Origin of the sequence: Nostoc favosum CHAB5714, assembly GCF_020829495.1 — a bacterium.
Lineage (GTDB): Bacteria > Cyanobacteriota > Cyanobacteriia > Cyanobacteriales > Nostocaceae > Nostoc > Nostoc favosum.
The window spans coordinates 1-54,350 of sequence record NZ_JAIVFQ010000051.1; the positions used below are offsets into that span (position 1 = coordinate 1).

Below are 54,350 nucleotides of genomic sequence, written 5' to 3' on the forward strand. Positions count from 1 at the left end.
TTTTAGCGATCGCCTGAATATGTTCTTGAAGTGCTTGCTTTTGTTCGGGAGTCATCGGTAGATAAATACACTCATCATACTTATCCTGACTGATTTTCGCGCTCTTTGCAAAAACTGGGATGCTCCCTAGCAAGAATCGTAGTTTTGCCATCAGGAGCCATCACAGGATCTCTGGTGATTAATCTTTCTCCAGGAATAAACCGATTGATATTTTCACCATATAAATGTGTGCGAATCTGCTGATTGTAAAAGTCAACTTGAGTATTAGTCCAGGACAAAATTCGGAAACAATCTGGGTTTTGAGCAAATTCTCTCTTCATCTTTTTGCAGGCATAGCGCAGCAAAGTTTGACGTTTAACCATCAGCGCCCCATTACTTTTATCAGGCAGATATTTGGCATAAGGCTCAAAAGGAAACTTGCTCTTGGTAACTGCATAGCGAGAAGCAGTGACAAACTCTAACAAAGGGCTACCAGTTCCCTGACGCACAACTTGAGTCAATACGGCTTTATCTGGCACTTGAAAACTAGGAGATTTTCCTTCATTAACTGGATTTAACTGTGCTGGGTCGCCCATGAGAATAATTTTGATTTTTGTCCAGGTGGATGATTGGTTAGCAACATCCTCAATCCAGCGCCAGAGTTGTTTACCAATCATGGAACATTCATCAATAAAGACAACATCAAATAGATTGATGTAAGAAGGTCCAGTTTGGTCAAGTACTTTCTCTTTACCTCTAGTTACCATACCCAGTCCTAACAACTGGTGAATGGTGAAGAATTCTACCCCAGTTACGCCATTTTCTGCCGCCATGCGTTGCAGCACACCTACAGCTTTATTAGTGGGTGCAGTCAGTACAACTCGCTTACCCGCAGCGACAAGAACTTTAACTAGTTGGAAAACAATAGTTGACTTGCCGGTTCCAGCATAGCCAACCAGCAGAAATAAAGCAGCGATCGCAGTTGGCTGTATAAATGTCCACATTGATAATAAAGCTTTTTGCTGCTGCTGGGTGAGTTGAAATGGAAAAGAACCTGTTGCAGCGAAAGTAGGAAGTGTTTGTGTTTGGATCATCATCGCGGGAGCTAATTCCATTAATTGATCCACTCAATGCAGCGATAGCTGTTGGTTTTGCTTCTCCGAAAAACAACACTCCTTCTGGTTTGAGGAATATGTTTCCATATCCATTCGGCATCATCGGCAATCAATATCCCAAACAACCATTTGCTGTTCATGTGTGGACAGCATCATCTGTGCTAGTTCTATGTAAGATTTTTCACCTGTTCGCAGTACGAACATTGCAATCATGACAGGGTAGCCACAATACAATTCGACGATGTGATCGTGCATTCGAGGCCAAACTTGACCCCCAGACTGTTGGTACTGCTGAAGTAGATGAGAGAGTGCGGATTCACCAAAAATGGCGTAGTAAAGAGCGAAGTCTGTTGCTGGGTTGGCAACCGAGGCTTCTGTCCAATCCAGTAGTCCAGTCACTCGGTAGTTCTGATCAACCAAGATGTGTCCTGGGTGTAAGTCACCGTGGATGAGTGCAGAATGTACAGGCCAGTACGTGTCATCGTCTAGCCAGTTATGCCACCTCTGCCAGATCGTCTCCGAGATGTTGAGCAGGTGTTTTGCTAATTCTTGTCATTACAAATTTTCGCGCTCGTCACCATACATTAGACCTAGTAAATCTGACTACGCATTAATACGTGCTTTAATATACCTAATATTTTAATATACTGAAAATAGTTTTTAGCGTAGGCGTGGCCCGCCGTAGACATCGCTCGTTTTTTATCCGGCCTCACTTTGGAGCGTTGCTCCCATCTCTATGTTATTCATCAAACAAAAATACCTGCCTTACAGGATTGCATTTTTCAGTGTGGGAGTAACCTTGCTAGTCAAGTTGGGACTAGAGCATATAACCGGAATTACAAGTTCTTTCAGCTTGTGGCTGATTGCGATCGCTATAAGTACTTGGTACGGTAGTATCATTTCAGGATTGACATCATTGTTTTTGGCTGCTTTAGCTAGTCATTACTTTTTTACAAACCCATCTTCTACTCTCAATAGTTTGGAATTTGTATTATTTGTTATCGAGGGTCTATTAATCAGTGCGCTAACTGCTAACTTTCAGTCAAGCAAACAGCAGTCAGATTCTGATAAAACAGAAGCCCAAATCAATCTAAAAGATTTATTACAGAGTCAGCGTTCACTTCGTCAAGGTGAAGAACTATACCGAACATTAACCCAAAATCTACCCAATGGAGTAGTTTTTCTCTTTGATCGAGATATGCGCTTTATGGGTGCTGAGGGTACAGAACTGCAAATTTTTGGTTTAGCAAAAGAAGAGTTCCAAGGTAAAACGCTGCACGAAACTGTTCTCCCTGAGACTTACGAACTGATAGAACCAGCTTACCGTAGTACCTTACAGGGTACCCCAATGTGTATTGAAATCCCTTATAACAATCAAGTTTATCTAGTACAAACTTTTCCAGTCAAAGATGAAAATAGCAAAATTCTGACGGGCTTGGCAATCTTCCAAAACGTCACGAACCGCAAACAAGCAGAAGCAAAAATTATTAAGCTGAACCAAGCTTTAAATCGACGAGTTAAAGAACTACAAACTTTGTTAGAGGTGATTCCAACTGGCATTGGCATTGCAGAAGATCCAGAATGCCGAACTATTAGAGTTAATCCGGCTCTTGCCAAACTACTTGGCATACCTGTTGACGCAAATGCCTCTCTCAGCGCTCCTAATGATGAACGTCCAACTAACTTTAAAGTTTACCAGTCAGGCAGAGAATTAGCTCCAGAAGAACTGGCTATGCAATATGCTACCACTCATGGTGTGGAAATACTAGATTCTGAGATCGAGGTGGTTCGTGATGATGGTGTGAGAATTAACCTGTCGCAGTATGCTGCCCCTTTATTTGATGAAGATGGAAAAGTGCGGGGGTGTGTAAGTGTATTTCTAGATATTACCCAGCGCAACCAAGCAGAAAGAAAATTGCAAGCTGCCAGAGATCAGTTGCAGACTGTACTTGAGGCTGTGCCTGGAATTGTATCTTGGGTCAGTTCAGATTTATGCTATCTAGGTGTCAACAAGCACTTAGCTGATAGTTTTAATTTGCCTCCCGAAGCTTTTGTTGGTCAGGATATTGGCTTCTTAGCTAGTGGTAATGGGTTTCGTGAGTTCGTGCAAAATTTCTTTGCTGGAGATCAATCTGAAGCACTATATGAGTTGAGATCCATAAGCGCAGATCGTAGTTATTTAATTGTGGCTCAAAAATATGACCAGAACAGAGCCGCATTTTTAATCGGTATTGATATCACCGAACAAAAGCGTGTAGAGGAAGAACTGAGACAAAAGACTGAGGAACTGGCAGAAATAAATCGAGTAAAGGATGAATTCGTTGCTGTCTTGTCTCATGAGTTACGTACTCCCATGCATAATCTTCACGGCTGGGCGCAACTATTGCTAACTGAACATGAGATGGATGAAGCACTGAAAATTGAGGGACTGGAAACCATTGAGCGGAATGCCCGTCTACAAGTTCGCTTAATTGACGATTTGCTCGATTTGGCTAGGATGCAGAAGGGCGAGATGAATTTGGAAATCGAACCTGTTGACCTAGCAAGTGTAATTCGGTCAGCAGCAGATACTATTCGATTGTCAGCCGAAACAAAGGGCATTCAAATTAAGTTACATCTTGATGCTGTGTCCAACGTTTTAGGTGATGCCATTCGTTTACAACAGGTGGTTTGGAATTTGCTTTCAAATGCAATCAAGTTTAGTTCCAAGAATGAAAGTGTAGAGGTGAGGTTGGAACAAGTTGAGTCTCAGGCTCAGATTACTGTTATTGATCGAGGGAGGGGCATAGAAGCAGAATTTATACCATTCGTCTTTGAACGGTTTAGTCAGCGTGATGCTTCCACTACTCGTTCTGCTGGTGGATTAGGGTTAGGACTTGCGATCGCTCTCACAATTGTAGAACTCCACAATGGCAATATCACAGCAGCCAGTGGGGGATTCGGCAAGGGTTCGACATTCACGGTGAGGCTACCTATCGTGAAAATGACAAAGCAGTTGAGTAATGAGGAGCTAGTAGTAGGAGAATTGCTGCATGGCAATCAGAAAACTGCCCAATTGCAGAACTTGTGCATTCTGGTTGTGGATGACGATGCAGATGCTCGGATGTTAATGCAGACTGTTCTTCAGAGCGCCGGGGCAGATGTATTAGTGGCAGCATCAGTAAAAGAAGCATTGGCACTTTTAGAACAGCAATCGCCCGCTCTACTGATTAGTGATATCAGTATGCCAGATGAGGATGGCTTTACCTTGATTCATCAGGTTCGCTCCCGCAATATAGAGCAAGGGGGACAGATTCCAGCGATCGCTCTCACTGCTTTTGCTGAAGCCAAAAATGAGCAACGTATTTTAAAAGCAGGGTTTCAACTTTTTATTACCAAGCCAATTGAGCCAATGGAACTTGTGGATAAGATCATTGAGGTATTAAAAACTTGATCCATACTAATTGATATAATTAAATTCATGCTATTAGCCTGCACTACTCAGCCTCCAGCTTTGACAAGACGTTCTGATAGTACTTGTCTGCCATTTCTTCTGCTTTTTCATACACACCCAACGGGTCTCTTAACATATCACCCGGTTCAGTCTCTAAATCGCTAGTTGAGAGTGATACTCGCCCTTTTTCAACATCAATCCAGACAATCATTGCTCTAATCCAGTCATCAACTTGAAAGACCTCCTCTGGATGATTAATAGCTAGTTGAGAAATTGCGTTGATATGTAATAGCGCATAATATCCCCCAATATCAACGAAGACACCATACGGTTTAATTCCACGGATAGTGCCATCTACAAGTTGACCAAGCTTAAGCGTTTTCAACCTCGCCTTTGCTGAAGAACGGCAATTCTTAGGTGTTCGTCTTTCTATAGAGTACTCACACAGTCCATATTTTTTGTTTAACTCAATTCTTCGCTTCTCATACCAACTTGCATCAAATTCACCTAAAGCAAGATCGATTGGTAGATTTTTGTAGAAGCTGACAAGTGCATAGGCTTCTGTGATTTGACCGTTAGCTGTTAATTCTGTAGCCCATAGCAATACATCATGTAGGATTACCAGCCATTGTTGTTCTAGGGTGAGTTGGTTCCATACGGTTTCACGTCCGGTTTCAGGAACCCTGCCACGTCCTCCCCAGTACATTGCTAAACGTATTCGCCAATTTTCACCAGAAATATTAGATGGCTTGAGTAGAGATCCCCAATTTGTATTGCTCAGATCATCAATATACGACCATTGTGATGGTTGATACTCATCCTTAAGAAATTTGATGACTCCATCATGAAAAGCCTTGAGCAATTCACAACGCTCAGTAGTAATCTTGAGACGTGTTGTAGTATCATTACCACACATCCACGGCTCAATACGGAATTGCACAAATAGATCGCTCAAATACTCAGCTATAAGCTCTACTCCATGACCTTCCTCATCTATTATCATTTTGGCAGGTAGTTGGGAGTCTCGAATTTGCCCCAGCCAGATATACAGTTCTTTATAAGGATTGAATGTAGATGATGTCCAAATTTGGGTGCAAATATCATTGGTTTCTATGCGGAGCAAAATCCATCCTCTGAAAACACCTTCATTGGAGGATTGGGTAAAGGTCACTCTCATTGATTCAAAAAAATATCGCTATCACTCACAGACAAAATCAATTTAGCACTCTCACAAAGATACGTACCAATATTGTGGTTTTTAGCGGCTTGTTAACACTATTGTCAACTATTTGAGAGTTGTTAACTTCCTTTCTATTTTCCCCTGTGCATCACCTCTAGCGCTGCTGTCCTAGTCTGAGTAAACGGTCATTTAAGGCGATTCTTCCTAATTCAGAAATAACCTCAACTGGAACACCAACTGATGTAGCTGCTTCTGGGATTGTTACTCTGTTATTTCGCAATAGAGACAAAACTTGCTGCACTTTAGGAACAACTGGATCGCTTTTGTTGGTGTAACCCCGATTAATAGCAATTCTCAGTCCAGTTTCAATATCATCTACTCTCGCTCTGCGATTTTTATCTATTAATAGTGTCTGCTGACCAGCGATTCCACTACTTTCAGAAGCCACTCCGCGTCTTGGCGCAGTGCCAGAGGTAATCGCATCTGCAATCTGAATACCAACATACCCAGTGTTTCTACGCACTGGAACGATATCGAAGTTGTAGAGTCGTTTTTGTCCCGTTTTGTCTACAGTTTGGACAAGTAAGTTAGTAATAGCAGTAGTGGTAGCCCCTGGAAACTTTAGCGGTTGGATTGGCCTCAGAAAAATCGTTGTAGCGCGTCCGCTTTTTAAATCTGTATCTGTGGTGTAGACGAGTCGTGAAGGGTCTGCTACCAAAATGTAGGCGATCGCCTCATCGGTTTGAGTGAAGCTAATAGGTGTAGCACGTCCTGGAGTAATTTGAACCTGAATTCTGTTGTTTGCAGCCATATCCCGTTCAATCAAGCGATATGCAGGAGTTTGTGCTTGTGCCTGTACAACAGGTATTGTCACCCCAAATAGTATTGTGGTGCTAGCAATAACAAGAGTGGCAAATTGTTTCATACCAATTTTGAATTTTGGACTAGAAGTTTTGACTTATAGGCTGTTCCAGTAATCTTAAAGATTAAGTTGTAGAACGTTCAGTTTGTATCTATTCAAAAACCAGGCGTTGCTGTACATGAATCGATTCCAATTTGTTTGAATTTTAAATTGCTGGCTACTTGTACCAAATTGGTATCATCGTTCAACTTTCAAAAAACTATTGACGACAACCGAGACTTCTGTACCTTCAGGTAAAAACTGGATATTTGGACGTTCTAGTAATTCTTGCACTGCTTGGTCAGAGCGTCTAGACAGACGTTCACTGACTGGACTAAAAAAGCCTTCCAGCGCCGCTGCCCAAATCTGAGGATTAGAGTTACTAGTAATAGTACTTTGGTTAAAAGTGCCACTAGAAACAACAGTGCTAGATTGAGCGCGGGGCTGATTCACTATGCTTCCCACCTTACCCAAACTACTGAGTAATCCAACTAATAAATCTTGTTGGGCAATATCTGTCCCCACATCATTCAGCTTTTTAGCAATTAACGGTTGCTGTCCTCGACCGCGAATTAACAGAGTTTCAGCCGGAATCGTTTCCTGTTTAACTGTGCCTTGGGAGTCAGGGTAAATAAGCGCGATCGCACTAGCAGATACCAAGTTATTCTTTTTACCTACTGCCACTGTTTTCGTTACTAAAACAGTACCAGCCGGGAGTGCCACCGTGCCGTCTGTGGCTGTGAGAGGTTTGGTTAACTCGATAGCAAAGCGATCGCTCTTATTATTCCCTCCCTGATCCCAAATCATCGGCATGATAATTCTACCTGGGGCAGATGTACCCAGCGCTACCTCTTTAGTTTCATTTACATTGAGATTGGTTGTAGCTACAGGGGTGCGATTGAGGATACCTACCATTCCTGGAGTCAAGTTATCAGTTTTACTGTCAGTGCTTTTGGAGCCAATTAAAACTGTTTGAATACCAGGGTCTTCGGGAGTGGAAATGGATGTCCTAGCTGTTGGTTTCAAGCCTGTTGGAGTTTGAGTGTTCACAGCAACTTCTGACTGAGTTTCAGCTGCTTTAGAGTTACCGATTTGCGACTCTCCCAGACTAGCTAGTTGGCTCCACTGCTGGAAAGGATCGACATTCCTTTCAGGCTGTCGTATTGGTGTTGAAGCTTGATAACTAACAGGATTGGGAGAAATATACCGCACTATTGGGGGCGCAGGTTGAGAAATTCTTACAGGAGTTATTGGTGTTATGCGTGATGCAGGAGTTGTGCGCGGTGAAAAAGTGTCTTGAGGTTGAGATGGCCTTGGTTTGGGTTTATTTTGTAGGGTTGGACTTGGGGATTTAGCCGCAACAGGTTCCACTTTAAGTTGTTGCTGTTGGTCTTGAAACGCTAATCTGCTTTTCAGTTCGGCAGATTCATCTAAAACTGGTTCGCCTTTTGGAGATGTAGTAGGAGTCTGAACTACTTGTTTGACAGGAGGTTTCGGTTGGAGAAATCCAAACCAGATCAGTGCTACAGAGCCAATAACCATTCCCACTAAGGCAACTACTGAACCTAGTCGAACACTGGGTTTTTCTGCTAACGATCGCTCTACCGCTCCTTCTGCATCTTGTTTCAAGCGATATTCTTCGGAAATGAGGTGATTTGCAGTAGGGTTATAACCTGCCAACAACTGCTCCTCTTCAAAGCTGATATCATCATCAGCAACCAAAGTGGCTTGGGTAGAGCGATGATTGCCGTTAGTACTGTTGAATTCCGACGAAAAATCAGCAGAGTTTTCGTTTAGGTAGTCAAATTCATGGTTTTGATTTGAATTGTTCATAATTCTACCCTTTTCCTTTAACGTCGTTGCTGAGAATTGAACTCAACCATCTTGGTAATTTGCAGTCCAGACGATCGCACTTCATAAATTTTCTGTTCTACCAGGGGGGCATCTTTACCTAAAGGAGATCGGGGAATCTCTACTGCTTGGACAGTAAAAGTGCGGTTAAAAGGAATACGCTCATCTCTACCAGTAGTGCGGTCAACTAAGATGCGGGTAGCAATCATGTCTATTTCCCATTCCCCAGGTCGTACTGCTCTCGGTTCTGACAGATAGGAAATAATAGTGGTGCTACGCAGCTGACCTGAAAAGAAGCTGGTAGGAACTAATTCGGCAATCTTCGGTTTTGTCAAATCTGTTGGGTGACATATAAACTTTGCGATTTCTCACACAAGCTGACGTTCTCTTGAGTATCTTGTTGAGTAGCTTGCTTAATTTGAGCCATCTGACTTTGGGCTGTTTGGCTCAAAGTAGCCTGATTAGCAATACCTGTGGCAACTATTCTAGTAGCATATTTACCAAGGTCTTCACGGATACCATAAGCTTGTTAATTTTTATTGCAGATTTACTAAAAAAGCATAAGTTCTGATGAATCGATATGTTTATTTATTTAAAATTATTAATTTTTTATCTATCTAAAGAGAGATATTTTACTGTTATTAGTCTTTTTAGGAGATTTTGATAGATATTCATGTAAAAATATTTCTTGTCCATAATTTTCGTATAAAAGTAAGTAGAGCAAGTAGAAGATGAGTGAATTTTCTATATTTGTTATTGAAAAAAAATCAATTGAAGAAGTTAAAAGTAATTTCCGAGGTAGAGAGTTAAAGTTATGGTCTAATGAAGAAAAATCAATTGAAAAAATTAAAACTAATTTTCAGGATAGAGAGTTATGGTCTAATACATTTGTTACTTTAGAAAGCTTGGACATTTCAACAAAAGCAAATGTACCTTTTAAGCAAATTCAGGTGAGTAATCAGACGACACTGCTTGATGTAATTAAACAGTATAAAGAAAATATTACTGATTTCAATCCTTTTGTTATTAAAGAATATATAGACTCTACCATTGAATACGGTTATGTATTGGAAAGAACTCAAAATTCTCAGTCGTCAGTTGATAATGATATACATAGTAAAATAAATTTAGAAAAATATTATCAAACAAAAGTTACGGATTTAGGTTTTTTGGATGGAGAAGTAGTTGTATTAAATAATATTGAGGTTTCAAGAAAATATAAGTACAATTATAATAACGTTAATTATTGTCTGGCTTTGGTTCCTAGGGTAGTGGATTTTCTTTCAATGGTTCGTGAGTCTCCCTCAACCAATGAAGATGGTTTACATATAGTATTGTTGTATACAGATGCTGATAAAGAGTTTTCCTGCTTTGTGAGAGAGTCATATTCAGATATTCATGTACTTTCAGGTTCAAGGTTTAAGGTATATGCTATTGAAAACTTAAATAACTCTAAAAATCTTAAAGAATCTCTCAAATATTGGAAATCCTTATTGTCTCAAAAACTATATATTGTTTGGTCATCACTTGGTTGGTTAAGTTTAAAGCCTTATGATAAAACTGAAATTTATAAAATTGCTAACCATTTAGGAATTACTGAAGAAAACATTCCCTGTATAGCCGTATTTGATATCCTAGAGTATGATCGTGTTTTTGTCTTTCCAATATCAAAGACAGACATTAACATTAAATTCTTTAGAACCTTATTTAGTAATTTAAATAAAATTATTGATAAAGTAAATGAAAGAGTGGAAAATTTAAGAACTAAATCTTTATTATCTTCTCAAAATACAGATAGAAAAAACGACGATAACAAAATACTTGCAATACTTCAAGAGGAATACGTAAAGTTGAGGGAAAGGTTGTCTCAAATTTCACTGATTGAAACCAATCCAAACGCTAATTATTATATATTTAACTGTGAAGGTCAAAAGGTGATTGTTACTATGAATGATTCCAGCCATAAAACCCAAAATATCACAGCTGGTGGAGATATTATTGCTAGCGAACAAGCTTTCAATTTAGGTGAGATTAGTGGTCAGGTTACAGGTACTATCAACGAATTACCTACATCACCTGAACCAGAAAAACCTGGAATTAAGGAATTATTAACGCAATTACAAGCAGCGATTGAAGCTGAAGAAAATTTAACACCTAAGGATAAAGAGAAAGCACTAAAACAAGTAAAAGCCTTAGCAGAAGCATCACAAAACCCTAACAATGAAGAAAAACAGAATTTAGCTGATACAGCTATTACGATGTTAAAAGGTGTGATTCTTGCTTTACCCCAAACAACGGGTTTGTTTGAAGCTTGGAACAATCTGTCACCAATAATTTCCAAATTTCTAGGTATAGGCTAGGTAATATCTACAACCTCGACAATTTTGGCTCAAAGTAGCCTGATTAGCGATCTCTGTGGCAACTGTTCTAGTAGCATATTTACCAAGGTCTTCACGGATACCATAAGAGCTTTGACCATTGGTTTTGTTCTCCAAAGTTTCAGACAGCACGGCACCAGGGTCGTTGTTGGCTGAACCGTTCATGATTCCTGCCAAAACTTTGTTTAAATCTGGAATTTGAATTGCACCCAAGGTAGAATTGAGCAAATTGCCAAGAGGATTAAATAGGTCATTTTGAGCGAAATTTTTGACATCTCCCACAAAATCACTGATTTGAGATGCTGTGTCTGAGGTGAAAATACTACTACCAGTAGTTTTGTTACTAACAGCAGCAGCTACTGGATCTCGACCGTTGTCTTGAGTGCGAGCAAGGGCTGGACTAGGGATAGAACCAAGTTCAAAAATTAGAATCAGTGCTATCAATCTGATAAAGGTAAGTTTAGATTTCATGATTCACCTTCCTTAATGCAGTTTTTAGATATATCAACTTGCAATCAGGCTACTTTCAGCCTGTTGGCCATCGTTACTTTCTTGGCGATCGCCTTCTCCTTGCAGAGATGCTCCGCTTTGGTGGAGACTGTCCGCAGGACTTACGGCTGGGTGTAGCCAATCGCGCAATACTGGGGTTTGATCTATCTCTTTGCCAATATGCTTAAAGCCTCTGTTTTCCTTCAAAGCAGGAATGTAAGCATCGGTAAATGCTCTCAGTCCTAACAAATTGCCTTTAGCGGTATTTGGATACTGAGCCATCACCCGTTCTCGTGCTTCCCGTTCATCTTGGTTATTGGCAACACTGGCCAGCATCATTTCTCCAGGGTAAAAGCGGGTACGCCAGAATCTACCACCTGTTTCTACTAGCCAACAAGAATAAAGGTCGCTGGTACGGGGCAAAAATGCTTCAGTTGCATTCTGACTGATAATATTGACGGGATAGCCCAGATACTGTTGGAAAGAAGCAATACCGCTACTGGTAATACGTCCGGTAATCCGATAGGTCATGTTCTGCATAATTTGAGCGCCTGTCGAACACTCGCAAATGGTATCCGGGTCTTGGGACATCAGCAGAACAGCAATGCCTTCTTTCCTTCCCGTGGCACAGGTTTCGCCTATAATCTGGGCAAAGCCATCTTTACGTAACAATACGGAAAGCTCATCGCCAATAAACAAACTCTTAGGATGGGATAGGGCGTTACGGATACAGGCACTATGGCCGTTAATTGCCATCAAGTAAGCATCCTGTTCGTTATTCAATCCACTGAGAGCAAAGAATTTAATCGCCGGTAATGGGGAAAAAGTGCTGGGACGAGCGATCGCTTTCCCCAACCTAGATGCTAGTAAAGCGCTAACCTGATTTTGGATTTGGTTGAGTGCCTGTCGGTCAATCTCTTCAAAGGATCTCAGATTAAGGCGCTCTCTAGTACAGAACTTGACGAAATCTGGTAGCGTGGGTATCTGCTGCCATTCTGGTGAAAGCCAACCCATCTCGAAGGCTCGGTTGTAACGAGTAATAATTTCTGCGTCTTTTAAAAATACGTCCAAAGCTTTGACTAGCAAGGCATCAACCCGTTGAGCTAAATGGGGGTTTTCGACTTTACCCATTGCGTTGCCTATGGCGGGCGAAGCCATCGCTGTTAATGCTTTGCGAATAAAGTCTTTCCAAGATTCCATGCGCCGTTCCCGTTCTGACTTGTCGAACCGTCGCAAATCTGGCGGTTCCAGTAGGTTACTGCTACCACTGGAAATATCGTAATATGCTCCTTGCTCGCCCAAAAGCTCAATTGCCGTTTTGAAAGTGCTGTTACCACTGGCAGAGATATCCATACCAACTACGGGAATATTGTTCGCTAATGCCTCTAGAGCAAAACGCCATCCCAAAACGCTCTTTCCTGATCCGGAAGTACCTGTAATTAGAGCGCGTCCAATCTGCTGGTGAAATAAGTCAACATAAATAGGCTTGCCACCACGACTGGTAAGGAATTCCACACCCTGTTTATCAATGTCCTTGGGGACAGTTAGGGGCATAATCCCAGCCACAGTATGGGTATCTAAAGTTATTCTGCGTTCGCTGAGATTGCCTCCGTGCAGCAACCATTTGCAGGTAATCGGCAGGGTTTGCAGCCAAATTTCCCAAGCAATATTACGCTCTCGAATTACTTTGGCAGTCTCAAAACTGTTAGCTAACAAGTTGCAAGCGTGGGTTAACTCTTGGGCGCTGTGACGATAAACTAGAAATACAGGCGCACAGTGCAACGCTTTTGTCCCTTCATAAAGTCGTCGTTGGGCTTCAAAGGATTCCTCCTGTTTGATTTCTGCTCCAACGTCCCGTCCCTGTCCTTTGGTTATGGCTAAAGTGCGGGCTGTTTTGGATTGTTTTGCCTGACGCGCTAGGTTGTCTTGGATTAAGAAGTCGTTGCTGCGGCTGATTTCAATCCAAGCTTCTGTATCGTGGACGTAGCTGGAAGCAAGGATTTTCCAGACCCACTTTAGCTGTTCTTGGGCATTAGACCAACCGACGGGGGGATCTGTTACGACCATGACTCCACAAACCTTGCTTTTACCTGTGAGGTAAACTCGGTCATTATCTCCCCGATGTTCGGGACAAGCGGAACGTCCCTGTTGTCCTTCAATCAGTAATGTACAAATGTGTTTATCGGTGGTTAGGGTTTCTGTTAACTCCAGTCCCGTCTCAGTCTCCTTCAGTGTAATGACTTGAGGAATAGGAGGTGCTGCACCCTCATTAAATCGATTCCAAAGCCACTGCCACAAATCTGTAGCATTGCAAGGTGTTACTTCTAAGCCAATTTTGGTATTGAGCAGCAATTTCCACTGGATAAATCCTTGCTGAAACCCTTGCAGTAAAAGCTTTTTGAAAAAGTCCTCTTGGTAAATGCGTTTGTTCCCTGTAATCAATTCAACTGCCCAAGAGCCAAATTTTCTGCATTTTTCAATCAGTCCACCCACAAAATCCTTTTGCTGTGAACCAGCTTCATCATCGCTCGTCCAAGTACAGAAGGCGATTTGGTTCCAGATTTGGCGAGAACCTGCTTCCTTGAGTTGTTCCACCCGCAATTGCTCGTTGCGAAGCAGCACAGAAACTGGTTTCAAGTGGCAATCGTCTGCTAAGGCAGTAAGTGGGGTTTGGCGTTTATGGGGTACTTCCTTGGTAGAGCCTGTCTGTAGGGAATATGACTCAGTATCATCACTATAACAGCCTGTACAAAAAGTAATTTTTTCACCGGGAGGTAGTTCTTTCAAACCCTCTTCGATAGAGTGGGCAAATTCGCTGACTTCATTTTCATGTAGTATGTCATGCAGTCCAGCGATGCGAAACCCAAACACGAGTTGATACTGAGAGTTGCCTTTATCCAATAACAGGGCAGCCACTTCACGATCATCCTTCTTAATTTCTGCAATACAGCAGATGTTTACCTCATTTTGGAAGGGCATGAGCTTACTTTTGCCTCCATATTGATTCGGTACAATCAGCGGCTTGAATCGGATTTGCACTTGCGAGTCTGCGTAACGCCGACGCACCCACCAGGGTCGATATTCGGGAATCGGTGAGATGTAAATGCTGTTACTATTGCACCACTCTGTTCCCGGTGGATTACGCCATCGATCTAAAAACTGATGGGGCTGTTTGCCTGTGAGAATCCACCAACTAATAATTAGCCAGAAGGAGGTGGCAAAGAACCAACCCATACCTAAACTGAGTAAACCATTGGTGAGAACATAGCAAACTACAATGATGGCAATCCAAGGAAGTAGCTGTTCAGCCGGAATTGGCCCAATGCTGGCTTGCTTGCCTAGAATCCGATTGACTTTGATGAATTCTTGATTGTCTTGTGCCATATTTTTGTAATTCTCTAGTGCTGCATTAGTAGTCAGTCAACCAAGAAGTGACAAGTGAAGATAAGGGGGAGAATAGGACTTTTCTTCTTGTCAATAACCTCTCAAAGTTTTCTAGATCAACTATGCTCATCCCCCACTGATGAATTCTGACGAATGTTTTCTGACTTTTGAATTCTTATTTAATGGGTATAAAATTCAAGTTGGGTTTACCTGATGGCTGATGTTGTTCCTGTGCCATTACCGACAAATATGAAAGTGATGACATCAATGGCAATTACGATGGAGAACGCTAAACCAACTTGAGTAACAATCGGTCGCCAGTCGTTACCTTGCTGTGCTTGGTTATAGGCAAATAGAGAAGCAGCAGCAACCAGCAGCAAGAATGCACCTCGGATGAGGTTGAATGTTAAACCAACAACGTTGGCATCCAAAGTGCTAGTGGAACCGCCTCCGGCTTGGGAACTTTGTTGGGCTAAATTGTTGAAGAAGCTTTCTAACCCGCTTAAGAAAATAGCTTGGGCTGGAGTTGTAAAAGTATCGAGTAAAGCGGTAACAGTGATAATGGCGGCAACAATATGCCAGAAGCGAATTTTTCTACCTAAATACTTTTCTAGAATTGGTACTGTCCGAATTACATACCCAATACTCAAGAAAACAATGGTGGCACATCCCAAAATAGTGACGAATATGGGTTTGGTAGCTAACAAATAAATTCCAATCGCAAGACATAGTAAAATGAAAAGTAAGTCCGTGCGGTTGATTTTCAGGTTTCTCAAGTTGGTTGAAAATTTACGAGATGGCAGCAGTTTTAACTGAGAAATGTGAGATTTTGTGTTGTTCATTTTTTTGTTCTCGTTTGTAGAATTAAACTTGCATTTCTGGTTTGCTAGCTTTTCTTTGAGTTTGTTTCTGGCGTTGCCTTGCAGTATCTTTATCAGTCTGGGCTTGGGTAGAGCGAGTTGATTGCTGATTGTCCAGCAGCGTTTCTATCTCACGCAGGGGGATGCTACACTGCAAAATCTCCGGGGGCTGCCCTGGTACTAAAACGGCATCAAGCTGTTCCAAAACACCTTGTCCAACCGCAATTCCCAGAGATGCCAGTTGACCTGTTAAGCCTGCCAAATTCACCCCATTCACTTCTCGTCCATTGGTGGCAGCTGTGGCACTTAAACGCGAAGCTTCGTCTAGAGGTTCTCTGGATTTGGAGTTTTTAGCAGCAGTTTTATTGGTATTAGCTCTGTTCTGAGTTTTAGAGGATGTTTTAGGCTGAGAATTACTTTGGGTTTTAGTTGAAGTTTTGGCTTGAGTTTTAGTTTGGGCTGCGCTAATACGACTAACAGATGGTTCGTCTTCTTCACCTAAGTCATCTAAGTCGTCAAGTTTAGTGTTGAAATCATCATTTAATAGGTCGTCAAGTTCGTCATTTATATCATCTTTTTCTTCATCTAAATCGAGTAGGTCATCTTCTAATTCATCATCGAGATCGTCTAGTTCTGTTTCAGCAAAACCGCAAATTTCAGCAATGTTAGAAGGGGTGAAGTAGTTTTCATCTTTGCTGGTAATTCCTTCGAGGTTTTTAATCAGGTATTTGCCACTGGTTCTATGGTTGGGATCATTGGTGAGGTAGAAACGATAGCCTCTAATCTCGTCATCATCCCCACCTCCTACACAGAGTTCTACTGTGATGGGGGCTTTACCCGATTCCTGGCTGTAGTTTTCTACATAGGCTTTAAAGTCTTCGTGGGACTGGATAGAATCATCCTGAATTGAGGATGCGATCGCTTTATCCAATGTGTTTTCAATATGGCGGAGTTTACGGCGATCTGTCAGGTTTTCCCATGAGCGATTTTGAGAATTTTGTCTTTGCTTAGGTTTGGTCAGTGTTTTGGTAGCCATAGGTACTCAAAGCTGATTGCCTTAAGAGTTAGCCTAACAAGGCTTGATCTGGAAACAGCTAGACCAAATGGCGATTTATAAGTTGTCCAGTTGGCTATTAACGTAAGTCGTTAGTTAAACAAAAGGTGACTCCGCTTCATTACAAGGTGGAGTTTTGTATTTTATTTAATCCACGTTCCTTAGTCATTAGTCCTTTTTCCTTAGTTTTTTGAATTTGTTTTTGACTAATGACTAATTCCGTATTTCTTACAAGCAGTAGGGGCGGGTTAACAGATATGATCCATCATTCATGAATGTCTCGCTTAACCCGCCCCTACCACCTCTGCACTTCATCTTGAAGAAAAGTATCAATTAGTAGTTGACCTTGCTCAATTATCAGACAAAACAAACTATTCGCCAATTAATGCTGAAGCACTGAAATGTGTTTCAGGTATTAGCAATAAGATATTTAATGATTTACAAATTAATCAAACATCAAATGCTGTTATTCATTTAAAAAAAGATAAAATAGAAACTTATATATCAGAATTGAATAAAAGTGACATTCACATCCTATGTTTTTCTAATGAAAACGCACATAAAATCAATTTATGGATTAAAAGAAAGCTATTAAATTTAGGCGAAAATCTTGCTGTTGGTGACATTGTATTATTCTACAATAATATTAATGTAGATAATCATGATCCATTTGCTCCTATAACATCAATTTATAATGGTGATTTTGGAGAAATAAGCACAATCTTTGAAGCAAGCAAACAAGAAATAAAAATAAAAAATACATCAGTTACTTTAAGCTTTCAATAAGTCAATATTAAATTAAATATAACCAAAAAAGTTATCAGAGTATTACTCATAGAAAATTATTTAAATAATCCCCAAGCAGAATTGGGCAAAGAAGAGAAAATTGCCTTAAAAATTATCATTAACAATCAATTAAAGGAGGAAATTAACGCCTGTATTTTTGAACATTCAGATGAGTATAATCATCTCCGAGACTCTGAAGAATATAGAGCATTAGAACTTGATATATCTAAGTTTAAGATCAGATTAGACAATGGAGAACAAGTTAAGACAAGGCTTGGAGAAAAAGAGAAAGAATTAAACCGTTTATTAAAGAACGCAAAAAAACAATACAGAAGTAAAATTAAGCTGCGACTCCAAAATGATCCTGCTAGTAACTACTTCAAGTTTAAAAATACTGCATTTATTCGATATGGTTATGCAATGACTGTACACAAATCCATGTCTTATAAATGGCCAAAAGTTGTATTTAATACAAATCAAGGGGAAAATAGAGGAAGAACTAATCAAAGCTATTTTAAGTGGTTATATACAGGTATTACTAGAGCTACTTCTCAGATTGTTTTATGCGGATATGAACCAATAACTCCTTTATCTTATCCTAATCTTAAAATACAAAATTCCAGTGATAATAATAATTATAAAGATTTGGTGAAAAGTTATTTTATATCAAAACAAGATGCTGATTTAAGTAAGTTATTATTTGAATCTTTAAGCGAGGATTTAAAACAATATTTTGATGAGCAATTTAAAAATACCGTTTTAATAGGTTTAAGTTTATTTATTTCTCAAAAGATCAAATCTAGTAACTTCAAAATACAAGCAGTCAAACATAACCAATATCAAGAAATTTACGAAATTGCTGAAACTAAAAATCAAAACAAAACAGCAAGAATTATGTTTTCCTATAACAAGGATGGCGAGTTTAGTCCTCCGATTGTACAAAACGCAGAACCTCCACAGTTTAAGGATGAACTATTATTTCTATTGACAAGAAAGATAACTGTTTTTAATATCAGCTTAGAAAAAAAAGATGGGTGGAGAGAGAAACTATACAATAATTTAATCGAGAGATTAAGAAATAGACAAATTTATTTTGAATATATTTCAGAAAATAATCGTCATGATTTGATAAAGTTATTCGGAACAAATGGAGATGGTAAATTATGTATTAAGTTTGATTACAACCAAGAAGGCTTTATTAGCACAATTACTGCCATTTATTGCGATGATCCTAATTTATGGAAGATATTTCAAGAAGTTATTCACGAGTACAATTAACCACAATGTCATCTTCAAAAAAAGACTTTACAAACCTAGCTAAACAAAAACTTGATTCAGGTGATTTTCAAGAAGCCCTTGATATTTACTATCAAGTTTATATTGATTTTTCCAATGAGTGGAATTCATGGGATACTGTTTTTTTGCTTAAATGCTTAAGAAATAATGCTGGCTAGATGCTATTATAAGATTCAAGAAATTGAAAAATCAAAATTGTTAGCAGAATTAATTGGGCTAATAGTTCAAAAATATGATTTGAGACTAACTGATGAAGTCAGCAAAATTCTTAATTATTACCAAATCCCTTATCCAAAGAGTGAAATAGAAGATTATTTAAGAGAAAAACAAACACAACTGATTAAGATATGTAAGCAAGACCAGTTAAGACATGAAAAAGTTTTTCAAGGTAAAATTCATAGAATACATAGCAATCAAAAATCAGGACATTTAAATAGTTATAATAATGAGCGTTATTTTTTCGGAATACGAGATATACAATGTAACAAATCTCATCTTGCAGAAGGAACTGCCGTAGAATTCTTTCTAAAACAATCTCAAAATCAACAAGGAACACTTGAAGATCATGCTGTTATCACTAAAATTATTTGAACTTTCCCAACGAATCTACCGCAACTGATGCAATAGTTTCCCAAGCAGTTCGCATAACACTTGTCAGTTGAAAATAAACTATTCACCAAAAAACTCAGGTATACTGTGGTGTTATCGGATTAGACAGGGCGCGGATTGCAGGAGCAATATAAGGGATGCTTACTGGCGAGATAATGTTAAAGGCTGACAGCCTTTGGACGATTTGTAGTGCGTTGGCGACATACAATTTACACCAGGATAGAAACCTTACCCAGAAGGTGTTTTTTGTCCCGAATGCAGAGATTTGGATGTGTTGGAGGAGTTGCTAGGATGATTGACCATGACAGGCTTTTCAAAGAATTAATATCTACATTCTTTGTTGAGTTTCTCGATTTATTCCTGCCTCAAGTAGCCAGCCAAATAGACCGCGATTCCATCCAGTTTTTATCCCAAGATGTGTTTACTGATGTCACATCTGGTGAAAAGAAAGAAATTGATTTGCTGGCCCAGGTGCGTTATCAGCAGCAAGAGACTTGCTTTCTAATTCATGTTGAAAATCAGTCTTACACTGAATCAGAATTTGCCAAGCGGATGTTTAAGTATTTTGCACGCTTGCATGAAAAATATGATTTACCAATTTATCCAGTTGTGATTTTCTCCTTCGACGAACCAAAACGTGCTGAACCTCAAAATTATCGTGTCACGTTTCCCGATTTAAAGGTGCTGGAATTTCAGTTTGCAGCGATTCAATTAAATCGCCTAAGTTGGCGGGATTTTCTAACGCAGCACAATCCAGTGGCGGCGGCGTTGATGGCGAAGATGAATATTGCGGTGTCAGAACGTCCGCAGGTGAAGGCAGAATGTTTGCGGTTGCTAACAACTTTAAGGTTAGACCCAGCGCGGATGCAATTAATTTCGGGGTTTGTTGATACTTATTTACGGCTGGATGATACTGAGAAGCAGGTTTTTCAAGCGGCTATTAGTACAATGGGATTAGATGAACGGGAGGAAGTTATGGAAATTGTTACCAGTTGGCAACAGGAAGGTGCAGAAGCCGAACGAAAAAAAGTCATTTCAGGGCTTTTGAAGTTACGATTTGGTAATTTAGATACTGATTTAGAAGGCATTATTCCATCTTTGTTACAGTTGTCACCAGATGAATATTTGGGCTTAATATTACAGGCTGACCGTGAGGAGTTATTATTGCATTTTCTAGGACAATCGTAAATGGAAATGGTAACGAGTTGGGAACGAGAAGGTATCCAGAAATAACGAAGGGCAACTATTACTAAAATTTTAAAGCTGCGCTTTGAGGATATTGATGCTTCTTTAGAAGCCATTATTCCCGCTTTGTTACAATTTTCCCCCGATGAATATATGGATTCACTTTTACAAGCTGACCGTGAAGAATTATTATCGCGGTTTCAAAGGTAATCGTAATTTGATAAAAGCGCCTATACTATTTTACGCATTTAAATAATCTCCTTTACCACTTTAGTTCAACTCTATATTCTGACTGCTAACATGGTGTCCATTGTGTGATAACTCCTGTTTTCTGTGAAGTAATCGCTCTCTCTCTAAAATCATCGCTTCTAGCTCACTGGCACGTTCTTCTGAAAGTGGAAATATCTCCTCACCGGTCTGGAGATTGCCTCGACAAATCGTCCGTTTACCTTCATTTCGGACAATAAAATTACCACTGGGTTGCACATAAGCAGTCCAATGGCTACCTATCTTAAACTGCTCAATTTCATTACTTGCAGATTGATTGACTTGTCGCTGTTCGTAGGTAGTAGCGATCGCCCCTACCAAATTATCAAACATTTCTTTACGCCAGAGTTCACGGTGAATGGCTCGGAATTGCCCAGCAGTATCTAACTTTGGTTCTGATTCCGGTAATGGAACTTCTGGCAGATTGATTGACTCAGGATTAACTTTGAGAATAACACTAGAGCCATCTGGTTGCAAAGTAGCTGCAAATGTGGCACCAATCGGCAGTTTCGGACTATCAGGAGCAAAAGTGCCTAAATTCTTACCATCAATCTGTAATATCGGTGTACCGTTGTAACGATAATGCTCTGGATGTGATTCGGGTAACTCAAAAACTCCCACTTCCAAAGTAACGCTGCGCTTTTTCCATTGCTTACTAGAAAAGTTTTCATTGGCGAAGTGATTGTATTTGATACCCAACACTTTAATTTCATCAAATTGAAAATCCTGAAGCTGTTGACATACTTCCTCTGTAAACAGGTTATATGCCAAAGCACCAACACCTGAATCCTGACGTGATGTTGCCCAACTATGATCTGCGGGAGGAATAATTCTCAAATCCTTCGGAATATTAAGGTCATCTAAATCGTTAATGTTTTCGCCAAATTTAGCTGCTAATTTATCAACTACTTTGGGAGATAAGTCTTTTAAAGCAAATTCAATCAGAGGTAATTGAGGATGAATGGTAGCATCAAATTTAATTCCCTTTTGTTCTAAAGATTCTTTCCATTTAATAGCACCTGCACCGAAAGGAACACTCAAAACATAAATATCCTGTGGTAATGCAACGCTTGGCAGTTCATAATCATGCTGAAACGAAAACGTAATTTCCATCTGTTCTGCCAGCTTTAAACAGTCTTTGCGATGCCGATCTAATTCTGGACGGGTGTGTTGTGTGTGCCACAGTGCCGCCGCCCCTTCTCTACGAGACGCTACGCATTGGCGGAGCCTGTCCGCAGGATTTACAAACCGCTCCTCTGAAGTGGTGAATAATTCATCAATTTCTGCCCGATAGCTTTCGTAGAGCTTTCCTAGTTCCTCATTAAAGGCTTCCCTGTCATCTCCCACCCGTTCCTTAATTTCGTCTCTAGCTTGCTGAAACCTAGTTTTCAGTTCTTCTGCCCATTCCAAGGCATCTACAGATAGCGTCTCTTTGGGAAACAGGTAGCGAAACTCATGCCTATCTCTGCTGCGAATGCGTGTTGGTTCCCACAAAGGATTGACTACAACTCTTGCAATAACGTTAATTGAGCCAGGAGCATCCGCAGGCATGGCAAAGGAGCGATAAAGCCGTTCATCTTTCTTAAAGTCAAAGAAGTAACTGGGGTGAGACTCTGACCATTTTTTGGCATCGGCGAGTAAATTTTCCCCACCTATTTCCTTGATATCTTCCAATCTTTCTGCACTTTTGGGCGAATCTACCTCAACCTGAAGTGCCTGAAATAGACGGTTTAGTAGCTTCCTTTGTCGTCTGCCAAATCGCTCTACATTCTCCCCGTCTTGGGGCATCGATGACTGTACACGTCCAATATTTGTTGCTACCAGCCCTACTTTATTTTGACTGCTGGCAGCAGCAATCTCTGCTAAATTTTTGTATTTTAAGTTGCCTTCTTCATCTGTAATTTCCGTATACGCCAGCTTAGGGCGTTGTTTAACTGGCTCAAATCGTCCCGGTTCACCTGCGCGGAGAGTTTCTTGAGCAATATTAGGCAGTTTACTGGCAGAACTAACCATTAATTGGTCGCCATCAAAATCGGCTTGGTGGTATTCCTCAGCATCCTTGGGGTGAATCCAAACTACATTGCGAGTTTTCTTTAATTCTGGATCGTGGATATTTTGGTAGAGGCGGATGTTGTCTGAGTTGACGATGGGGTAACGGGTGAGAATGACATCTCCTTCTGGTAGATGAGGTACACAGATTGTGCCACGAGTTAGGCGATCGCAAGGCATTGCCATACCCGAATTATGGTTGTATCCTCCCTTAATCGCTAAGTCACGCCATTGATTGGCTATGTAATCGGTAGCAAACTTGCGGAATTTGGGGGTTTCAATCAATTGACCATATTTATCGCTGCGTAATAGGGAAATCCAGCGAGATTCCTGTGCTTGATTGTTAGCATTACCCTCAATTTCGTTAAAAGCTTCTTCTGACTGCTCTTGCTGCGATCGCTGTTGTTTATCATATTGTTGGATAATGTATTTTGCCAACACCAAGGGATTACGCTGCAACTCGGCAAGTTCTCTAGCTTTTTCTTGGGTGGGTTTGCTCAAATCTTGTTTGACTGCTTCTTCTGAGTACCAAATGGTAAACTGCCAACTATTATCGTAGCTGGTAGCTTTGGCGTTACCTCGATTACCGATTACCGCTTGGGGAAACTCATAGTCACCGCAGGGTATTAAGTTTTTGAGTTCCGACTTTTTAATGCCTTTAATTGAGGAACGATCCATAATAATGTCGTAGCCTTGGGCATCAGTCAAAGTCGCATCGGGTAGGAAAGTACCTTTGGACAAGAAACTGGTTTTTGGGCACTGGGAATTATCTGGTTCAGCCCAATTACTCCTCCAGGCAAACCGAAATTGGAATGGACAATTGCCTTCTCCTCCCAATTGTTTGGCAAGTTGAGGCGAAATCTTGCCGTGACAGTCTCCTGTTTTATAATGAGCATACTGTGGGTCTTCAAAGTCCACAATTTTAACTCGCAGCCCTGTAAAAGTTTCTGAGCCTTTGTAGCAATTACTAACTAGTAAAGAACCATAGCGACAGGCAGTATCGGGTTCTGTAGCGAATAAGCGTGTAATTTTTTTATGCAGTGAACCATCAGCAAAGTAATAACTATTGCCAGAACTGAAAGCTAACTTGCGTCGGATTCCATCCTGAAAGGTTCTTTGTCTTAAATGGTTGGCATCTGGATTTTTACTGTCAATTTTAACCAGTAGTAGAGATTGTAAATCTTCTGCTTCAAACATCTGTTCGAGCAGAGAATTTTTAATGATTTCTGGTTCAGATAAATATCTCCCTTTACCATTGTTATACGACCCATCAAAGATAGGTATGCTCAAACCAGAACCTTCTAAGACTCTAGTGGTTAAATCCATTACCAATAATCTATTAGATAGCTTATCTAGCAAGCATGAGACTCCAATATTCACCTTGGCACGAAATTACACTCAATAAAATCGTCCAAGTGGATAATTTACTGATTTCATGGCAGACGGTATTTTATACGGTATTAGCTCTGCTAGCAGACTTCCAAGAAAGTTAAATAGCTAAACAGCGCTTTTAATCGTATTATCATTTTTTCACTGTGTTACTTAAGCTACACAATTTTGAAGCTACCACTAGATTTTATGAATAAGAGAATTCAACGGCTAGAAGATGGTTTATTAGTAATGCTTTATGACGATGATCCAGGTTCACCAGGAGATGAGTTGATCACTCCTTCTGATGATATATCCCAAGATGAGCATTACCCTGAATATGCACATCTCAAACCTGGTGAAAGCATAATAATTAAGGAAAATCCTATCAAACCTACATCAGGTTCTTATTATCCAAGTGGATATGAAGATTTAGATGAATTCCTCAATAGCGATCCTGGGGCAATTGATAGACTAGGTGATGAAAGTTCAACTACTCGTGGTTGGCGTCCACCTGAACCAGATGAATCTTGGTAAAACTTCCCTTAAGAAGCACGCATTAATAAGTTACCTTTTTGAATAACTGAAAGCCTTGATTATCAATTCTTTTTGATAAAGTAGGTAAATTATTTCGGTGCAAATACTTAAGCTCGATTTCCAAAATTTTTTATGCTGATAACATTTCTGAATAAGCTGTTTGCACAGGTAAATTAACTGTGAAGATACTGCCTTTCCCAACAGTCGATGAAACAGAGATATTCCCTTGATGGGCTTCAACAATTTGACGGGACAAATATAATCCTAAACCGTTCCCCCGACGTTGATGCTTGCCTTGTCGAAAGCGATCAAATAAGAGTAATTGTTCTTCTGGATTCATGCCAATACCTGTATCCTCTACTTCAATCGTTACCCCTTGAACAGTGGAATTGAGGCGAATTTCTACTGACCCAGCATCGCTGAAGCGAATGGCGTTACCAACTAAGTTAGTGAGGAGTCGGCGTAGTTCCAGGCGATCGCCTTTAACTCTAACTAAAGAAGCTTCAGTACCCTTTGTCAAGACAGCTTTGAGAGTTAAATGTTTAACATCAGCCAAAGGCATTAGTTCTTGCACTACTTGCTGACATAATTCCCACAGGTCAACCACAAAGAAATCCAAAGTTTTGCCTCCAGCTTCATACTGGTAAACTTCTAACAAGGTATCGACCATTGACAACAAAGTTTGGTTACTCTGAGCCATTTGTTCTAAAGATTCACGCATTGCTGATAAGGTATTGCCAAAAACACCTCTTTGCAGCAACTTTAGGAATTGGTCAGCAGCTATCAACGGAGTTCGCAGGTCGTGAGTGAGACGGGTTACAAAATCTTCCCGTCGCTGACTAAGGAATAGTTGTTCGTCCATACTGTGTTTCAGTCTCAACAAAGCCCGCACCCTGGCCAGTAATTCCTTCTTATCTACTGGCTTGCAAATAAATTCATCTGCACCTGCATCTAAACCTTTGACGACACTTGATTTTTCAGAACCTGTCACCAGCAAAATTGGGATAAAAGGTAAGTTTGAGTTGTGCTTAATTTGCCGGGTAACTTCGTAGCCATCCATATCCGGCATCACTACATCAAGCAGTACCAAATCGGGAGGAGATTCGGCAATTTTTACCAATGCTTCAGCACCACTGTCGGCTATGATCACGTTGTATCCCTTCAACTTTAAAGTGACTTGCAGCAAGCGGAGGCTGTCAGCTGAGTCATCCACCAGCAGAATTTTTTGGTTTCTTTGTTCTGAAGTTATATTCCAAGATAAAGTGTTCTTCATAAAACGCAATTGTTAATCTGCCTATGTGTAAGAGCCAGGGTTCTCGCTTAGAAATAAGCTACATTCTCCTGTAAGTGTGATGTGGACAAAAGTCAGAATAAACTGTATTGGTTTCAGTTTAACTTCAGTGCTTTTATATTTTTTTATACTTTGGGAAGATTTTTTCAGAGAATTTTCAGATTAAACGATGTCCATTTTGAACACTGGAGCTTTTTCAACAGCCAGTTGAGATATGTAGCCCTTGATATATGAACTTTTCAACCAATACTGTAAAAACTACTGGTTTCAACCTGGATGAGGTTTAATAACATTGAAATGCCGCTTTCCATCTCAATAGCCACATTTTGGCTAAATAGCTAAAACTTTTCGTCCAATGGAGTAATCCTTTCCTTGAAACCATATTCGACAGTTAAAAAAGTATAGTTACCAAGCTGCTGAGGTAAATGATGGTAGATATTCGAGTAGCAATTATTGAAGACCACAGCTTAACGCGGATTGGGATGCGTAGTTCTCTCAATGAGCAAGAAGGTATTCAAGTCGTGGGTGATGAAGCTACAGCCTCCAATGGGTTGAAACTGCTCCAAAGTACAAAACCAGACATAGCGATCGTCGATATTGGCTTGCCGGATAGAGACGGAATATGGCTGGTGCAGCAGTTTCGGGAATCTTTAGTGTCGGAAACAGCAGCACAGACTAAAGTAATGATGCTCACTTCCTTTGCTAAAGAGCAAATGGTACTAGCAGCGTTTGCAGCCGGGGCAGACTCTTACTGTGTGAAGACAATTAAGTTCGAGTTGTTGTTGGAAGCGCTGCATATCACCCATGAAGGTCAGTCTTGGATTGATCCAGCGATCGCTCGTATCGTTCTCAAGCATACTCGTCAAGGAGCGGCGGCTATGGTGAAACCGAGTGCTACTCAGACGGTAACGATCTCTGCAATTGATCCAGAGCAAGCAAGCATTCTGCAAGCAGACCCACTGACAAATCGGGAACTGGAAGTCTTGGAGTTAATTGTCCAAGGCTACAGCAATAACGAGATTGCCCAGAAACTCTATCTCAGCTTGGGAAGTGTAAAAGTATATGTGCGTGGGGTTTTGAACAAGCTTTGTGCAAGCGATCGCACCCAAGCAGCTGTATTAGCGTTGCGGGCTGGTTTGCTTAATTGAAGTCACTGTACAGTTGCTTCTGTACAGTGCTTGGTTGTTAACTTGAGAGGGGAGCGATGTCTACGACGGTCACTGAGGATTTGTGTAAAAATAACCTGAACAATTTTTGTCTGAAAGCTAGATTTAGCAAGCTATTCCAAATAAATTTTGTACAACTTATTTTTACATGATGCCTGAGCTTTGTCGTACCCTACGGGAAGCAAGCTACGCGCAGCGTCTCGTAGAGAAGTGCTGGCTACGCCTACGCGCAGGATTGACCGAGGAGAATCGCCTGTATAATACTGGCTTGCGTTGTATACAGGGATTTTCCGCTACCACTCTCTAAGTCGAAATAAGTAGCAAATCGTCGTAGTTTCCCCGTCGTCAATTGCAACAAATAATCAAAGGCTTCCGCAGCAACTCGCTGGTTAATACTCAAGGACTGGCTATTAAGCAACGCCATTTGTTCACAGGACAAGTTGTTGTCTGCCAACTCTTCTAGTTCTGAAACCAGTAGATCGGGTTGCTGTACAGTTGGCGCAGGTAAGCGAAAGCAGCCTAAAGCCTCAAAATCATAGTCATTGGGGTTAGTAGACAGATGGGAACCTAATAGTACTTGACCACTACGCTTGGAGTTACCGCAATCCAAATGCCAAATGTGAGGCGCAGGGCGATGAGTGTTGTGCTGAAGTACTTGGGTAATTGACTCTCTGGCTTTGGCATTATCTACGCAAGCAGTAACAACAATCAGAGTATTATAACTGGGGACAATCCATTCGGGTTGGAAAGGTTGAGCGATCGCTGTAACTTCCATCTTCCAAGCCAGGGAATAGCGCAGCGCCAGGGTTTTGGCTTTGTTGAGTCCGATTTCTGCATCACAGAAGCACTGGCGTAAAACGTTAGTTGACTCAACATGATCCGGGTCAACAAAGTAGAGTTTCACCTGTTTACCTTGCTGAGAAAGAACTCTGCCTAACCGAACCAAAGAAGGAGCCAGCCAAGAACCAGTACCGCCGCACCCAACTAGCCACAGTTCTATCTTCGAGTAGTTGACAGTTACGACAGGAGAAGCATTTGCCAAATCAAGATTTAGCTCCATAGTACAGTTGGTTAAATTGATACAGTTATCGGTGAGGGAACAGACATTTGCTAAATTGAAATTCACCTCCATAGCTTCTCCATCACATTTACAGGCGGTACATCGGTACTGTAAAATTTGCAGCCAGATAAAAGTGAGACATCAACCATAAAAAAGTCTCGGTCGATGTCAAACACTGCTCTAGCAGGTACATCCCAACAGTGGCGAAACAGTCCAACCCGTAATTTAATCTCTGTTTTCAGGGTATTAACTCTACCTAGTACCCCATAGATGCGAAAGCCAGATTCGTCAGCATTATCGGTGGTAGAGAAAAAGGCAGGTAAAAAACCGTGGGAATGGATGTCTACAGCCGCTTTCTGGTGGGAAGAGTCACTACCAGAATGAGTTGGCTGGCAGCTAGTTGGAGTTTGAATTTGCTCTGGGACTTGTAAATCCCAGCCTGCATCAGTACAGTGGAGGTGAAAGAGAATTTCATGAAATTGATTGCCAGCTTGATAACTCGACCGCCACATTTCCAGTAGTAGCGGTTTGGGAATTAAGGGAGTGACTTTGAGATAAGGTGTTAGGTGAGGTAGCCCTTTGATAGTTTGGGAACACAAGCAAATAGGCATTAATACCTCTATGCCAGGACGAATGGCTCTAGCAAAGATGCCATTTCCGGCATAAAGGTACTCTAGTCCACTGCTGGTGTGTGTTGGCAGAGATGAAGTTGTGACAATTTTGTAACCAATAATACCTTCAAGCAATGGGTTCATCGAGGATTTTCTGCACAAGCATAGCGACACTTTTTTGATTGCCGATAGGCACAAGGTCAGATACAGGATAGGTTGCACGTCTACATCTTTTGTGCAGTTTTAGAAGTTGCTGGCGAACATCCTTGCGGTATTTTTGTGATTTACTTATTGTTAAGTGGTTAGTGAAAATACTGGAAATAAATAAATTCCAAGTATGGTTAATTGATAGACCATTAGCAGCAGGTGGTTCGTTCACTCCCCAACAGACCTGTCCAGAACTGTAGACATTGGGTAGTGGCACATGAAAAGCTGCTGCTTGAGGAGTAAACTCCTGTTCTTGAATTGCCCAAACCCAATATTTTAATCCCTTCCCCACAAAAACTATTGCAGGTAGCGGAACAGTTAAAGATCCAAGTTCATCGCAATTGATTGTATGAGTGGCTGGTGCTATGAATTTTACCAAATATGTGTCTGTACTGCCCGTACCCCAACGCACAATTCCTGGTTCCATCCAACCAGTATCAATGGGTTCGTTGCTGAAAGCAATTCTCAGGGCTGCGGGTGAGATACATTTGTAAATATGAGCATCGGCAATTTCTTTGTCTCGGTGGTGCAAGATGTAAATGCCATCCAAAAACAGCAATTCTGCTTGAATTACTGGAGATTTTCGGGGAGGGTCTGCCAAAATTGCTCGTAGAATTTCGCTGGATAGAATTGGTGTCGATGTAACGTCGATTAACGTGGTTTCAATGCTTGTTTCCATAATTTTAGTAGGATTTGAGCATGAGGTTTTAAGTCTGCTTCTAGCCAATCAATTAAGTTGGCTGCACAGTTTAGCATTCGGTCGGCTTGCTGCCATTTTCTGGTGAGTAAATCAATAGATGCTTTTGACCAAGGTAGAGAGGTGCGGTCAGGTTGATAGTAATAATCGTCTGCGTACTCGTCCAACCAAAGGTTTTTAGTTTCATGATCTAGCAGCTTTAAAGTTAAAGGCAGAAACTTTAAAGGATTATCTAAGTGATGACACTGGCGTTTCAGTTTTTTGTGGTCAATTTTGTCTGGGTGGTCGATGTCACTGTACGTAATTTCGTAAATTGCAAATTCACTATCAAACCAATCGCTACCTTCTGGGTGTATGTCATCGAGCCAACGGCGACTGTCATGGCTAAAAGGTAAAAGTAGTTGCCAACCATCTTTGAGATGTTCAATTTCTCCATCCATTGTCCAGTCAATACCCATTGGGGTAATAGGAATGCTATGCAATCTTTGTTCGTAGGCTGTTTCTACAGTCCAGTGAGATAACGGAAACAGATGAGTGTAAATCAGTACAATGAATTCCAGTTCTCTGGGACTATGGCAATCTACATCTGTAGGTGGGTAAATAGTGGCTTGGCTGGCTTTCCATTCAGTAGGAAAGTAGTGCTGATACAGTGCTAGTAAGGAGTAAATGTTGAGTTGGGTTTCCAGATAATCAAGTGATTCTGTGGCATCTAAGGTAAATTGGCACTGATAAAGACTATAAATTGCCTCTGCCATACTGAGGGGTACAAGGTGAGACATCTTTTAGTACAACTAGTTATTTATGGGGTCGGAATTGAATAACAAAAAGACAGAGGTAGGGTTTGGGGTCTACTTCAATCAAAATGCTAACTGCTGTAATGTGGACAATCATTTACCCCTCAAGTCAATTTCCAACTCCTTTTATCAGCACTCAAAAACCTTCAAGGATAACGCTAGATGTAGGAGTGCAGGCTGTTAGGGATTTTAGAGTTTGGTTGAGTGACTCAGAAAATTCTGTTCCAGCTGCGATCGCCTCTTCAATTTGGACTGATAGCTGTCCTGCATTTTCCCAGTTAATTCCGGTGATGATTTGACGTTGACGCATTTGGTAGCACATTTGGACTGCGGGGTTGATTTCTTCAGGAGCCATTATCAGGCAATCTAGAGGAGAAGTACCTTTTTTACCGGGCTTCTTGATGATATGAATGGGTTCTCCTGGTTTCCGCTCAATGTCTGCGTTTGCCAGTTCAGCACAAAGAGGAGTAAAGGCATCCCGTAGTAATTGGTCATTAATGGCGATCGCTTCTGGAATCCAGTGTTGTTGACCTTCGTAGATAACAAGTAATTTGTTACTATTTGTAGTATTCATGGCATTTAAAACAGTGAGATTTGCGTAGTATTACTGGCTAATTTAGTAGTATCTGAGCTAGCAGTTTCAGTGCGAACTGGAGTCTGGGTAGTGGGCGGTTTATTGGTTTTGACAGCTTTAGTCTGGGCTATATTCCGGCGAATTTGGCGATTAGGAAAATCAGCTTTCAGTTCATCCAGTAATTGAACAATTGCAGGTGGGAAATCACCGAGTTCTTCTTGATTGAGCATGGTAACTACAGGGAAATCACCGTGACTGCTGGCAGCAATCATTACAGGTCTATCTCCTGTTTGTTGTGTAGGTAGTAAAGTGATGACAATTTGAACTTTACATTGCTCGAAAATAAATGGTTCTACTTGATTTACCTTGTTGGTAGCAGATGTTTCTATATCATGGTCGTCTAACTGATGAGAGTCGATTTCATCTTCGGCATAGCTATTTTCATCACTTACTGGTTCTAAAAGTTGCAAAAAGTTAGCTTTACCTGCACGCAAGCGTTCCCTGTCAAATAGCAATCCTAAAGCTTGGAATTGTTCTTCAGCAGTGGTTTTTCCCTGTTGTTCTGAAATGTAAGATTTTAAAGTTTCAGATGTAACAGTGAGGTTGGCTTTGACAATGGCCTGTTCTGGTGTTAGCCATTTTGTAGTCATAGCTTTTTTGGCCTTGTTAACTGGTGTGCAAGCAGTTGTGGCGGTAGCCAGAAGTAAAAACAGTTTTTGAGAGTAGGGTACTGCTAGACTAAAACATATCCCCTTTGCTTTTCTCGACTGAGCCATGTCTACGGTAATTACCCAATCCCTGACTCTGGAGGAGTTTCTCAAGCTACCAGAAACAAAGCCTGCAAGCGTTTACATTAATGGTGAGATTATTCAGAAGCCAATGCCAAAAGGGAAGCATAGCCGATTACAGTTAAGGCTATGCAACAGTATCAACGATGTTGCCGAAAGCCTTCATGTTGCTTATGCCTTTCCAGAACTGCGGTGTAGTTTTGGTATCCGCTCAGTAGTACCTGATGTAGCGGTTTTCAGCTGGTCGCGTATTCCCTTTGCTGCTGATGGGGAAGCGCCCAACGATTTTCTGCTTCCTCCAGACTGGACAATTGAAATTCTTTCCCCCGAACAAAGTTCAAATCGAGTTACAGGCAATATTCTCTATTGCTTAGATCATGGTTGCCAATTAGGTTGGTTGATAGACCCAGAAGATCGTTCTATTTTGGTCTTCCGTCCAAATCAACAACCAGAACTTTTGCAGGGTGATGAGCGTTTGCCAGTGTTAGCCGGGATAGACTTGGAGTTAACTGTTACTCAGGTGTTTGGTTGGCTAAAAATGAGCAGTTAGAGAAACAGATGAAACACTATTTATTTTAGAAACCAGGCTTAATTCAGTTACTGAAATGATATTGAGCCGAGATACCAATAACAATTGCAAACCTCGCCTCACCTTTGCCAGTGTTCACAAAAGTCAATCTGGCGGGTACTCCCTAATACGAGAGAAGAGAATCCTCATTTTTCTCCCTGGCAACAGCCCCCACCAAACTAGAGCCGGGAGATGCCCCTCTGGGGCATCTGTATTAAAGATAAGATCATTCCAATCTTTAACAATTAAATCCTTCCTCTTCGTCCACCCAACACGTTCGGCAAATCTTGTGAAGGCTCTTTCATCGTATTTGCCGTCAACTTTACCACCAACTTCTAAATAAATTTTCTTCTGAACGCTAAAGCCAAAGCGATTATCACTAAGTTCTCTCCAATAGTTGTCTATTCTGTCCAGAACAACTTGGGGAAATTTTGACAGACCATTAGAACTAATCTTGTCATCTTCGTTAAGTCCCAAAACTTCAAGCATCATCGAATAGGTTATAGAGTCTGCCGCTTTCCATTCTTTATGACCTAGCGCTGCCATTAGATAATGGTATTCTAAATAATCAGTTCGAGGTGACTTAATTTCGCCTCTAATTTCTCCTATCGGATAAATGTTACAGTCTACAAGTCTTCGCGCGAAATGAGGAACAAAAGTTGCGTCAGCCCAAACAATATTATTCCTTGTCTCCTCTGGGAGCCCCTCTTGCATTTCTTTCGAAAATAGCACAGCCCTGGTAAAATAAATACGAAGAGGGAAATGTCCCAGAGAAGCTTCTTGTATATTAAATTTACCTTCTCCATATTCAATCCAATTAATATCCCATTCCTCACCCTTCACCCACCCGACACAATCAGCAAATTTGATCAAGACTTTTGTTGTTTCTAACGTAAATTCATAGTTGTTAAGATTGCCACCAACGTTTAGATAGATTTCTTTTTGAACGCTGAAGCCAAAGCGCCCATTGCTGTGCTTTACCCACAATTGGTCTATTGTACGCAGGTCGGTGCAAGGAAAAACCTTGACTTTTGTATCCCATAACCCTTGACCTTCTTTGATCTCCATAATCTGGAGCATCCGCAAATAGGTTTCACGGTCGGCTTCTTTCCAATTTCCATCTGCTAGTAATTTGCTTAGTCGGTTGTAGTTTACACCACAAGCACTACTAAGGTCATCCAGTTCAAGTATTTCAATAATTTTACTTACAACTTTATCTATCCCAAGGGAACTATACACACCTAACATTTCAACTAATTTCTTCGCAAAGTCCGGATTTTTCGTAAAGTATTGCTCAACATTTTTTTCATTCACTCCTCCATGCCAAATAGGTAGTATGACCTTTGTACCATCTTGTTCCCTGCACATCAGCGAGTTTAATTCATAGTATGTCCATTCTATTTCCTTATCTATTTCCTTATCTATTTTCTTACCGAAGAAATTAGGGCTGAGTACAACAATCCCATACCTTGATTTTGAAAGAGCTTCATCGATTTCTTTAGGCAGTTTGTCTCCCAGTTTCAAAGAAAACTCATCATACCAGACATTGTAATTTTTTTTTCGTAACTCTTCAGCTAGAGGTCCCACAAAGCCCTCCTTATCTTTACTAGAATGACTGATAAATACATGATATTCATATGTCATATGGCATCCTTTTGATTATTTTTTGTATATCAACTACCCGTGAGCAAAATGTATTTAGTCTATGTTATTTGAATGCTTTATCGATTGTTGTGACAATATGCTTATCTCAAGTATTGAGACAAAGAAAAATATCATATTTGAAATTATTGGATTCTAATGTAGCCATATTTTTTATCTACTAATGTTCCACACCAACAATCTCAGCCAACGCATTCGCATATTTTTCTAAGTCTTTTCTTAGCGATTCCAGTTGCTCTCGTAATTTCGGTTCTTCCGACCAATTACGTTCATGTTCTTTTGGACTCAGGTGAGGTGGACGTTGGGCTTCCCATGTCTGCAATAACGGATGCCACTTAGCAAGGAAAGGACGCAAACCATTATTTAATACTGCTATCGCAATGCCTCCGACTGAGTTATGAGATGCACCAACATCTGGTCCAGCTTCTTTGAGGACTTGCCGTGTAACAGGAAACAAGTTGTATAGAGATGTCAAAGCCTCTCGTAAAAGTCCTTGGTCTACTTCCAAAGGCTGAACTGCAATGCGGGTGACAAGTTCAACGTAAAGCGACCAAGCCGCTCTCCGCTCCGTAGGGTCAGCTTCCCATTCTGCCGAACCAATACCAAAGGGAAGACTAACAGATACTTTTTTTAATTTAGCAGGGTCAAATCTAGGCATAAATTTGTACTAATTAATATCGCTATGGCTTACAAACTCTAATTTTTGGCAATATATATAAAGCTACAAATGTATAGAACAAGATTCCAGATTGATATTAGCATGTATTGAGCGGAGATGCGCGGCTCAGTACCAAACAGTGCTGAGTGTCGAGTAAAAATCCTCAATAAAATACATTTTCATTCGTTTTGCTGTACGCAGTTCATAACTGCTACTTAAACGTCAAAAAAGAGTTATAAGTAGTAGCCAACAAAACAGTGAAATTCTTGCTGTTGGCTGATAAATTAGTTAAAGCTATTGTTAAGTTAAAAGAGAGTCTTTGAAGTCATGAATTGCTGTTGCTGTCAAAGCATAGATAACTCGGCGCTTACGTATGTATGATGTGAGTGCCATCTACAGGAATACCTTTCTTCCAAGCAGCAATAATAGCTTTCTTGTCTGCTGAGTAAACAGTCTTTTCTCTGCGGTATTTTGGAGACAATTGTTCTGCATCTATCAGCACCTCACAACTTGGCGGATTTTCTTGAATTGTGATGCGAAGTGAATTACCAATCATTTGCTCAGGTAAAATTCCTGCGGCGGTTTGTTCTAAAATAGTTTCATCTAATTTTTGTCGCCAGCGTTCTAGTCTTAATAGTGCTGATTGATGTACAGCTTTTAGATGTTCTAGTCGTTGCTTAATAGCCACTATTTCAGCATCCAGTTGCAATGCTAATTCTGCTTGGATATCAACAACTTCTTCCTGAACTTCCTGAGTTTCCCAAATAGCGGTGATGATCTCAGCTTCTTCTTCAGGAGTCTGGCAATTAGTTAGCTGTTCCCAGAGATGAGCAGCAGTTTGGGAAAGTCCTGCTAAGGATTGTTGAGCGAGTGCTAAATTCATGACTACCACTCCTCACAAACTTGATAGTATTCATATTCAGCTTCAATCTGTTCTAAGATAGCTATAGTGCCTGAATCTAAATTAGTATTGAAAGATAAATTGGAAGTGACCTTTTGTGTAGGGTGAAGATTTTGATTAGCAGCAATAGTTGAGTCAGCCGAAGTTAAAGTTATTGTCAGTGTTTGCATAAATGTTGCTTGCTTAACGCCAGAAACCGTGGCGCGATAGCGCATCTGGAGAGCAACCGCAGCAAGTTTATCTGTCAATGACTACGATTCCAAACCCTCACATAAATCCTCTAAAAAGTTTAATTTATTAGTGTTTATTAAGATGGATATTCTTTTATTATTATTGACGTAGATCATCAATAGGTAGATGCCAACCTGCTGTTAACCAAAGTTGACGAGAATTTAGAATAAACCCATCATCATGGTCTTGATCATTAAAATCAAAACGACTGCAAGTTGCACGACCTATAGGAGTTGTCCCAATGATGTTTAACCCATTTTTTGTCCAGATAAAATGCTCTGACCAATTTTGATTTCTCGGATTAAATAATGGAACTTCTGTTTGTGTTTCTCGATCAATTCCAGTTGTAAAATTATACCGCCTTTGATTACAACGATGACAAGCTAAAGCCAAATTATTGAGATCGTCTGATCCTCCTAAAGATTGAGGAATAATGTGATCAATAGTAAAGGGTGTTGCATTTGAGCGTTCTGGAGAGTGACAATATTCACACAAGTATTTTGCCCTTTTACGGACGTTTAAGCGAACAAAATTGTTGATGACCACAATTAAGAAGCAAGTTTAGCGTTGATAAAACTGAAGATTTTTTCTAATTCTAATAACCCAGCTAATTCTGCTTGTTCATCTGGATTGAGTAAGTTTTCTTTATTTTTTTCTAATAGTTCCTCTAAACGTATTTGTAATTCTTCAGTAAAAGAAAAAGGACGAAACTGATCGGAAAGATTAAGTTTTATTCCATTTGGTAGCCAAGATGAAGGCTGTTCCATTAATTCTTTCACGGGTATCTCCATTAATGGTGAATAATAATATTATTATGCACTTGGTCAGTAGCTGAGATGAGTTTTCTTGATTACAATTAAGGTTGATACTTGCGAATAAAAACTGTTAAACACGAGCAGCCTGATAACTACTAATGTCTACTGGCTATTACCCGGTTTTTCTTTATCCACCCCTAGCAAGGCGGTTTGCTAACGGTGATCGAGGAAAGGGGTATCTAAAAGCGTTGTTTAAAGGATGCGTTGCATTCCCAGATGGGAATGGTACAGCCAAGCAAGGTGTGAGCGAAAAGGAGTTTTTTCGCCATTTACTGTGTGCGTTTCCAGGAAATCTTATCTGTCAAGCGGTTGAGTTTGAGATTCCAGGTTATCCTCAACGCTACTCGGCTGATTTTATCCTTTACCATCAGTTCTCTGGGGTAGCTCTCGATATTGAGATTGATGAACCTTATGCTGGAGATACAGGTAAACCTCACCACTGCATTGATGTTGATGACGATAAAATCCGTAACCGTTTTTTCTTAGAGCGCAATTGGGGTGTGGTGAGATTTGCAGAAGTTCAGGTGGTGCGTCATCCTTGGAGTTGTTGTAAGGCGATCGCTCAAATCATCGCTCGGTTGACTGGAGATGATAGTGTATTCATATTATTGCAAAGATTGGCTGATGTTCCTTTACAAAAACAGTGGACAAAGCGTGAGGCTAGGCTGATGGCTAAGAACAACTATCGTCAGTCTTATTTACCAAAAATGGGAAAGTAAAACTAGAGATAGTACTTTCAATACTCATCTTTAATAGTCATATAGTCTCCCTGGAATAGGGCTACCGTGTACACACAAGTATTTTGGAGTTGTCCCACACCGTTTTAATCCTGTACAAAGATATGTGTACACGGTAAATTATGGGTAGAAATTGGAAGGGTGTTACATCGATTTTGTCAATCTTGCGTTAACTAATCTTTTTGGTTTTCTTACGCACTGCTTTTTTGATTTACGGTGTGACTTCCACTTATGAATGCTCATGACAATTGAGCCAAAGTCCCGACTGGCAAAGGCTATTGTTTTATTCGCACTGTGCCAAATTGTATTCGCCTCAGTTGATTCAAGTGGAGGTGTACAGCGATCGCAATATCGGTCAAATAGTTGGCGTGGTCCAGGATGATAAGCGATTCCGTGTCTAGTGAGTAAATTAGATGTACCTAGTAAATTACGAGCTAATTTGTAGCCAGAATTGTTTCTGTTTCCCTCAAATTCGCCATAAGTTAGTAAAGTGCGATCGCTCTTCGTTAAACAAATAGACAAAGGAACAGACACTCCGCTAGCGCGTAGCTGTTTAAAAGATGAGCAATTATCTCTGGTTGTAGCCTGTGTTACTGTCCCTCGTCGGCAATGTAAGGTTGAGCGAGGGACGGTCACAGAAGGTTGCACTAGCGCTGCTTGTGGGTCGATAACTTCTCCATTTTTCGCTCTTGTGACAAGCTGCACCCACTTGCGCCAACGTTGCTCAGAAAGTTCATAGGGAAATAAGGCTGTAGAATCAAATGCGGTTTCTAGTTCTTCCACATTGTACTGACAGTTTGACCAATGCTCTAGGGTAATGGGGATGGTTGCACTCAATATTCCATCCACCACCCGTCTGCGAAGCATACCTGGCAATCTCATGGAACGAGCTAAGTTGCAAATGGCTGGATCTGCGTTTTGGATAATCGTCAGTTGGCGATTGAGGTACAGCCATTCAGCAGGATTCAAGGAATGGCTGCATTTAAAGTAAACGTGCAGCGATTTCCCACCTGTGTAAACCACGGCGGCGGGTTCCAAGTTGATTTCATCCTTTAGCCGAACTACAGCTTGTCGCTGCTCACTCAATGCCAAATCATCAATTTCGTAGAATAAACATTGGCATTGACTAACGTGCTGATTGCTGATGCCCTTGTCTGGTTGGTTGGGGTAAAAGCTGACTGTAGCACCAAGGTATGACATTTTAAATGCCAATGCCCAACCATCAGCATAGCGTTTAGGTGTCAGTCGCCAGCAGGTATTGCCTTGTTTGTCTCGACCTCCGTAAGTACAGCAGTAGAGTTGAAATCCTTGCTGGGTGATTTTACCGCAGAGAATGTAGTGGGAGTAGACAAATTGACCATTGCGACAGTAGTTATTCCAGTTTTTAGGTATCATTTCTGTAGGCAAGTCCCAAGAAATCCTGAGCCAAATTTTGGTTTCGGTGGTAAAGCCTATTTGTCTAAGAAATTTAATCGTTGTTTCTCTGGGATTTAAGGTCATGGCAGTTATGCCTAGAGAGTTTATCCCTCTCTAAGTGGCGTTAGCTGCGCTAGAACCAGCTTCTTCACATATAAATATTTGCCTGAAACCTTTAATTAGCTTGGCTCACTCAGGAAAAAATGATAACTGATATCAAAGTTCCCAATTTTGAAGCTCTGGGATTCGCCTTTGATTGGGTTGCAAGTGATTGTTAGTTAGCATCCCATTCCAACCAGCTTCACTGGGAGAAACTTGTTTGGCTTGAGGTAGTTCAGCCAGTATCTCAGCTATCAAGTTCTCAACTTTCTCATTATCTTTAAAAGCGATGACTACTGTATCGATCGCTCGCAAAAATTCTAAAGGTATTTGCTCGCTATCGCCTACACTCCAATACAATGTCGGTTTGCGCTTTTCTTTGTCAACAGTTGATTCTAAGGCAATGACAGAGAGAACTTCAATCGGGTCACTTAGTAGCACTGCTCTTTCTACTGTGGCATCTGTAGCAATCCAAAAACTACCATTTTTCGTCGTTTCAGAGTTGAGAGTAATAGCGGTGAAGTTACCTGTTGGTTCTAGCTGCTTGGCAAGAGTTGGAAGATCATCGAGCGTGCGTTCCACAAATATTGCTTGACCTGTTTGACTTGCATAGAGCCAACCCTTTTCATACAGTTCTGTGAGCAGAGAATTGGGTAAATTGTACTGCTGGCTTAACTTTAGGCGTATTTGCTCCCAGTTTGTTGGTTCTGGTATAGGCAAGGAGTTTGTTTGAGTAACTGCTGGTATAGGATTTTCAACAGTTTGCTCCATGAGTTTCTGGATACGTTTGTCATCCTGTTTTGGAGGTACTGCTGGTATAGGATTTTCAACAGCTTGTTCCATGAGTTTCTGGATGCGTTTGTCATCCCGCTTGGGATTGTAGTTTACACCTCGATGCTTTTGTAAACCAGGAAAGGTATATGCTTTACCCAGATGCGTACCACTAAAAGCCACACCATCAAGTTGATAACTAATGCCTTTGACAATGCCTGTGCGAGTATAACCAACACGGACATTAATACCTTGTTGTTGCGTTCGCTCTATTAACTCTGGCATAGTGGGATGGTCGTGTGTTGCTTGGTCGAGCGATCGCTGGAGTCTCACTCTAACGCTTTCCTCTCCAGTTCTGGCAATGTGCCTACGTTCGCCAGTAGTTGGACTGTGCTTATCTTTTTCCCAACTTGGTTGCACTGATTGTAAATTGTATTCCTGCTCCAACTTGCGAATTACCGCTTCACTTCTGCGATCGTCCCAGCTATCAGAAACTGTAGTGCCATCTAATTGAATGCGACTGGCAGCAATATGTATGTGTTCATGAGTCCGGTCAGTATGCCGCACTACGACATATTGGTTCATATCAAAACCCATTGCTTGCAGATACTTCTGGGCGATTTCATCCCAAGTATCATCATCTAAACTCTCTTTATGGGCCAAACTGAGAGAAGCGTGATAAACAGCCCTGCTCACCTTCGGGTTTAATCTTCGAGATATACCAAATTCAGCTGCTAATTCGCGTGGGTTTGTTCCTTCCATATTCCCACCGATTTGTCTTGCCCCATCTTTGCCAAAGAGGTAGTTTAGCAGTCCCCGGAAACTTTTACCTTTGATGTGCTTGCCAATCATGCTTCATCTTGCAAATCAGTGATTAAATCAATTTCAGCAATCTCTCGCCGCACCTGTTTCACCAAATCTCTTACCTGTGACAACAATGCTCTATCTACGACCACAGGTTCTCCCATGAGTACTGAAGTATTGATTGCTTTAGCTATTTGATTGAGGTTGTTGCCTATTTTCCCCAACTCCCAGTAAGTTTGGCCTGCTACTTTGGTGACACGCCTGGGCAATCTATTTTTCAGAGTCTTGGCACGAAACAACTCACTCATAGTGAGATTATTTTCATCTGCCATTAACTGTGCTTTCTCGTATTCTGCCAAAGTCAGTCTAATGTCTATCCTGTGTGAGCGTTTTTGTCGCATTATTGATGCATTAGTCATTAGCTGTTTTAAGTTTGACGACTGCACTATCATTTGTCATTGACCAAGCGGTTACTTACGATTCTGGTTCGATACCAAGATGCGATGCGAGATAATGAAATGCGCTGCAATAGGTTTGGTTGAGTACTAAGGAAGTCAAGATAGCGATCGCCTATGGCGGGGCGTAGCTCATCGCGCAATTGAAAAGCTAATCCGCCCAAACCTTGCAGAAATTTTCCAGGCTGAACTCCTAACGAGGTTTTTCGTATTATCTTCCCCTCTGTCACGGTGGTTGACCTACTTAGGTAGGGGAACCGTGAAAAGAGGGCAAGTTTGTTGCCGCACCTGGGGGTGCGTTTTTTCTCCCCAGAAAAAATGTCCGGACAGCAACATAGCTTGCTACTCACCAAAGGTTTTTTTGGGCTACTCGAATCAACTGTTAGATGAATATGTGATGGATCTCTAATGGATTTGTATTGGATCTTTCATCGCATAATTTTTGTCAATAGCCAAGTATTGTTGCAAATAAAAATTATACATAGAATACGTATCTCAGACTAATGGATCTCTATTGGATCAACATTGTCACTGTAATGGATCTGCAATGGCTCGTTCGTGGATCTGGCATGGATCTGTAATGACGCACTTTTCTAAATTGAATTTTTTAGCAGAAAAGTAACGACTTAATTAATAGCAGCGAAAAAAAAATAACCAATTGGCTAAAATTTGGCTCCAACAAAATGGTCAGTAGAGTGATGTTCACAGCCAATATTTGCATTTAAGTTAAAAGCAGCTTTTATGGATAATCAGAGCCACAGTCAATGTCAAACCTGATAGTCAGTTTTGACCCTGGTGCTTCCTTGACTAAGATTGTTTACGAACTAGCAACTGAAGGCAAACCATGTTTGATGACAATGGAACCAGAAATGCTGAAATTGCCTCAAAGTTCGATTGACGCTTATATGTCAAGTTGCAAGGGTCTTGAATCTCCTAAACCAGCAGATGAAGCCTGGGTGTCAAATCCTGCGGATGGTGATACACAATGTACAGTAGTTGGATTCCTGGCACGGCAGTTTTCAGCATCTGCCAGACTCGATAAGCTCAAGTACGAAACCTCAATTCACAAAGCCTTAGCGGTTATTGGTGCGATCGCTCAACACAACAAATTGCCTAACAGGTTTTCACTATCACTGACCTCACTACTGCCCTATGGTGAATATCAAAATCGCCAAGCATTTGAGCAACAGTTACAGTCTGCACTCAAGGATTTTAGGTTTCGGGGTCAAAGATTGCGAGTGAAATTGGAGCGATTCGAGTGCTTACCCGAAGGTGCGGGATTAGCAATGATTCGCCAACGCCAGAATGGTAAAGAATGGTTTAACGCTCAAACCATCGCAGTGCTAATGTTCGGGCATCGCAACACCAGCCTTCTATTATTTGAACGGGGCAAGATGACGGCGGGTTACACCAATGGACTGGGCTTTCACCAAATGGTAAAGCGAGTAATTGAGCGCACATCTGGACAGGATGCCACTGCTTTGACCTCTGCCATCTATGCAGCCGGTTCAGATATCACGACTGATAACCAAGCAATTCGCACTCTGGTCAAAAGCAGAGAACCTAAAAACATTAATTATGAATTACAGATGATTGTTAATGCCATTGCTACTGCTAAAGCTGAGTATTGGTCTAGGCTTTACGATTGGCTGGAATCAACTTTACCTGCGGTGAACGAGGTGATTTTGAGTGGTGGCGCAGCATTGTACTTAGAGCAAGAGTTACAAGAGTGCTTTCAAGAAATTTCAACTTATTGGGGTGCTGACTTACAGCAACAGGTACAAGAAGTATTCAAGGATAAAAGTAATGATTATTACCGTACTTTCCGAGAGCAGGAAGCTTTGTCGTTTAGGTTGATTGATGCGTTTGGTTTGTTTATGCGGTTTAGAGCGCAAATTGAGAAGGTGGCATAACTATGACTAATAATAAATTACGTAAAAATCATGACACTAATAGACAGCGCAAAATTTTTAGATTTTCTTACCATCCTTACTCAAATACAGTAGACGGCCAGTTAATCACATATTTGCAACAGGGAGATGAAGCACGTTCTAGCAAAGAGATGGTATTGCAGGCATTACGAATGTGCTGGTTGCCTTTAGCATACAAAACACAAGCAGATGCAGGTGTAGATATTAGCGATCAAGAACTGCGTCGGGTAGGGTTGATTTGTTGTCATGCCCTGGAACAACATTTGGCTTATTTACGAATGGAACTAGGATTACCACATAAACCAAGTGATGTTTTGCCTATGCCTATAAGCACTATGACCAATCCTCAAACGCTTGCTACTATGTTCGGTCTAGATGCAGCTAATTTCAGTCACATTAATCCTGATGATAATAGTGGCGAAAACAAAGGTATTAGTAATAGTAATAACAATAGTAACAGCACGCAAAAACACAAAATAGATTCTGATTCCTTCATTCCTGGTGAGGGGTCTTTCTATGATGATACAGACAATATGTTTGAGGATATTTAAGTATTTATTAATGCACATATAGTCAAATCACAAAGGAGATTGAAAATGGCAGCAATTCACTTCATGGATGGTGAAAAAGGTGGAGTTGGCAAGTCTTTGTTTGCACGGGTTATGGTGCAATACTGCATTGACAATAAACTCTCTTATGAGTTGGTAGAAGCAGACCAAAGTAATCCAGATGTGGGCGCATTTTACCCAGATAATCATAAAACAGCAGTTTTTAGCGAATCAGAGCGTAAAGCTTACGATGCTGATGAAATTTTTAATTTAGCACTAACAACTTCAGTCATTGTCAATTTACCTGCTCAAGTATACCCAGCAGTAACTGATTGGATTGAGCGTAATCAAATCCTAGAACTTACTGGGAAAAATAAGGTCAAAATATACAAATGGTTTGTTTGTAGTGGTGGATATGACAGCGTTCAATTATTTATGCAATCTCTCGAACGCTTTGAAAACAAAATTAAGCACATATTTGTACGCAATTATGGTTTATGCGATGACTGGAAACATGTAGATGGACGTAAGAATTTACAGGAATTAATCAAAGCTTATAAAGTAGCTGTCATCAATTTTCCCAAGTTCAGCTATCGAGAACGAGATATTCTTGATGCCAATCAGATAAATTTTTCTGCGGCTAGAGATTATGGAGAGTTAGGTGTATTGGGTAAGCAGCGATTACACAATTTTCTCAAAAAAGCTTCTGACGAAATTGATCAAGCTAAAATTTGGAACCTTCCGGCAGCTTCAATTACTTCCCCAACAGAAAAAGTTGATGATGCTAATGTCAACGGCAAGGTTGCTACCAAGAAGTAATTTAATTCAGGAGTGCTGTTATCCGTAGCGGGGCGTTTAGCCCGTGCAATTAATTTTACTTATTTACTCAGGACTCGTTACTCAGCACTCAGCACTGTTTCGGTGACATCTCCCACCATCAAATCGGATTCCTATACCAAATGAGCGTGGGGGATGAGGACGCGAATTAGCTAAAAGTAAATACAAATATGAGTAATTCTCACACTGAAGAACTCGATTTAGACGATGAGTTTTTGGATTCAGTAGTTGCTAGAGGCAAAGGACTGAGCCAAATTCCTTACCCAACTTTATTAGATTTAGCCATTCGAGGTAAAGATGATTCATTTAAAGCTAGGGTTTGGGAAATAGTAGTCCAAACTGGACTAGACCCTGATGACCCAGCATTTCTGATGATGATTGCTACTGGCAGGCTACAAGTGCTGTTGGAAGACAATCCCAAAGAAATGGAAGCAATGTTTGACCTGTGGCAAACGCAGCTTTATGACCATCTCCAGACATATGAAAAGGCAGCAGTAAAAGGTCAGCAAAAAGCGATCGCTCAGGCTGTAACAGGATTAATTAGGCGTACTGAATTTGAGCGTGCTATTCATTCAGTTCCCTCTTTAATTGCTGCGGGAATACTGCTATTAATTGCAGCTGGAGTGGGTGGACTGGTAAGTATAGGTGGAATGTCTTGGTATCAATCCAGTCATCTAGATCCTGCTGGGCCACGCCAACTCACACAAGCCCAAGCCAACGCTTTGGAATGGGCAACCAGTAATGAAGGTAAGTTTGCTCACAATCTAATGCAATGGAATCAAGATTTGCTGAGTCGTGATCAAAACGGTCAACTTACTTGTGCTAGGGATGTCAAGCGTTTGGGGGTAACACTGGAAATTGGAGCAAGTAGCAGAAAAGCCTCATCCGGGTTCTGCACGTTATGGACATCACCTGCTAATCAGCGCAAGTTTGTATCTAAACCGCGTCTACCTTGAAAACCGTAGTTTTTTGGAATTAGGGTAAAGCTCAGAACTCAAGGCACGACCGAATAATATACTCTCCTTAAAAACTCCAGGTTTCAAAATAGACGGAGTTTAAGTTAAAAAATTAGTTGTCAATTTCTCAATCGTAAAAGAGGATTCAGCAGATGTTTACCTGCAAAGTTAACTGGCTTTGGCTGCTGGTAATAGGAGGTATAGTTACAGCTTGTACCCCTAATACTGTAAATGTCAGTGGCAAGGATAAGAGGAATACGACTCAAGCTCAAGCTCAAACTGTGCCTGATTATCCGCCGATGTATGACGTGGATATTAAAGTTTGTGGCAACATCATTGCCCCTCTCAAGGATGGAAAACGTTGTGTCAATCAACAATTACGTTTGTGGGGCCCAGTAGGAGAGGCAAAATTAGTTCGTGCTGGTATTTCTCTGCCATCAGTTTCTAGCGTAGAGCATAAATTAGCGATCGCCTCGAAAGGCTGTTATCCTGTTTATTCACAACCTGACCAACAGCAGTTTTATTGGGCTAATTCCATTATTCAAGTCAACAGGGGAGAAACTGCACCTACAGTCGAAGTTAAGCCAACTCAACTTTCAAACCAGCAGATTGATGAGTTAATGACTAGTAAACTTTCCAGTCGGACAATTACAACATTTGGTGGGGCGGGGTGCGAAGCTGCATCTTCGGTAAAATAAAGCTTTTACGGTTGAGGGTGGGTGGGCAAAAAAGTTACCCCACATTTTAGTGGGGCTACTGTCAGAGTCAGCAGGTAATTATGAAGCTTCAGCCCATCTAGCTGTACGTTGTTGTTTATGAGCTTTACGCCGCTCCCGTACTGCATCCAAATCTTTCAGTCCATACAGACGTTTGGCGTATGCTAGTAGTTCATTGATAGGAGTTTCGCTATAGTCCTGGCGAAACTGAATGTTATGTTCGTTCCAATCAAACTCTTGCTGATTAAAACGTGCTTGAGCAGCAAGTTCTCTACCTGATTCCTCACGTAAAACTTCCAGTACCATTAATCGCACTTTATCCTGATAACCTATTACTTGATCCAACGCTTTTGTTTGTTGCTGATTACGAGTCATTTGAGTCATTTGATTATCCTTTGATTAACGAATTGCTACATCTTACCTAGACAGCATCGACAGATGCCTTCTGAGTTAGAGTTCACTTTTGAATCTCTTCAATTCAGCAGCAATCGCTGCCTTCAATTCTGTTTTTTTGATGCGGGTGGGCGGGAAATACAATGCCCTGAATTAGATAATTCAGGGCATTGTAATTAATCGTCAATTTCTATATCTTCGTCATCTTCATCTTGTTCAAAATCGTCATTTATCAAGTCATCAGAGTTGCTACTTAAACCATTGAGTCCGTCCATGCGTTTAGACCGAGCAGCTTTATGAGAAGCACGTCTATCTCGAATTTCATCAAGATTATTCAAGCCGTAAAGTTTGCGGGCATAATTCACCAGTTCTTTTAATGGTGTATTTACATAGTCTTTACGGAATTGAGAATTGTGTTTGTCCCAATCAAACTCTTGTCCGTTAAATCTGGCTGCTGCTGCTAATTCTCTTCCTGATTCTTCCCGCAATACTTCAATTACCATCAGGTGTACTTTTTCCTGATAAGTCATTACTCGTTCTAAAGCAGGAATATGCCTTTCAATTTTACGTGATGCTTTGGCAGTTTTGCGAACGTTAGCGTTAACCATGAGAATTACTCCTTGGTATTTAGTATTTTTCTCATAGAAACAGCATCGAAAGATGCAATTCCCTCCAATTTCAATTATTTATTCAGCAAAAAAATAACCTGTATTGTTTGAGGCAATACATGGTTATTTTGGGTTATTATTCTGTCAATTACTGAGAATAAGTCGGAATTATTTACTCATCTTCATCCAGTTCTTCGTCTAATTCGTCATCTTCATCTAAATCTTCATCGAGTTCATCTTCGATATCCTCCTCATCTTCATCCAGTTCTTCGTCCAGTTCGTCATCTAAATCGTCAAGTTCTTCCTCTTCTTGTTCTTGGAAAGAATTACGACGTTCCAGAGATGCCCGGTTGAATTCCACTAAATCTGCTATTGCTTGCTCTGGGTCAGTGCTGATAGTGTCGTACAGCATACTCATGAAAATTGCCACTACTTCTGGTGCATATTTGAGTGCATCGGGTTGTCCAAACAATTTAGTAAATAATTTGGTATTCCATTTTTGCCAATCAAACTTTTTGTTACCACCTTTCTTTTTGACTTGGGCTGCAATATCAAGTCCGAGTTTTTCACGCGCTGCATGACCTATTTTAGTTGAAACACGCGAATCCCGTAGCTGCAACTTAACACCATATTCTTTGAAGATTAGATTCCGCAATTCCTTCAACAATGCTAATGCCTCTTCTTCTGGTGAAGCATTCGCTACCTTTGATTTAGTTGTAGCGGATGTGCCATTGGTTTTGGCAGATGTTTTAGCATTAGCTGCGTTGCGATTGTTGTTATTGGTTCTAGCTTTAGCGATTCCTTCGGAGCGCTTTGCATACGCCATTTTACAGCTTCCTTTAATGAAGTAAATTTTTCACCTCCTTGCCGCAATCGCGGCTTTCACATCCATTTCCAGACAATTTCCAATTTCAAACTTATTTTTTTAGATGAACCGGAATTTTGTTTGATTTCTTCTGTTTACTATGGATGGCAGGAAATAAGAGAATACTTAACTATTCCTAGTCGTTAGAGTCGGCGTTTAAATGTATTGATAATAATGAATCGAAGTAATTTATAAAAAAGCGATGCCTTCTGGTGCGTCCATTACGCATTGGCGGAGCTTGTCCGCAGGACTTACGGTGGGCGTGGCTATCGCATGTAGACGCGTAGTAGTTACTGAAATTAACGCGGTGCTGGAGGCGATCGCTCTTTTTCACGTCATAAATATAGCCAACCCATTAGTGATAATTATCCGTGTGGCTAAAGCATCATTAATAAATTTGCTCTACAAGGAGAAAGTAAGTTGTTGAAGTCAGATTTATGAAGTTGACAGACTGGCCTGCTCTAGCTAACAAAAATACTCCAATTGTGGCTATGGAGTATCATACGCCTGACAGAATGCAGATATTACAGCAGTTTTACCATTGGGGTGAGGAGCGGTCTTTGTCAGTCTTTGTCTGGAATCCAGGTTACTGTGGACTACAGCAATTAATTCAGCATCAAGGTCAGTACATCTTACAGTCAATTGACAGAGGTAAAGACGGGGACATTATTCAGTATCTTCTGGAGGAATATCAACCAGGCATTTATTTACTGGAGGGAGTGCTAAATCAGGGTGATGGTAGCAAAATAAGTCAAAAATGTAGCTATCAATTACTCAATGCCTGTCATCAAGCTCTCTGGAGTCAGCAACATCATTACTGGGTGTTATTGGAAACTTACGTTCAACTATCTCTAGAATTACAGCCTTTTATTCCTGTACTGTCAAATCCACTTCCAGACCAACAGCAGGTGCAGATAGTTGTGGAGCAGTTTTGTGATGCCTGGGTTGGCCGTAGCCATCATCGCCTTCAGCACTTTGCGGAGTGCGATCGCCGCGCTGTAACTGATCGCAATTCTTGGTTAAAAACAACAGAAAAAACATCAGCACTGCAATTGCTCTTTCGTGCCTGTCAGGGTTTACCCATAGGCGAGATAAATATGCTATTACAGCAATGTCTGGGTTTTGCAGAGCAGCTTGAGGAAATCGCCCAATTAGTGCTAGAGCATAAAGTTAGCAAACTGCGGGGTCGAGGTTTAGAGTACATTGCTCAACCGGATGTACCTTCAGCCGGGGGATTAGATTTACTGGAGAAAAGGTTGGAAACTATTACCTGTCTACTTCAACCTAAAGCAAAGCAATATGGATTGAAGTTTCCCACTGGGATGCTCTTATGGGGGCCACCGGGTACTGGTAAAAGTCTTTCTGCCAAGTTAGCAGCTAAGAAAATGGGATTGCCACTGTTAGCAGCTAATTGGGGTGTACTACTGGGTGATCCTCATCCCGACAGAGCATTAAAGGAGTTTATTACTTTGGTGACTTCCCTTTCTCCCTGTGTACTCTACTGGGATGACTTTGATAAAGGCTTTGCTGGCTGGGACTCCAATGCAGATGGAGGTGTAGCACGGCGGCTATCTGCGGCTTTACTAACTTGGATGCAAGAGCATCAAGAGCCAGTTTATACCATTGCTACTGTCAATCGCTTGTCAATGCTACCTGCGGAATTAGTTCGCCGTTTTGATGATATCTTTTTTGTGGATTTACCCCATGAAGGGGCAAGATATGAAGTTTTCAATCTACATCTAGCTAAGTATTTTCCAGCTTTTCGAGACAATAACTCACCTTGGAGCGATGATCAATGGCGTAGACTGTTGGCTGAATATCGCATTTGCAGTCCAGCAGAAATTGGTAATGCAGTCCGTCGTTGTGCTGAAGAGGCTTTTTATCAAGGTAGACCAGGGGAAATTGAGTTTGAGGATTTGCTGAAACAGCGACAAGAATTTACACCGGCTATGGAGCGAGAGTCAGAACAGATACAAGCAATTCGCAATCAGGCTATTTATGCTAAACCTGTAGCTAGTCAGGATGTCTCTCGATTTGCTTATCAGCACCGAGAGTTATTTGGGTGAGTCGAATGTAATTTTTTAAATTCAGCTTGTGTCGGATTTTAAAATGCCGATGGTAGAAGTATGGTTGGGATTATTGCTGGTTGGGTTTACATTAGAACAACGTGGTAATTTTTATCACAACCATAATGTCTGGGTGAACAGCTCTCTAACTTCGACTGGTGACATCCTTGGGCGCTGACTCTGAGACTACAGCATCGGCTGACCAACCTCACGGGAGCCCTATATTTCCCTTACAAATCAAAATCAAGGCTGAAGGTTTGGTCATCAGAATCCTCTGGTTTAGAGTCTGTAGATAGCTCTTTAGTCGGCTGAATAAGTTGGTTTGACTCAGTATTAATCGGGGTGAAAGCTACTTGTTGAGTGGGGAATGTACCCTTTCTGAAAGCAAAATAACAATCAATGATAAAGTAAAGCGTCTCCAGGTAACTTTTACCTAATTGCTGTGATTCTGCAAATATCCGCTCCCGGTAGCTATCTTTGATCCGAACTTTTTCCGGTGTCAAGTCTTGTTTGTCTGTCATTGTTATAGCTTCCCAGATGTGGTTGTTGGATTCTTGCTGATAATGGTTTTTGCCATTTCTAGAAGCCCAAAGACATTAGCTTCCACTGGATTATCCAGAATTTTGAAACCGTTCTTTTCTAAGAGCTTCTTAAATCCAGGTAAGAGGCAACCTCCACCTATAGCCCAGATTTCATCCCCTTGGTGCTTGGCATCAAGTGTCAAATTCACCACTTTCTTCAAGTATTTTTCATACCAATCTTTCAAACAAGCACTGTATATATCTTTGATATCGATGTCACGGCTGTACTTGGTATGTCCCATCTCCAGACAAAATCGGATTTTGGATGCATCCCCGATTTTTCCGCCATTTAGATGTTTCATTTTTTGGGAAATATCATCAATGAGAACTTCTACACCAATGGGGTAGGCGGTGTGAACTTCTCGTTTCCCCTGGTTGTAACGAGAATACAGAGTCGTACCATTACCAAAGTCTAAAATGGTTAATTTTTTCGGTAGTTGATGCCCAAATAATGCACCCATCCCTTCTAGTACTACTTTCAGCACTTCTACTTTCACATCTGATTGTTTGCCGGCAAGTATCGGCTGATATTCCCCACTTAGTACTTTTTGCAATTCGTCAGCCAGACCTACATCATGTAAGCTGACGACTAATTTTAAATGCCAAGCCTTACGGTATGGAAGATGTGCCAATGCACCAAATAAAGTCAACAACGCATTATTGACTTTGTTTTCATTATTGTCCGTGTTGCGGTCAAAATGATAACCTGTACGGAAAGCTGATTCTCCGACTGTGTAAGCAGTGCCGGTATTTACGAAATCGGAGAAAACCTATGGTTAATTCCTGCTGATGATGGATTAGATAATGCTCAGGAATTTTTGTCCGGGAGCGGTATGGGAGCTATTGTTCTGAGCAAACGCTTAAAAGAGATATCAGATTTATTCCAATACTGCATTGTCGATGCGCCACCTCAGCGATCGCAAATCTGCCTTACATCGTTGGGGGCAGCTGACCATATCATCATTCCTGTAGAAGCATCATCCAAAGGTGTAAATTCTCTCATCCGAACTCTAAGTTTAGTTGAAGAACTTCAAGAAATTGATGCTTTTTCAGGGATAGTGCTTGGCATCTTGCCATTCAGAGATAAATGGGTAGGTAATAACCAAGTCGCACAAAGTAAGGCGAGTATCAGTGCAATGCGAACAATTGCCGAAGAAATAGTCGTTTTACCTTCAATTTTAGAATCTGAACAATTTAAAAAGGCCATAGATAAAGGTGTAAGTTTGTCCTCTCTAGGCTTTGAACAACTCGAAACTCCCTTCCAACAAATTATCGAGAGGTTACAAAAGAATGTCTGATGTTTTTGAGCGCCTTAAGAAAAAGACACGTCCAAGTGTTCCAGCACGGGATACAACACTTGTAAAAGTACAACATGATAACTTACTAAATGACCAAATTACAGAATTTAGTCATTTACCTGAAAAACTAAAACCAGATTTAGATAGTGAGGAAGTTATAAACGATAAGGTAAGCACTTCTAATCAAGAACAGCACTTAGAGTTACCGCAGATTATCAGGCGAACAATCAGGTTAGAACAGGACATTGATACTAACCTAGATAGCTTTTGCAATGTAAATAAAATTACTAGAGATACTTTCTTAGAAGCTGCATTTCTCGTCTGCTCAGAAAATGAGGAATTATTGCAAGAGGTACTAAAGCAAGCTAGAAAACGTTATCAACAGCGTAAACAAGCTGGTGAACAACGCAAATTTCAGACATTGGCTAAGAAAATCAACGTTAACGATTAAGTTAACCCTAATCTATCCGTGAGAGGTTAAGGTAATTGCACAAATGTCCGTGAGGGTGCAGGAAACTACACTTACAAGTTTTAGTCAAATTCTATTGCCAATGGTGAGTTATAAAGCTTTAAGGAACTGCGCTGGTTCTGTAGCCTCACGGCTATTATTCACAAAAATATCAGCAATTAGTCGTAAAACTTCAGCTTGTTCTTCTGGAGGTGCTTCAGCAATTAGCGATCGCAGGCTAATTCCTGGCCTCTGACCAAATAACTCAGATAAATACCACACCCTAGCTTCTACCGGAATAGCCAAAAGTAGCGCTATTAGTTTTGATGCTCCTAGATCCGCCTTCCCGCGACGAAAGCGGGATAACATTACTTCTGACACTTTAGCCTGTTCAGCAGTCTTCTTCGCTTCCAAATTGAAGCGATTCATCATCTCATCGAATAACTGCTGATAACTTTGTGTTTTTTCTGATACAAAACTTTGCATTGCTTTGCTAATTATACTTAAGTTTAACGGTTATACTATTTGATGTTTGATTAAACGACAACGATGATGTATACCCTAATCTTACCAAACTCTTGCTAGGAGTGCTTTTTCCCAGACATATCTTTAATCTTCAGATTACTAGCATAGCCATCAAATAAATACCTTGTCGCGATTGAATATAAAAATTCGTTGACTAAGTGTTAATGATGGACACCTAAAAAATTAGTCTCTATCCCAACGGATCGAGGTGAAATTTTGTCTTTTCATTTGTATTAGCAAAATTGTGACACAACCAAATTCAAAAATTCAGGGACGTTTCTATCCACTTAAGCATGAAGAATGGCTGAAAGCCTGCCGTGAACTCACACCAGCACAGAGGGATGTCCTGTACTACATCCGAACCATTGACCCTTATAACCAAGGGATTGATATCAATGCCGCTGAGGTAGCTCGTCAGCTGTCAGCACCAGAGCGGATAGTCCACAGGCAAACTGTAAGCCGCGCTCTTAAGGAATTAGACGCAAAGGGATTCATTGATCTAGAGCTATTGCAAGTCAGAACCAAGGTGAAACCAAAGGGATTATGGTGCAATGACACACCCGAATTTATTGAAGACACCGATGGTGTGATGATGCACCCAAGGTGTGATGAAGCACCAATGGTGTGTGAAGACACCGATGGTGTGATGACGCACCCAAGGTGTGATGACGCACCGAGTGCGATCGCCACACACCACGCTGGATCACCACGCACCACGATGGATCATGACGCACCATGCGCGATCGCCACGCACCATGCGGAGGCTAAAAGCCTTGTGGAGAGAGAATTTCAAAACCCTAAGATCAATAAGAATTATTTAGACCTTATAAAGACTCTCTCAGAAGAGGAGCGAGCGAATTTTCTAGAATTTTGTGAGGAAAAAACCAAAAATCTTAGCCAGCCAGTGAATGACATTGAGGCATGGTTAGCTCACAAGAACAAAGCCGGAAGAAATCGCTGGGAGGTTTATTACGAAAAATATCTGGCTTCAAAACAGGTACAAGCCAAAAAAACTGAAACAAAAAATGCTCGAGACGAATTCCGTCGAGAAATTGAGGAACGGGAACGACAGGCTCAAAGAGCTTGGGAAGAGTCGCAAAGCCAAAATCTCGTTGAGAACACTGGAGGTGCGACGTGATTGATAAATTGCCACCCCAAAACATCGAAGCGGAAGAGGCGATTTTAGGCGGAATTATGCTTGATCCAGAAGCAATCGATAGGGTGAGCGATGCCTACGGCGGTAAACAACGCTTAATTCCCGAAGCCTTTTACATTAGCGCCCATAAAGATATCTATCAAGCAGCTTCCCGGCTCCACAGTCAAGGTAAACCCACAGACTTGCTTGCAGTCACCAGTTGGTTGGCTGACCACGATTTACTTGTTCGTATCGGCGGGAGAAATAAATTAGCAACTCTGGTAGACCGCACAGTGTCAGCTGTCAACATCGACACCTTAGCCGAGTTGGTAATGGACAAATTCGTGCGTAGACAGTTAATCAAGGCTGGAAATGAAATTGTACATTTGGGTTACGAGACAGAAACTGAGTTACCAC

General features: G+C 40.9%; 55 protein-coding genes and 1 pseudogene. 22 read left to right on the plus strand and 34 right to left on the minus strand.

Going from position 1 to position 54,350, the window contains the following annotated elements; genetic code table 11:
- Positions 1-80: 80 nt before the first annotated feature.
- Both LC586_RS25365 and LC586_RS25370 read right to left on the minus strand, forming a co-directional pair.
- The gene (locus LC586_RS25365; RefSeq protein WP_229488013.1) at positions 81-1,094 is read right to left on the minus strand and encodes an ATP-dependent DNA helicase; all 1,014 of its coding nucleotides are present in this window, start codon (positions 1,092-1,094) and stop codon (positions 81-83) included.
- A 99-nt stretch (positions 1,095-1,193) separates the two neighbouring features.
- Positions 1,194-1,628 carry a phosphotransferase gene (locus tag LC586_RS25370; RefSeq protein WP_306423290.1) on the minus strand — a complete coding sequence of 145 codons (435 nt, stop codon included), beginning with the start codon at positions 1,626-1,628 and terminating at the stop codon, positions 1,194-1,196.
- Between the two features lie 202 nt (positions 1,629-1,830).
- On the opposite strand from LC586_RS25370, the gene LC586_RS25375 reads away from it, so the two are divergent.
- Entirely contained in the window at positions 1,831-4,527 is a 2,697-nt protein-coding gene (locus tag LC586_RS25375; RefSeq protein ID WP_229488014.1) for an ATP-binding protein, read from the plus strand.
- A gap of 43 nt (positions 4,528-4,570) precedes the next feature.
- Here the strand turns inward: LC586_RS25375 and LC586_RS25380 are convergent, their stop codons facing one another.
- The 4 genes from LC586_RS25380 to LC586_RS25395 all read right to left on the minus strand — a co-directional run bounded on the left by LC586_RS25380 (position 4,571) and on the right by LC586_RS25395 (position 8,794).
- A complete protein-coding gene (locus LC586_RS25380; RefSeq protein WP_229488015.1) occupies positions 4,571-5,704 on the minus strand; it encodes a S1 RNA-binding domain-containing protein in 1,134 nt (377 codons plus the stop codon).
- A 157-nt stretch (positions 5,705-5,861) separates the two neighbouring features.
- Entirely contained in the window at positions 5,862-6,632 is a 771-nt protein-coding gene (locus tag LC586_RS25385; RefSeq protein WP_229488016.1) for a hypothetical protein, read from the minus strand.
- A gap of 174 nt (positions 6,633-6,806) precedes the next feature.
- On the minus strand, positions 6,807-8,441 hold the full coding sequence (locus LC586_RS25390; RefSeq protein WP_229488017.1) for a TrbI/VirB10 family protein: 1,635 nt from the start codon (positions 8,439-8,441) through the stop codon (positions 6,807-6,809).
- A 17-nt stretch (positions 8,442-8,458) separates the two neighbouring features.
- Entirely contained in the window at positions 8,459-8,794 is a 336-nt protein-coding gene (locus tag LC586_RS25395; RefSeq protein WP_229488018.1) for a hypothetical protein, read from the minus strand.
- A gap of 396 nt (positions 8,795-9,190) precedes the next feature.
- Here LC586_RS25395 and LC586_RS25400 point away from each other — a divergent pair, with 396 nt between their 5' ends.
- On the plus strand, positions 9,191-10,819 hold the full coding sequence (locus tag LC586_RS25400; RefSeq protein ID WP_229488019.1) for a hypothetical protein: 1,629 nt from the start codon (positions 9,191-9,193) through the stop codon (positions 10,817-10,819).
- On the opposite strand, the gene LC586_RS25405 is transcribed toward LC586_RS25400, so the two are convergent.
- From LC586_RS25405 to LC586_RS25420, 4 genes are all read right to left on the minus strand, one after another.
- The gene (locus LC586_RS25405; RefSeq protein ID WP_229488020.1) at positions 10,805-11,308 is read right to left on the minus strand and encodes a hypothetical protein; all 504 of its coding nucleotides are present in this window, start codon (positions 11,306-11,308) and stop codon (positions 10,805-10,807) included. The genes LC586_RS25400 and LC586_RS25405 overlap by 15 nt on opposite strands.
- 33 nt (positions 11,309-11,341) lie before the next feature.
- Positions 11,342-14,710, minus strand: coding sequence for a putative type IV secretion/conjugal transfer ATPase (locus LC586_RS25410; protein ID WP_229488021.1), 3,369 nt, complete (start codon positions 14,708-14,710; stop codon positions 11,342-11,344).
- Positions 14,711-14,916: 206 nt separating this feature from the next.
- Positions 14,917-15,552, minus strand: coding sequence for a hypothetical protein (locus LC586_RS25415; RefSeq protein ID WP_229488022.1), 636 nt, complete (start codon positions 15,550-15,552; stop codon positions 14,917-14,919).
- Positions 15,553-15,574: 22 nt separating this feature from the next.
- Positions 15,575-16,606, minus strand: coding sequence for a hypothetical protein (locus LC586_RS25420; protein ID WP_229488023.1), 1,032 nt, complete (start codon positions 16,604-16,606; stop codon positions 15,575-15,577).
- Between the two features lie 528 nt (positions 16,607-17,134).
- On the opposite strand from LC586_RS25420, the gene LC586_RS25425 reads away from it, so the two are divergent.
- From LC586_RS25425 to LC586_RS25445, 5 genes are all read left to right on the plus strand, one after another.
- Positions 17,135-17,410 carry a hypothetical protein gene (locus LC586_RS25425; protein ID WP_229488024.1) on the plus strand — a complete coding sequence of 92 codons (276 nt, stop codon included), beginning with the start codon at positions 17,135-17,137 and terminating at the stop codon, positions 17,408-17,410.
- An 81-nt stretch (positions 17,411-17,491) separates the two neighbouring features.
- Positions 17,492-18,688, plus strand: a complete 1,197-nt coding sequence (locus tag LC586_RS25430) for an ATP-binding domain-containing protein (protein WP_229488025.1) — start codon at positions 17,492-17,494, stop codon at positions 18,686-18,688.
- A 5-nt stretch (positions 18,689-18,693) separates the two neighbouring features.
- A complete protein-coding gene (locus LC586_RS25435) occupies positions 18,694-18,864 on the plus strand; it encodes a hypothetical protein (RefSeq protein WP_229488026.1) in 171 nt (56 codons plus the stop codon).
- Entirely contained in the window at positions 18,854-19,297 is a 444-nt protein-coding gene (locus LC586_RS25440) for a hypothetical protein (RefSeq protein ID WP_229488027.1), read from the plus strand. Before LC586_RS25435 ends, LC586_RS25440 begins: the two co-directional genes overlap by 11 nt.
- Before the next feature lie 309 nt (positions 19,298-19,606).
- Positions 19,607-20,503 (plus strand): Rpn family recombination-promoting nuclease/putative transposase, encoded by an 897-nt coding sequence (locus LC586_RS25445; protein ID WP_229488028.1) that lies wholly within the window; start codon positions 19,607-19,609, stop codon positions 20,501-20,503.
- A gap of 267 nt (positions 20,504-20,770) precedes the next feature.
- Here LC586_RS25445 and LC586_RS25450 read toward each other — a convergent pair whose 3' ends face one another.
- Positions 20,771-24,142, minus strand: coding sequence for a hypothetical protein (locus LC586_RS25450; RefSeq protein WP_229488029.1), 3,372 nt, complete (start codon positions 24,140-24,142; stop codon positions 20,771-20,773).
- A 252-nt stretch (positions 24,143-24,394) separates the two neighbouring features.
- Here LC586_RS25450 and LC586_RS25455 point away from each other — a divergent pair, with 252 nt between their 5' ends.
- Entirely contained in the window at positions 24,395-24,721 is a 327-nt protein-coding gene (locus LC586_RS25455) for a hypothetical protein (RefSeq protein ID WP_229488030.1), read from the plus strand.
- A 130-nt stretch (positions 24,722-24,851) separates the two neighbouring features.
- Here the strand turns inward: LC586_RS25455 and LC586_RS25460 are convergent, their stop codons facing one another.
- Positions 24,852-25,994, minus strand: a complete 1,143-nt coding sequence (locus LC586_RS25460; RefSeq protein ID WP_229488031.1) for a hybrid sensor histidine kinase/response regulator — start codon at positions 25,992-25,994, stop codon at positions 24,852-24,854.
- A 446-nt stretch (positions 25,995-26,440) separates the two neighbouring features.
- On the opposite strand from LC586_RS25460, the gene LC586_RS25465 reads away from it, so the two are divergent.
- On the plus strand, positions 26,441-27,160 hold the full coding sequence (locus tag LC586_RS25465) for a response regulator (RefSeq protein ID WP_229488060.1): 720 nt from the start codon (positions 26,441-26,443) through the stop codon (positions 27,158-27,160).
- Positions 27,161-27,401: 241 nt separating this feature from the next.
- Here LC586_RS25465 and LC586_RS25470 read toward each other — a convergent pair whose 3' ends face one another.
- The 6 genes from LC586_RS25470 to LC586_RS25495 form a co-directional block, all read right to left on the minus strand.
- Complete coding sequence (locus tag LC586_RS25470) at positions 27,402-28,238, minus strand: ThiF family adenylyltransferase (RefSeq protein WP_229488032.1); 837 nt, start codon at positions 28,236-28,238, stop codon at positions 27,402-27,404.
- Positions 28,239-28,300: 62 nt separating this feature from the next.
- Complete coding sequence (locus LC586_RS25475) at positions 28,301-28,993, minus strand: hypothetical protein (protein WP_229488033.1); 693 nt, start codon at positions 28,991-28,993, stop codon at positions 28,301-28,303.
- Positions 28,977-29,735: a prokaryotic E2 ligase family D protein gene (locus tag LC586_RS25480; protein ID WP_229488034.1), complete on the minus strand. Its 759-nt coding sequence runs from the start codon at positions 29,733-29,735 to the stop codon at positions 28,977-28,979. Before LC586_RS25480 ends, LC586_RS25475 begins: the two co-directional genes overlap by 17 nt.
- The gene (locus tag LC586_RS25485) at positions 29,708-30,532 is read right to left on the minus strand and encodes a hypothetical protein (RefSeq protein ID WP_229488035.1); all 825 of its coding nucleotides are present in this window, start codon (positions 30,530-30,532) and stop codon (positions 29,708-29,710) included. The genes LC586_RS25480 and LC586_RS25485 overlap by 28 nt, the downstream gene beginning before the upstream one ends.
- A gap of 151 nt (positions 30,533-30,683) precedes the next feature.
- A complete protein-coding gene (locus LC586_RS25490; RefSeq protein WP_229488036.1) occupies positions 30,684-31,121 on the minus strand; it encodes a hypothetical protein in 438 nt (145 codons plus the stop codon).
- Positions 31,122-31,126: 5 nt separating this feature from the next.
- Entirely contained in the window at positions 31,127-31,771 is a 645-nt protein-coding gene (locus LC586_RS25495; protein ID WP_229488037.1) for a hypothetical protein, read from the minus strand.
- Positions 31,772-31,895: 124 nt separating this feature from the next.
- On the opposite strand from LC586_RS25495, the gene LC586_RS25500 reads away from it, so the two are divergent.
- Complete coding sequence (locus LC586_RS25500) at positions 31,896-32,459, plus strand: Uma2 family endonuclease (protein WP_229488038.1); 564 nt, start codon at positions 31,896-31,898, stop codon at positions 32,457-32,459.
- A gap of 123 nt (positions 32,460-32,582) precedes the next feature.
- On the opposite strand, the gene LC586_RS25505 is transcribed toward LC586_RS25500, so the two are convergent.
- The 6 genes from LC586_RS25505 to LC586_RS25530 all read right to left on the minus strand — a co-directional run bounded on the left by LC586_RS25505 (position 32,583) and on the right by LC586_RS25530 (position 36,720).
- Complete coding sequence (locus LC586_RS25505) at positions 32,583-34,121, minus strand: GUN4 domain-containing protein (protein ID WP_229488039.1); 1,539 nt, start codon at positions 34,119-34,121, stop codon at positions 32,583-32,585.
- A 178-nt stretch (positions 34,122-34,299) separates the two neighbouring features.
- Positions 34,300-34,797, minus strand: coding sequence for a hypothetical protein (locus LC586_RS25510; RefSeq protein ID WP_229488040.1), 498 nt, complete (start codon positions 34,795-34,797; stop codon positions 34,300-34,302).
- Between the two features lie 367 nt (positions 34,798-35,164).
- Positions 35,165-35,680: a siphovirus Gp157 family protein gene (locus LC586_RS25515; RefSeq protein WP_229488041.1), complete on the minus strand. Its 516-nt coding sequence runs from the start codon at positions 35,678-35,680 to the stop codon at positions 35,165-35,167.
- A 2-nt stretch (positions 35,681-35,682) separates the two neighbouring features.
- The gene (locus tag LC586_RS25520; RefSeq protein ID WP_229488042.1) at positions 35,683-35,946 is read right to left on the minus strand and encodes a hypothetical protein; all 264 of its coding nucleotides are present in this window, start codon (positions 35,944-35,946) and stop codon (positions 35,683-35,685) included.
- Between the two features lie 82 nt (positions 35,947-36,028).
- A complete protein-coding gene (locus tag LC586_RS25525; RefSeq protein ID WP_229488043.1) occupies positions 36,029-36,475 on the minus strand; it encodes an HNH endonuclease in 447 nt (148 codons plus the stop codon).
- Between the two features lie 2 nt (positions 36,476-36,477).
- Entirely contained in the window at positions 36,478-36,720 is a 243-nt protein-coding gene (locus LC586_RS25530) for a hypothetical protein (RefSeq protein ID WP_229488044.1), read from the minus strand.
- A gap of 122 nt (positions 36,721-36,842) precedes the next feature.
- Between LC586_RS25530 and LC586_RS25535 the strand changes: the two genes are divergently transcribed.
- Positions 36,843-37,463 carry a hypothetical protein gene (locus LC586_RS25535; protein ID WP_229488045.1) on the plus strand — a complete coding sequence of 207 codons (621 nt, stop codon included), beginning with the start codon at positions 36,843-36,845 and terminating at the stop codon, positions 37,461-37,463.
- Positions 37,464-37,625: 162 nt separating this feature from the next.
- On the opposite strand, the gene LC586_RS25540 is transcribed toward LC586_RS25535, so the two are convergent.
- The 4 genes from LC586_RS25540 to LC586_RS25555 all read right to left on the minus strand — a co-directional run bounded on the left by LC586_RS25540 (position 37,626) and on the right by LC586_RS25555 (position 41,256).
- Entirely contained in the window at positions 37,626-38,981 is a 1,356-nt protein-coding gene (locus tag LC586_RS25540; protein ID WP_229488046.1) for a hypothetical protein, read from the minus strand.
- Positions 38,982-39,113: 132 nt separating this feature from the next.
- A complete protein-coding gene (locus tag LC586_RS25545; protein WP_229488047.1) occupies positions 39,114-40,619 on the minus strand; it encodes a relaxase/mobilization nuclease domain-containing protein in 1,506 nt (501 codons plus the stop codon).
- The gene (locus LC586_RS25550; RefSeq protein WP_228043408.1) at positions 40,616-40,990 is read right to left on the minus strand and encodes a plasmid mobilization protein; all 375 of its coding nucleotides are present in this window, start codon (positions 40,988-40,990) and stop codon (positions 40,616-40,618) included. The genes LC586_RS25545 and LC586_RS25550 overlap by 4 nt, the downstream gene beginning before the upstream one ends.
- Before the next feature lie 29 nt (positions 40,991-41,019).
- The gene (locus LC586_RS25555; protein ID WP_229488048.1) at positions 41,020-41,256 is read right to left on the minus strand and encodes a hypothetical protein; all 237 of its coding nucleotides are present in this window, start codon (positions 41,254-41,256) and stop codon (positions 41,020-41,022) included.
- A gap of 534 nt (positions 41,257-41,790) precedes the next feature.
- Between LC586_RS25555 and LC586_RS25560 the strand changes: the two genes are divergently transcribed.
- From LC586_RS25560 to LC586_RS25580, 5 genes are all read left to right on the plus strand, one after another.
- Complete coding sequence (locus LC586_RS25560; protein ID WP_229488049.1) at positions 41,791-42,939, plus strand: ParM/StbA family protein; 1,149 nt, start codon at positions 41,791-41,793, stop codon at positions 42,937-42,939.
- Positions 42,940-42,941: 2 nt separating this feature from the next.
- Positions 42,942-43,508 carry a hypothetical protein gene (locus tag LC586_RS25565; protein WP_229488050.1) on the plus strand — a complete coding sequence of 189 codons (567 nt, stop codon included), beginning with the start codon at positions 42,942-42,944 and terminating at the stop codon, positions 43,506-43,508.
- Positions 43,509-43,553: 45 nt separating this feature from the next.
- Positions 43,554-44,324, plus strand: coding sequence for a mobilization protein (locus tag LC586_RS25570; RefSeq protein ID WP_229488051.1), 771 nt, complete (start codon positions 43,554-43,556; stop codon positions 44,322-44,324).
- A 188-nt stretch (positions 44,325-44,512) separates the two neighbouring features.
- Positions 44,513-45,298 carry a DUF6753 family protein gene (locus LC586_RS25575; protein ID WP_229488052.1) on the plus strand — a complete coding sequence of 262 codons (786 nt, stop codon included), beginning with the start codon at positions 44,513-44,515 and terminating at the stop codon, positions 45,296-45,298.
- 152 nt (positions 45,299-45,450) lie between these two features.
- Positions 45,451-45,996, plus strand: coding sequence for a hypothetical protein (locus tag LC586_RS25580; protein WP_229488053.1), 546 nt, complete (start codon positions 45,451-45,453; stop codon positions 45,994-45,996).
- 78 nt (positions 45,997-46,074) lie between these two features.
- Here the strand turns inward: LC586_RS25580 and LC586_RS25585 are convergent, their stop codons facing one another.
- The 3 genes from LC586_RS25585 to LC586_RS25595 all read right to left on the minus strand — a co-directional run bounded on the left by LC586_RS25585 (position 46,075) and on the right by LC586_RS25595 (position 47,841).
- On the minus strand, positions 46,075-46,398 hold the full coding sequence (locus tag LC586_RS25585) for a hypothetical protein (RefSeq protein WP_094332201.1): 324 nt from the start codon (positions 46,396-46,398) through the stop codon (positions 46,075-46,077).
- A gap of 185 nt (positions 46,399-46,583) precedes the next feature.
- Positions 46,584-47,015, minus strand: a complete 432-nt coding sequence (locus LC586_RS25590; RefSeq protein ID WP_069069520.1) for a hypothetical protein — start codon at positions 47,013-47,015, stop codon at positions 46,584-46,586.
- A 172-nt stretch (positions 47,016-47,187) separates the two neighbouring features.
- Positions 47,188-47,841 (minus strand): primosomal protein, encoded by a 654-nt coding sequence (locus LC586_RS25595; RefSeq protein WP_229488054.1) that lies wholly within the window; start codon positions 47,839-47,841, stop codon positions 47,188-47,190.
- A 476-nt stretch (positions 47,842-48,317) separates the two neighbouring features.
- Between LC586_RS25595 and LC586_RS25600 the strand changes: the two genes are divergently transcribed.
- Both LC586_RS25600 and LC586_RS25605 read left to right on the plus strand, forming a co-directional pair.
- Positions 48,318-49,946 carry an ATP-binding protein gene (locus tag LC586_RS25600; RefSeq protein WP_229488055.1) on the plus strand — a complete coding sequence of 543 codons (1,629 nt, stop codon included), beginning with the start codon at positions 48,318-48,320 and terminating at the stop codon, positions 49,944-49,946.
- 28 nt (positions 49,947-49,974) lie between these two features.
- Entirely contained in the window at positions 49,975-50,124 is a 150-nt protein-coding gene (locus tag LC586_RS25605; RefSeq protein ID WP_229488056.1) for a hypothetical protein, read from the plus strand.
- Positions 50,125-50,176: 52 nt separating this feature from the next.
- On the opposite strand, the gene LC586_RS25610 is transcribed toward LC586_RS25605, so the two are convergent.
- Complete coding sequence (locus LC586_RS25610; protein WP_104902259.1) at positions 50,177-50,467, minus strand: hypothetical protein; 291 nt, start codon at positions 50,465-50,467, stop codon at positions 50,177-50,179.
- Between the two features lie 2 nt (positions 50,468-50,469).
- Positions 50,470-51,273: pseudogene (locus tag LC586_RS25615) on the minus strand (ParM/StbA family protein); the annotation flags it as partial.
- 12 nt (positions 51,274-51,285) lie between these two features.
- Between LC586_RS25615 and LC586_RS25620 the strand changes: the two are divergent.
- Both LC586_RS25620 and LC586_RS25625 read left to right on the plus strand, forming a co-directional pair.
- Positions 51,286-51,825, plus strand: a complete 540-nt coding sequence (locus tag LC586_RS25620) for a ParA family protein (protein WP_309143403.1) — start codon at positions 51,286-51,288, stop codon at positions 51,823-51,825.
- Complete coding sequence (locus LC586_RS25625; protein ID WP_190882436.1) at positions 51,818-52,276, plus strand: carboxysome distribution maintenance protein McdB; 459 nt, start codon at positions 51,818-51,820, stop codon at positions 52,274-52,276. The genes LC586_RS25620 and LC586_RS25625 overlap by 8 nt, the downstream gene beginning before the upstream one ends.
- A 108-nt stretch (positions 52,277-52,384) precedes the next feature.
- On the opposite strand, the gene LC586_RS25630 is transcribed toward LC586_RS25625, so the two are convergent.
- A complete protein-coding gene (locus tag LC586_RS25630; protein ID WP_229488058.1) occupies positions 52,385-52,759 on the minus strand; it encodes an XRE family transcriptional regulator in 375 nt (124 codons plus the stop codon).
- A gap of 283 nt (positions 52,760-53,042) precedes the next feature.
- Here LC586_RS25630 and LC586_RS25635 point away from each other — a divergent pair, with 283 nt between their 5' ends.
- Both LC586_RS25635 and LC586_RS25640 read left to right on the plus strand, forming a co-directional pair.
- Positions 53,043-53,936 (plus strand): MarR family transcriptional regulator, encoded by an 894-nt coding sequence (locus LC586_RS25635; RefSeq protein ID WP_229488059.1) that lies wholly within the window; start codon positions 53,043-53,045, stop codon positions 53,934-53,936.
- Positions 53,933-54,350 (plus strand): DnaB-like helicase N-terminal domain-containing protein (locus tag LC586_RS25640; protein WP_309143402.1); only part of this gene is annotated, 418 nt, incomplete at its 3' end. The genes LC586_RS25635 and LC586_RS25640, both read left to right, overlap by 4 nt.

Bases quoted from the DNA above. Each gene is read 5' to 3' on its own strand.
- LC586_RS25580 (WP_229488053.1), top strand. From the start codon at position 45,451: ATGTTTACCTGCAAAGTTAACTGGCTTTGGCTGCTGGTAATAGGAGGT.
- LC586_RS25600 (WP_229488055.1), top strand. From the start codon at position 48,318: ATGAAGTTGACAGACTGGCCTGCTCTAGCTAACAAAAATACTCCAATT.
- LC586_RS25375 (WP_229488014.1), top strand. From the start codon at position 1,831: ATGTTATTCATCAAACAAAAATACCTGCCTTACAGGATTGCATTTTTC.
- LC586_RS25535 (WP_229488045.1), top strand. From the start codon at position 36,843: ATGTCTACTGGCTATTACCCGGTTTTTCTTTATCCACCCCTAGCAAGG.
- LC586_RS25510 (WP_229488040.1), bottom strand. From the start codon at position 34,797: ATGCCTAGATTTGACCCTGCTAAATTAAAAAAAGTATCTGTTAGTCTT.
- LC586_RS25470 (WP_229488032.1), bottom strand. From the start codon at position 28,238: ATGGAGCTAAATCTTGATTTGGCAAATGCTTCTCCTGTCGTAACTGTC.
- LC586_RS25450 (WP_229488029.1), bottom strand. From the start codon at position 24,142: ATGGATTTAACCACTAGAGTCTTAGAAGGTTCTGGTTTGAGCATACCT.
- LC586_RS25465 (WP_229488060.1), top strand. From the start codon at position 26,441: ATGGTAGATATTCGAGTAGCAATTATTGAAGACCACAGCTTAACGCGG.
- LC586_RS25415 (WP_229488022.1), bottom strand. From the start codon at position 15,552: ATGAACAACACAAAATCTCACATTTCTCAGTTAAAACTGCTGCCATCT.
- LC586_RS25560 (WP_229488049.1), top strand. From the start codon at position 41,791: ATGTCAAACCTGATAGTCAGTTTTGACCCTGGTGCTTCCTTGACTAAG.
- LC586_RS25630 (WP_229488058.1), bottom strand. From the start codon at position 52,759: ATGCAAAGTTTTGTATCAGAAAAAACACAAAGTTATCAGCAGTTATTC.
- LC586_RS25590 (WP_069069520.1), bottom strand. From the start codon at position 47,015: ATGGTTAACGCTAACGTTCGCAAAACTGCCAAAGCATCACGTAAAATT.
- LC586_RS25400 (WP_229488019.1), top strand. From the start codon at position 9,191: ATGAGTGAATTTTCTATATTTGTTATTGAAAAAAAATCAATTGAAGAA.
- LC586_RS25625 (WP_190882436.1), top strand. From the start codon at position 51,818: ATGTCTGATGTTTTTGAGCGCCTTAAGAAAAAGACACGTCCAAGTGTT.
- LC586_RS25570 (WP_229488051.1), top strand. From the start codon at position 43,554: ATGGCAGCAATTCACTTCATGGATGGTGAAAAAGGTGGAGTTGGCAAG.
- LC586_RS25490 (WP_229488036.1), bottom strand. From the start codon at position 31,121: ATGAATACTACAAATAGTAACAAATTACTTGTTATCTACGAAGGTCAA.
- LC586_RS25460 (WP_229488031.1), bottom strand. From the start codon at position 25,994: ATGAAGAACACTTTATCTTGGAATATAACTTCAGAACAAAGAAACCAA.
- LC586_RS25595 (WP_229488054.1), bottom strand. From the start codon at position 47,841: ATGGCGTATGCAAAGCGCTCCGAAGGAATCGCTAAAGCTAGAACCAAT.
- LC586_RS25440 (WP_229488027.1), top strand. From the start codon at position 18,854: ATGCTGGCTAGATGCTATTATAAGATTCAAGAAATTGAAAAATCAAAA.
- LC586_RS25410 (WP_229488021.1), bottom strand. From the start codon at position 14,710: ATGGCACAAGACAATCAAGAATTCATCAAAGTCAATCGGATTCTAGGC.
- LC586_RS25480 (WP_229488034.1), bottom strand. From the start codon at position 29,735: ATGGAAACAAGCATTGAAACCACGTTAATCGACGTTACATCGACACCA.
- LC586_RS25585 (WP_094332201.1), bottom strand. From the start codon at position 46,398: ATGACTCAAATGACTCGTAATCAGCAACAAACAAAAGCGTTGGATCAA.
- LC586_RS25545 (WP_229488047.1), bottom strand. From the start codon at position 40,619: ATGATTGGCAAGCACATCAAAGGTAAAAGTTTCCGGGGACTGCTAAAC.
- LC586_RS25385 (WP_229488016.1), bottom strand. From the start codon at position 6,632: ATGAAACAATTTGCCACTCTTGTTATTGCTAGCACCACAATACTATTT.
- LC586_RS25445 (WP_229488028.1), top strand. From the start codon at position 19,607: ATGATTGACCATGACAGGCTTTTCAAAGAATTAATATCTACATTCTTT.
- LC586_RS25495 (WP_229488037.1), bottom strand. From the start codon at position 31,771: ATGACTACAAAATGGCTAACACCAGAACAGGCCATTGTCAAAGCCAAC.
- LC586_RS25515 (WP_229488041.1), bottom strand. From the start codon at position 35,680: ATGAATTTAGCACTCGCTCAACAATCCTTAGCAGGACTTTCCCAAACT.
- LC586_RS25420 (WP_229488023.1), bottom strand. From the start codon at position 16,606: ATGGCTACCAAAACACTGACCAAACCTAAGCAAAGACAAAATTCTCAA.
- LC586_RS25405 (WP_229488020.1), bottom strand. From the start codon at position 11,308: ATGAAATCTAAACTTACCTTTATCAGATTGATAGCACTGATTCTAATT.
- LC586_RS25380 (WP_229488015.1), bottom strand. From the start codon at position 5,704: ATGAGAGTGACCTTTACCCAATCCTCCAATGAAGGTGTTTTCAGAGGA.
- LC586_RS25365 (WP_229488013.1), bottom strand. From the start codon at position 1,094: ATGGAATTAGCTCCCGCGATGATGATCCAAACACAAACACTTCCTACT.
- LC586_RS25475 (WP_229488033.1), bottom strand. From the start codon at position 28,993: ATGAACCCATTGCTTGAAGGTATTATTGGTTACAAAATTGTCACAACT.
- LC586_RS25530 (WP_229488044.1), bottom strand. From the start codon at position 36,720: ATGGAGATACCCGTGAAAGAATTAATGGAACAGCCTTCATCTTGGCTA.
- LC586_RS25565 (WP_229488050.1), top strand. From the start codon at position 42,942: ATGACTAATAATAAATTACGTAAAAATCATGACACTAATAGACAGCGC.
- LC586_RS25485 (WP_229488035.1), bottom strand. From the start codon at position 30,532: ATGTCTCACCTTGTACCCCTCAGTATGGCAGAGGCAATTTATAGTCTT.
- LC586_RS25540 (WP_229488046.1), bottom strand. From the start codon at position 38,981: ATGACCTTAAATCCCAGAGAAACAACGATTAAATTTCTTAGACAAATA.
- LC586_RS25455 (WP_229488030.1), top strand. From the start codon at position 24,395: ATGAATAAGAGAATTCAACGGCTAGAAGATGGTTTATTAGTAATGCTT.
- LC586_RS25390 (WP_229488017.1), bottom strand. From the start codon at position 8,441: ATGAACAATTCAAATCAAAACCATGAATTTGACTACCTAAACGAAAAC.
- LC586_RS25500 (WP_229488038.1), top strand. From the start codon at position 31,896: ATGTCTACGGTAATTACCCAATCCCTGACTCTGGAGGAGTTTCTCAAG.
- LC586_RS25550 (WP_228043408.1), bottom strand. From the start codon at position 40,990: ATGACTAATGCATCAATAATGCGACAAAAACGCTCACACAGGATAGAC.
- LC586_RS25505 (WP_229488039.1), bottom strand. From the start codon at position 34,121: ATGACATATGAATATCATGTATTTATCAGTCATTCTAGTAAAGATAAG.
- LC586_RS25575 (WP_229488052.1), top strand. From the start codon at position 44,513: ATGAGTAATTCTCACACTGAAGAACTCGATTTAGACGATGAGTTTTTG.
- LC586_RS25435 (WP_229488026.1), top strand. From the start codon at position 18,694: ATGTCATCTTCAAAAAAAGACTTTACAAACCTAGCTAAACAAAAACTT.
- LC586_RS25610 (WP_104902259.1), bottom strand. From the start codon at position 50,467: ATGACAGACAAACAAGACTTGACACCGGAAAAAGTTCGGATCAAAGAT.